Annotated in this window: 59 protein-coding genes and 2 pseudogenes (2 of these 61 cut by a window edge); 42 read left to right on the plus strand and 19 right to left on the minus strand. The window is 64.5% G+C overall.

The window, feature by feature from the left end; translation table 11 throughout:
* Both glgX and ASG84_RS06290 read right to left on the minus strand, forming a co-directional pair.
* Positions 1-2187 carry the 5' portion of a glycogen debranching protein GlgX gene (gene glgX / locus ASG84_RS06285; RefSeq protein WP_057476135.1) on the minus strand. It extends 105 nt beyond the left edge of the window, so the window shows 2187 of its 2292 coding nt (coding positions 1-2187); it begins with the start codon at positions 2185-2187; the stop codon falls past the left edge of the window.
* A gap of 56 nt (positions 2188-2243) precedes the next feature.
* Positions 2244-4376, minus strand: coding sequence for an acyltransferase family protein (locus tag ASG84_RS06290; RefSeq protein ID WP_057476136.1), 2133 nt, complete (start codon positions 4374-4376; stop codon positions 2244-2246).
* A 256-nt stretch (positions 4377-4632) separates the two neighbouring features.
* Here ASG84_RS06290 and ASG84_RS06295 point away from each other — a divergent pair, with 256 nt between their 5' ends.
* On the plus strand, positions 4633-5841 hold the full coding sequence (locus ASG84_RS06295; protein WP_057476137.1) for an MFS transporter: 1209 nt from the start codon (positions 4633-4635) through the stop codon (positions 5839-5841).
* A 529-nt stretch (positions 5842-6370) separates the two neighbouring features.
* Here the strand turns inward: ASG84_RS06295 and ASG84_RS06300 are convergent.
* Positions 6371-7174: a MerR family transcriptional regulator gene (locus ASG84_RS06300; protein WP_057476138.1), complete on the minus strand. Its 804-nt coding sequence runs from the start codon at positions 7172-7174 to the stop codon at positions 6371-6373.
* A 9-nt stretch (positions 7175-7183) separates the two neighbouring features.
* Between ASG84_RS06300 and ASG84_RS06305 the strand changes: the two genes are divergently transcribed.
* Positions 7184-8191, plus strand: coding sequence for a sensor domain-containing diguanylate cyclase (locus ASG84_RS06305; protein ID WP_057476139.1), 1008 nt, complete (start codon positions 7184-7186; stop codon positions 8189-8191).
* 3 nt (positions 8192-8194) lie between these two features.
* Here the strand turns inward: ASG84_RS06305 and ASG84_RS06310 are convergent, their stop codons facing one another.
* A complete protein-coding gene (locus ASG84_RS06310) occupies positions 8195-8791 on the minus strand; it encodes a CHAP domain-containing protein (RefSeq protein ID WP_057476140.1) in 597 nt (198 codons plus the stop codon).
* A gap of 47 nt (positions 8792-8838) precedes the next feature.
* Here ASG84_RS06310 and ASG84_RS06315 point away from each other — a divergent pair, with 47 nt between their 5' ends.
* Positions 8839-9618: an SIR2 family NAD-dependent protein deacylase gene (locus ASG84_RS06315; RefSeq protein ID WP_057476141.1), complete on the plus strand. Its 780-nt coding sequence runs from the start codon at positions 8839-8841 to the stop codon at positions 9616-9618.
* Between the two features lie 106 nt (positions 9619-9724).
* Here ASG84_RS06315 and ASG84_RS06320 read toward each other — a convergent pair whose 3' ends face one another.
* Positions 9725-10105, minus strand: coding sequence for a helix-turn-helix transcriptional regulator (locus ASG84_RS06320; protein WP_057476142.1), 381 nt, complete (start codon positions 10103-10105; stop codon positions 9725-9727).
* Between the two features lie 63 nt (positions 10106-10168).
* Here ASG84_RS06320 and ASG84_RS06325 point away from each other — a divergent pair, with 63 nt between their 5' ends.
* The gene (locus ASG84_RS06325) at positions 10169-10558 is read left to right on the plus strand and encodes a hypothetical protein (RefSeq protein WP_057476250.1); all 390 of its coding nucleotides are present in this window, start codon (positions 10169-10171) and stop codon (positions 10556-10558) included.
* A gap of 38 nt (positions 10559-10596) precedes the next feature.
* Here ASG84_RS06325 and ASG84_RS06330 read toward each other — a convergent pair whose 3' ends face one another.
* Positions 10597-11166, minus strand: a complete 570-nt coding sequence (locus tag ASG84_RS06330; protein ID WP_057476143.1) for a TetR/AcrR family transcriptional regulator — start codon at positions 11164-11166, stop codon at positions 10597-10599.
* Positions 11167-11242: 76 nt separating this feature from the next.
* Here ASG84_RS06330 and ASG84_RS06335 point away from each other — a divergent pair, with 76 nt between their 5' ends.
* From ASG84_RS06335 to ASG84_RS06345, 3 genes are all read left to right on the plus strand, one after another.
* The gene (locus ASG84_RS06335; protein ID WP_057476144.1) at positions 11243-11815 is read left to right on the plus strand and encodes a dihydrofolate reductase family protein; all 573 of its coding nucleotides are present in this window, start codon (positions 11243-11245) and stop codon (positions 11813-11815) included.
* A gap of 74 nt (positions 11816-11889) precedes the next feature.
* On the plus strand, positions 11890-14193 hold the full coding sequence (secA2, locus tag ASG84_RS06340; RefSeq protein WP_057476145.1) for an accessory Sec system translocase SecA2: 2304 nt from the start codon (positions 11890-11892) through the stop codon (positions 14191-14193).
* Positions 14186-14593, plus strand: coding sequence for an META domain-containing protein (locus ASG84_RS06345; protein WP_057476146.1), 408 nt, complete (start codon positions 14186-14188; stop codon positions 14591-14593). Before secA2 ends, ASG84_RS06345 begins: the two co-directional genes overlap by 8 nt.
* 12 nt (positions 14594-14605) lie before the next feature.
* Here ASG84_RS06345 and ASG84_RS06350 read toward each other — a convergent pair whose 3' ends face one another.
* Positions 14606-15193, minus strand: coding sequence for a TetR/AcrR family transcriptional regulator C-terminal domain-containing protein (locus ASG84_RS06350; protein ID WP_057476147.1), 588 nt, complete (start codon positions 15191-15193; stop codon positions 14606-14608).
* Positions 15194-15316: 123 nt separating this feature from the next.
* Between ASG84_RS06350 and bioB the strand changes: the two genes are divergently transcribed.
* From bioB to ASG84_RS06365, 3 genes are read left to right on the plus strand one after another with little or no spacing between them, the layout of a single operon-like run.
* Positions 15317-16309 carry a biotin synthase BioB gene (gene bioB, locus ASG84_RS06355; RefSeq protein ID WP_057476148.1) on the plus strand — a complete coding sequence of 331 codons (993 nt, stop codon included), beginning with the start codon at positions 15317-15319 and terminating at the stop codon, positions 16307-16309.
* Between the two features lie 22 nt (positions 16310-16331).
* Positions 16332-16556, plus strand: a complete 225-nt coding sequence (bsaP, locus tag ASG84_RS06360) for a biotin synthase auxiliary protein BsaP (RefSeq protein ID WP_057476149.1) — start codon at positions 16332-16334, stop codon at positions 16554-16556.
* Between the two features lie 6 nt (positions 16557-16562).
* Positions 16563-17150, plus strand: a complete 588-nt coding sequence (locus ASG84_RS06365) for a DUF2567 domain-containing protein (RefSeq protein ID WP_057476251.1) — start codon at positions 16563-16565, stop codon at positions 17148-17150.
* Positions 17151-17164: 14 nt separating this feature from the next.
* Here the strand turns inward: ASG84_RS06365 and ASG84_RS06370 are convergent, their stop codons facing one another.
* On the minus strand, positions 17165-17863 hold the full coding sequence (locus tag ASG84_RS06370) for an NUDIX hydrolase (protein ID WP_057476252.1): 699 nt from the start codon (positions 17861-17863) through the stop codon (positions 17165-17167).
* A gap of 79 nt (positions 17864-17942) precedes the next feature.
* On the opposite strand from ASG84_RS06370, the gene nadA reads away from it, so the two are divergent.
* The 5 genes from nadA to ASG84_RS06395 all read left to right on the plus strand — a co-directional run bounded on the left by nadA (position 17943) and on the right by ASG84_RS06395 (position 22114).
* Positions 17943-19001 carry a quinolinate synthase NadA gene (nadA, locus tag ASG84_RS06375; RefSeq protein ID WP_052065879.1) on the plus strand — a complete coding sequence of 353 codons (1059 nt, stop codon included), beginning with the start codon at positions 17943-17945 and terminating at the stop codon, positions 18999-19001.
* Positions 18998-20566 carry an L-aspartate oxidase gene (locus ASG84_RS06380; RefSeq protein ID WP_057476150.1) on the plus strand — a complete coding sequence of 523 codons (1569 nt, stop codon included), beginning with the start codon at positions 18998-19000 and terminating at the stop codon, positions 20564-20566. Before nadA ends, ASG84_RS06380 begins: the two co-directional genes overlap by 4 nt.
* A gap of 1 nt (position 20567) precedes the next feature.
* The gene (gene nadC / locus ASG84_RS06385; protein ID WP_057476151.1) at positions 20568-21443 is read left to right on the plus strand and encodes a carboxylating nicotinate-nucleotide diphosphorylase; all 876 of its coding nucleotides are present in this window, start codon (positions 20568-20570) and stop codon (positions 21441-21443) included.
* A gap of 47 nt (positions 21444-21490) precedes the next feature.
* The gene (locus ASG84_RS06390; RefSeq protein ID WP_057476152.1) at positions 21491-21865 is read left to right on the plus strand and encodes an RNA-binding S4 domain-containing protein; all 375 of its coding nucleotides are present in this window, start codon (positions 21491-21493) and stop codon (positions 21863-21865) included.
* Between the two features lie 66 nt (positions 21866-21931).
* Positions 21932-22114: a hypothetical protein gene (locus ASG84_RS06395; protein WP_057476153.1), complete on the plus strand. Its 183-nt coding sequence runs from the start codon at positions 21932-21934 to the stop codon at positions 22112-22114.
* A gap of 450 nt (positions 22115-22564) precedes the next feature.
* Here ASG84_RS06395 and ASG84_RS28720 read toward each other — a convergent pair.
* The 3 genes and pseudogenes from ASG84_RS28720 to ASG84_RS06415 all read right to left on the minus strand — a co-directional run.
* Positions 22565-23548, minus strand: a pseudogene (locus ASG84_RS28720) (DUF222 domain-containing protein); the annotation flags it as partial.
* Positions 23460-24029, minus strand: a complete 570-nt coding sequence (locus tag ASG84_RS06410; RefSeq protein WP_235581565.1) for a DUF222 domain-containing protein — start codon at positions 24027-24029, stop codon at positions 23460-23462. The gene ASG84_RS06410 and the pseudogene ASG84_RS28720, both read right to left, overlap by 89 nt.
* 359 nt (positions 24030-24388) lie before the next feature.
* Entirely contained in the window at positions 24389-25372 is a 984-nt protein-coding gene (locus tag ASG84_RS06415; RefSeq protein ID WP_057476157.1) for a LysR family transcriptional regulator, read from the minus strand.
* Between the two features lie 78 nt (positions 25373-25450).
* On the opposite strand from ASG84_RS06415, the gene ASG84_RS06420 reads away from it, so the two are divergent.
* Complete coding sequence (locus ASG84_RS06420) at positions 25451-25867, plus strand: DUF5997 family protein (protein WP_057476158.1); 417 nt, start codon at positions 25451-25453, stop codon at positions 25865-25867.
* Here ASG84_RS06420 and ASG84_RS06425 read toward each other — a convergent pair.
* From ASG84_RS06425 to rhtB, 3 genes are read right to left on the minus strand one after another with little or no spacing between them, the layout of a single operon-like run.
* Positions 25864-26247: a YchJ family protein gene (locus tag ASG84_RS06425; RefSeq protein ID WP_057476159.1), complete on the minus strand. Its 384-nt coding sequence runs from the start codon at positions 26245-26247 to the stop codon at positions 25864-25866. The two genes, ASG84_RS06420 and ASG84_RS06425, sit on opposite strands and share 4 nt — an antisense overlap.
* Positions 26247-26390 carry a hypothetical protein gene (locus ASG84_RS27360; RefSeq protein WP_156399405.1) on the minus strand — a complete coding sequence of 48 codons (144 nt, stop codon included), beginning with the start codon at positions 26388-26390 and terminating at the stop codon, positions 26247-26249. Before ASG84_RS27360 ends, ASG84_RS06425 begins: the two co-directional genes overlap by 1 nt.
* Before the next feature lie 11 nt (positions 26391-26401).
* Positions 26402-27028, minus strand: coding sequence for a homoserine/homoserine lactone efflux protein (gene rhtB / locus ASG84_RS06430; RefSeq protein WP_057476160.1), 627 nt, complete (start codon positions 27026-27028; stop codon positions 26402-26404).
* A gap of 81 nt (positions 27029-27109) precedes the next feature.
* Here rhtB and ASG84_RS06435 point away from each other — a divergent pair, with 81 nt between their 5' ends.
* The 12 genes from ASG84_RS06435 (at position 27110) to hisI (ending at position 36118) form a co-directional block, all read left to right on the plus strand.
* Positions 27110-27577: an SRPBCC family protein gene (locus ASG84_RS06435; protein WP_057476161.1), complete on the plus strand. Its 468-nt coding sequence runs from the start codon at positions 27110-27112 to the stop codon at positions 27575-27577.
* A 21-nt stretch (positions 27578-27598) separates the two neighbouring features.
* A complete protein-coding gene (locus ASG84_RS06440) occupies positions 27599-28117 on the plus strand; it encodes a DinB family protein (protein ID WP_057476162.1) in 519 nt (172 codons plus the stop codon).
* Between the two features lie 89 nt (positions 28118-28206).
* The gene (gene hisD, locus ASG84_RS06445; RefSeq protein WP_057476163.1) at positions 28207-29559 is read left to right on the plus strand and encodes a histidinol dehydrogenase; all 1353 of its coding nucleotides are present in this window, start codon (positions 28207-28209) and stop codon (positions 29557-29559) included.
* Positions 29556-30686 (plus strand): histidinol-phosphate transaminase, encoded by a 1131-nt coding sequence (locus tag ASG84_RS06450; protein ID WP_057476164.1) that lies wholly within the window; start codon positions 29556-29558, stop codon positions 30684-30686. The genes hisD and ASG84_RS06450 overlap by 4 nt, the downstream gene beginning before the upstream one ends.
* Positions 30683-31306 carry an imidazoleglycerol-phosphate dehydratase HisB gene (gene hisB / locus ASG84_RS06455; protein ID WP_027497292.1) on the plus strand — a complete coding sequence of 208 codons (624 nt, stop codon included), beginning with the start codon at positions 30683-30685 and terminating at the stop codon, positions 31304-31306. Before ASG84_RS06450 ends, hisB begins: the two co-directional genes overlap by 4 nt.
* 61 nt (positions 31307-31367) lie before the next feature.
* The gene (locus tag ASG84_RS06460; protein WP_057476165.1) at positions 31368-32486 is read left to right on the plus strand and encodes an MFS transporter; all 1119 of its coding nucleotides are present in this window, start codon (positions 31368-31370) and stop codon (positions 32484-32486) included.
* The gene (gene hisH / locus ASG84_RS06465) at positions 32483-33112 is read left to right on the plus strand and encodes an imidazole glycerol phosphate synthase subunit HisH (RefSeq protein WP_057476166.1); all 630 of its coding nucleotides are present in this window, start codon (positions 32483-32485) and stop codon (positions 33110-33112) included. Before ASG84_RS06460 ends, hisH begins: the two co-directional genes overlap by 4 nt.
* On the plus strand, positions 33109-33321 hold the full coding sequence (locus ASG84_RS06470) for a hypothetical protein (protein ID WP_057476167.1): 213 nt from the start codon (positions 33109-33111) through the stop codon (positions 33319-33321). The genes hisH and ASG84_RS06470 overlap by 4 nt, the downstream gene beginning before the upstream one ends.
* An 83-nt stretch (positions 33322-33404) precedes the next feature.
* Complete coding sequence (priA, locus tag ASG84_RS06475; RefSeq protein ID WP_057476168.1) at positions 33405-34139, plus strand: bifunctional 1-(5-phosphoribosyl)-5-((5-phosphoribosylamino)methylideneamino)imidazole-4-carboxamide isomerase/phosphoribosylanthranilate isomerase PriA; 735 nt, start codon at positions 33405-33407, stop codon at positions 34137-34139.
* Positions 34140-34145: 6 nt separating this feature from the next.
* On the plus strand, positions 34146-34976 hold the full coding sequence (locus ASG84_RS06480) for an inositol monophosphatase family protein (RefSeq protein ID WP_057476169.1): 831 nt from the start codon (positions 34146-34148) through the stop codon (positions 34974-34976).
* Positions 34973-35746: an imidazole glycerol phosphate synthase subunit HisF gene (hisF, locus tag ASG84_RS06485; protein WP_057476170.1), complete on the plus strand. Its 774-nt coding sequence runs from the start codon at positions 34973-34975 to the stop codon at positions 35744-35746. Before ASG84_RS06480 ends, hisF begins: the two co-directional genes overlap by 4 nt.
* 15 nt (positions 35747-35761) lie before the next feature.
* Positions 35762-36118, plus strand: a complete 357-nt coding sequence (gene hisI / locus ASG84_RS06490) for a phosphoribosyl-AMP cyclohydrolase (protein ID WP_057476171.1) — start codon at positions 35762-35764, stop codon at positions 36116-36118.
* Here hisI and ASG84_RS06495 read toward each other — a convergent pair.
* Both ASG84_RS06495 and ASG84_RS06500 read right to left on the minus strand, forming a co-directional pair.
* Positions 36109-36615, minus strand: a complete 507-nt coding sequence (locus tag ASG84_RS06495; RefSeq protein ID WP_057476253.1) for a MarR family winged helix-turn-helix transcriptional regulator — start codon at positions 36613-36615, stop codon at positions 36109-36111. The genes hisI and ASG84_RS06495 overlap by 10 nt on opposite strands.
* An 88-nt stretch (positions 36616-36703) precedes the next feature.
* Complete coding sequence (locus tag ASG84_RS06500; protein ID WP_057476172.1) at positions 36704-37165, minus strand: peroxiredoxin; 462 nt, start codon at positions 37163-37165, stop codon at positions 36704-36706.
* A gap of 56 nt (positions 37166-37221) precedes the next feature.
* On the opposite strand from ASG84_RS06500, the gene ASG84_RS06505 reads away from it, so the two are divergent.
* The 12 genes and pseudogenes from ASG84_RS06505 to ASG84_RS06560 all read left to right on the plus strand — a co-directional run bounded on the left by ASG84_RS06505 (position 37222) and on the right by ASG84_RS06560 (position 53857).
* The gene (locus ASG84_RS06505) at positions 37222-38790 is read left to right on the plus strand and encodes an anthranilate synthase component I (RefSeq protein ID WP_057476173.1); all 1569 of its coding nucleotides are present in this window, start codon (positions 37222-37224) and stop codon (positions 38788-38790) included.
* Positions 38787-39449, plus strand: a complete 663-nt coding sequence (locus ASG84_RS06510) for a TIGR02234 family membrane protein (RefSeq protein WP_057476174.1) — start codon at positions 38787-38789, stop codon at positions 39447-39449. Before ASG84_RS06505 ends, ASG84_RS06510 begins: the two co-directional genes overlap by 4 nt.
* A gap of 82 nt (positions 39450-39531) precedes the next feature.
* The gene (trpC, locus tag ASG84_RS06515) at positions 39532-40341 is read left to right on the plus strand and encodes an indole-3-glycerol phosphate synthase TrpC (RefSeq protein ID WP_057476175.1); all 810 of its coding nucleotides are present in this window, start codon (positions 39532-39534) and stop codon (positions 40339-40341) included.
* 163 nt (positions 40342-40504) lie between these two features.
* Positions 40505-41776 (plus strand): tryptophan synthase subunit beta, encoded by a 1272-nt coding sequence (gene trpB / locus ASG84_RS06520; protein ID WP_057476254.1) that lies wholly within the window; start codon positions 40505-40507, stop codon positions 41774-41776.
* Positions 41773-42576 (plus strand): tryptophan synthase subunit alpha, encoded by an 804-nt coding sequence (gene trpA / locus ASG84_RS06525; protein WP_057476176.1) that lies wholly within the window; start codon positions 41773-41775, stop codon positions 42574-42576. Before trpB ends, trpA begins: the two co-directional genes overlap by 4 nt.
* On the plus strand, positions 42573-43571 hold the full coding sequence (gene lgt, locus ASG84_RS06530; protein ID WP_057476177.1) for a prolipoprotein diacylglyceryl transferase: 999 nt from the start codon (positions 42573-42575) through the stop codon (positions 43569-43571). The genes trpA and lgt overlap by 4 nt, the downstream gene beginning before the upstream one ends.
* The gene (locus ASG84_RS06535; RefSeq protein WP_057476178.1) at positions 43564-44421 is read left to right on the plus strand and encodes an NINE protein; all 858 of its coding nucleotides are present in this window, start codon (positions 43564-43566) and stop codon (positions 44419-44421) included. Before lgt ends, ASG84_RS06535 begins: the two co-directional genes overlap by 8 nt.
* Positions 44422-44462: 41 nt before the next feature.
* Positions 44463-45041, plus strand: a pseudogene (locus ASG84_RS28725) (TM2 domain-containing protein); the annotation flags it as partial.
* 266 nt (positions 45042-45307) lie between these two features.
* Positions 45308-49891 carry a glutamate synthase large subunit gene (gene gltB / locus ASG84_RS06545; RefSeq protein ID WP_057476255.1) on the plus strand — a complete coding sequence of 1528 codons (4584 nt, stop codon included), beginning with the start codon at positions 45308-45310 and terminating at the stop codon, positions 49889-49891.
* Positions 49884-51389 (plus strand): glutamate synthase subunit beta, encoded by a 1506-nt coding sequence (locus ASG84_RS06550; RefSeq protein WP_032403999.1) that lies wholly within the window; start codon positions 49884-49886, stop codon positions 51387-51389. The genes gltB and ASG84_RS06550 overlap by 8 nt, the downstream gene beginning before the upstream one ends.
* Before the next feature lie 122 nt (positions 51390-51511).
* Entirely contained in the window at positions 51512-52930 is a 1419-nt protein-coding gene (gene pyk, locus ASG84_RS06555; RefSeq protein ID WP_080730620.1) for a pyruvate kinase, read from the plus strand.
* Entirely contained in the window at positions 52931-53857 is a 927-nt protein-coding gene (locus tag ASG84_RS06560) for an acyl-CoA thioesterase (RefSeq protein ID WP_057476180.1), read from the plus strand.
* Here the strand turns inward: ASG84_RS06560 and ASG84_RS06565 are convergent.
* Positions 53823-54347 (minus strand): DNA-deoxyinosine glycosylase, encoded by a 525-nt coding sequence (locus ASG84_RS06565; RefSeq protein ID WP_057476181.1) that lies wholly within the window; start codon positions 54345-54347, stop codon positions 53823-53825. The two genes, ASG84_RS06560 and ASG84_RS06565, sit on opposite strands and share 35 nt — an antisense overlap.
* 56 nt (positions 54348-54403) lie before the next feature.
* Here ASG84_RS06565 and ASG84_RS06570 point away from each other — a divergent pair, with 56 nt between their 5' ends.
* The gene (locus tag ASG84_RS06570; protein WP_057476182.1) at positions 54404-54607 is read left to right on the plus strand and encodes a hypothetical protein; all 204 of its coding nucleotides are present in this window, start codon (positions 54404-54406) and stop codon (positions 54605-54607) included.
* Here the strand turns inward: ASG84_RS06570 and ASG84_RS06575 are convergent.
* Together ASG84_RS06575 and ASG84_RS06580 are read right to left on the minus strand one after the other, a co-directional pair.
* A complete protein-coding gene (locus ASG84_RS06575; RefSeq protein ID WP_057476183.1) occupies positions 54583-55074 on the minus strand; it encodes an anthrone oxygenase family protein in 492 nt (163 codons plus the stop codon). The two genes, ASG84_RS06570 and ASG84_RS06575, sit on opposite strands and share 25 nt — an antisense overlap.
* Positions 55071-55952, minus strand: coding sequence for an NAD(P)H-binding protein (locus tag ASG84_RS06580; protein WP_057476184.1), 882 nt, complete (start codon positions 55950-55952; stop codon positions 55071-55073). The genes ASG84_RS06575 and ASG84_RS06580 overlap by 4 nt, the downstream gene beginning before the upstream one ends.
* Positions 55953-56077: 125 nt before the next feature.
* On the opposite strand from ASG84_RS06580, the gene ASG84_RS06585 reads away from it, so the two are divergent.
* On the plus strand, positions 56078-56208 hold the 5' portion of the coding sequence (locus ASG84_RS06585) for an AraC family transcriptional regulator (RefSeq protein ID WP_057476185.1). Its footprint extends 844 nt past the window's final position; 131 of the gene's 975 nt are visible here — the first part of the coding sequence; it begins with the start codon at positions 56078-56080; its stop codon lies off the right edge, out of view.

Here is a 56208-nt window from a genome sequence, read left to right on the forward strand (position 1 = left end):
GGCAACCGTCCACTCCTTGGCGTAGTTCCCGTCCGGCGTCACGAATTCCAGTGCCTCGTGATGTGCGTTGAAGCACAACAGGAACGAGTCGTCCACCACTCGCTCACCGCGCTGATTCGGTTCCGGAATTCCTTCGCCGTTGAGGAACACGGTCAGCGACTTGCCGAAGCCGCTGTCCCAGTCCTCGGGCGTCATCTCTTCGCCTGCGGGGGTCAGCCAGGCGATGTCACGTGCCTGCTCGCCGGTTCGGATGGGACGGCCCTCGAAGAACCGGCGACGACGGAAGACCGGGTGCTCGGCCCGCAGTGCGATGGCATTGCGAGTGAACTCGATCAGTTCTGCGTTGGTCTCGGCCAACGACCAATCCATCCATGCCAGTTCGGAGTCCTGGCAGTACACGTTGTTGTTGCCCTGCTGAGTTCGCGCCATCTCGTCGCCGTGCGCGATCATCGGCGTGCCCTGGCTGAGCAGCAAGGTCGCCATGATGTTGCGGATCTGGCGGGCTCGAAGATCCAGAATTTCCGGATCGTCCGTCGGTCCCTCCACACCGCAGTTCCACGAGCGGTTGTGACTCTCGCCGTCGTTGTTGCCCTCACCGTTGGCCTCGTTGTGCTTGTCGTTGTACGACACGAGATCGTTGAGGGTGAATCCGTCATGGGCAATGACGAAGTTGATGCTTGCACCGGGGCGACGACCGTTGGACTCGTACAGATCCGAGGATCCGGTCAACCTCGACGCGAACTCGCCCAGAGTCGCGGGCTCCCCCCGCCAGTAGTCACGCACGGTGTCGCGGTACTTGCCGTTCCACTCCGTCCACAGCCCGGGGAAGTTGCCGACCTGGTAACCGCCCTCACCGATGTCCCAGGGCTCGGCGATCAGCTTCACCTGGCTGACTACCGGATCCTGTTGAACCAGATCGAAGAATGCGCTGAGGCGATCGACATCGTGCAATTCGCGAGCCAACGTGGATGCGAGGTCGAATCGGAACCCGTCCACGTGCATCTCGGTCACCCAGTAGCGCAACGAGTCCATGATCAGCTGCAGCGTGTGCGGATGTCGCGCGTTGAGACTGTTGCCGGTACCGGTGTAATCCATGTAATGCTCGAGATCGCCGTCGACGAGCCGGTAGTACGCCGCATTGTCGATGCCGCGGAAGCTGATGGTCGGGCCCATGTGATTGCCCTCGGCGGTGTGGTTGTAGACCACGTCGAGTATCACCTCGATACCCGCAGCGTGGAACGAACGAACCATGGCCTTGAATTCCGTGACCGCCGCACCGGGGGACTGCAGTGAGGAATACTCCGCGTGCGGGGCCAGGAAGCCGAACGTGTTGTAGCCCCAGTAGTTTCGCAGTCCCTTGTCCAGCAGGACCTGATCCTGCATGAACTGGTGCACCGGCATCAGCTCGATCGCCGTGACCCCGAGGTGGTTGAGGTGGTCGATGATCACCGGATGCGCCAACCCGGCGTAGGTGCCGCGCTCGGCCTCGGGAATCTCGGGATGGTTGATCGTCATGCCCTTGACATGGGCCTCGTAGATCACGGTCTCGTGATACGGGCGCTTGGGGGCGCGATCGGCCTGCCAGTCGAAGAAGGGGTTGATCACGACGGTGGTCATCGTGTGACCGAGCGAATCATGCTGGGGGAAGTCGTTGTTCGGCACGTCGTCGTGCGCGATGGGAGCTTCCTCGATGATCTCGTCGTCGGGATCGGCGAGATCGGTGGCGTCCTCGAACGGGGCTTCGGAGTCGAGTGAATCTGCGGATGCCTCGTCCATCTGCACCTCGGCTTCGGGCTCGGGGGCCGGCGCGTCCATGTTGTACGAGAACAGCGATCGGTCGCCGTCGAACGATCCCTCGAACGCCTTGCCGTACGGATCCACGAGCAGCTTGCTCGGGTCGCAGCGATGCCCGGCTGCCGGATCCCAGGGGCCGTGAACGCGGTAGCCGTAGCGCTGCCCCGGCACCACCGTGGGCAGATATGCGTGCCAGACGTAGCCGTCGGACTCCTCGAAACGAATACGTGTCTCGGTGCCGTCCTCTCCGATCAGGCACAGATCCACTGCCTCCGCGACCTCGGAAAACAGTGCGAAATTGGTTCCTGCCCCGTCGTAGGTCGCGCCGAGCGGATAAGCGGATCCCGGCCATACTGCGATGGCAGGCGTGTCGTCGGAGGCTTCGTGCAGCATGGATCAACCCTACTGTGGCGGGTGGGCCCAGGCTTACCGAGCGCGAGCCGCTCGGCTCACGGTCCGGCCCACCAACCGGTGGCCGATCCGACCTGTCGGCCCAGCTCGGTGGTCAGAGTTCGCACGTAGGTGGCGGTGAGATGATGCTCGTCACGGTAGACGAGTACGTTGCCCTGCTCGACGCGGCAGACGGCGGTGTCGCAGACTGCATCGGACAGGTCGAGAGCGGAGAATCCGGGAAACCTGAACGAGGCCGCAAGCGCCGGATTGACCGGGTCGAGCGCTTCGTCCCTGGCAACGCCGCACGAGGTGGCGTCGCCACCGTCGGCCAGACAATCGATCGCCCGGTACGCAAGCCACGGGGTGTCCCGAACACCGAGTATTCCGACGCCGTCCGCAGCGAGTTGCTGCCACACCGCGGTGTACCAGGTGGGGGTGTAGTCGCCAGGGGAGTCCTCCCGCGGGCGGGTGGCGGTGGTGAACACGTAAGCAGGTTCCATGCCTGCGACCTCGGCTAGCACGGTTTCCGTCCAGTCGAGGCAATCCGGGTATTCGTTGGGGCCGAGCATCGGCATCGTGTCGATGCTCAACGGGCAGCCCATCTTGAGGAATGTGACGACCTTGAACCCGTGCTGGAGTCCGAGCGTATCGAGTGCCGTCACCCAGTGCTCTGCGTGTGAACTGCCCGCCAGCACGATGGTTCGGTTCGCTTCGAGGTCGCCGTAGCTACACGAGACCGCATCGCGTGTCTCGAAGTCGGCGATGCAGCCTTCGAGGGTGGTGGCGGGGAGATCCCCGGGAGCCGAGTACAACGGGGGACGGACGGCGGCCGGCTCGGCGCGAATCCCGTCGGTCAGTTCCAGTGCTCCCGGGTGAGTCGGTTCGTCGACCGATTCGTCGGCCTGCACCGCGGTGATCGACCGGTCGATGTGGACGTTCCATCCGATCGAACCGGCCGTGACGACGACCGCGGCGATCCCCGCGCAGGCAGTGACCGCGATGCGTCCCGGCGTGAACGTGCTCGACTGTGTAGGGCGCTCGACCAGACGCACAGTCAGCCACGCGAGTGCAACCGAGGCCCCGACGATACCGAGACCCCCGAGCGCGTCTGCATGGGATCGTCCGGTCGCCGAAAGATAGAAGATCAGCAATGGCCAGTGCCATAGATACAGCGGAAATGCGATCGATCCGACCCACGCAAAGAACCGGTTCGACAGTGTGGCCGCCACGGCGGTCTCGGACCCGGCGACGATCAACGCCAGGGTTGCGAGCACTGGAATCAGGGCCAGGGGACCGGGAAACGCCGTCACTCCGTCGACGACGAAACCGCACGCGACGATGACGGTCATGCCGACAACGGCCAGGACTCCGCGTGCCGCCGACGACAATCGGGTACGTCCGGACGAGGCCGCAGCCACGGTGCTGTCGCTTCGCGCTGCGAAGACCGCCGCGAGTGCGGCACCGAGCATGATCTCCCAGAGTCGCGCGCCTGTGTCGTAGTAGTTCCATGCCTGATGTCGCCGAATACCGTCCGCCGCGTACACGAACGACAGCACGGCGATGAGCGCGAAGATCACAGCGAAGGTGCGTGGTCGAAGACTTCGTGGTCCCTCGGGACGGGCGATGCGTCGGACCCATGCGAGACCGAAGACGACGGCGATGGCCACCAGATAGAACTGGAACTGCACGGCCACCGACCACAGGTGTTGAACGGGGCTTACCGAGGGGTCAGCCGCCAGATAGTCGTTCGCCGTCGTCGCCAGCTGCCAGTTCACGTAGTAGAAAACACCGGATACGAGTTGATCGCCCAGGTCTGCCCAGCGGGTGCGCGGGAGCAGGAACACCGATGCGACAGCCACTGTGAGCAGCGTGATCAGCAGCGGCGGACCGAGTCTGCGCAGCACGCGCCTGATACGGGTGATCGGATTCAGGCTTGCACCGGCTTGGGCCGATCGGAGTAGAGATGCGGTGAAGAAGAATCCGGACAGCGTCAGGAAGACGTCGACGCCTCCCGATACACGGCCCATCCAGATGTGGAACACGACGACGAGTGCGATCGCGACGCCGCGCAATCCGTTGAGATCTCGCCGCTGGGGTGCCCGACTCTGCTCTCGGGGAGTTGGATTCGACGCGTACCGGACCGGTGTCGAGAGATCGGCCGAGTCACTGTCGGTCGGGTGTAGATGCATGAAGGAGAAGTGGCTCCGGCTGTCGATCGACTACTCGGTCGGATGTGCGATACCGGGCAAACAATACGTGTACGGGCGGTGAAGCACTTCCCGGAGTCCGCTTCATGGCAATCGTCCCAGTTCGGGAGCGTCGACGTTGCTCGCGTGTATGGCCGTCTTGCGCACATAGAACGCGTGTGCAACTATTTGTACAGCGCGTGCAACTACACGCGATCGCTAGATAATTACCTTCGCCACTCGTCTCAGGAGATTCGACATGCCACTCGGCCTGCTCGCCCTCGCAATTGGGGGATTCGGCATCGGCTTGACCGAATTCGTCATCATGGGCTTACTACCGGAGGTCGCGGCGGACTTCTCGGTCACCGAAGCCACTGCCGGCTGGCTCATCACCGGCTATGCGCTGTCCGTGGTTGTCGGCGCGCTCGTCGTCACCGCTGCGGTGACGCGGTTTCCTCGAAAGACCGTCTTGCTCGCACTGATGTGTCTGTTCATCGCCGGAAACCTGATTTCTGCACTCTCGGGCAGCTACGACGCGATGCTGCTCGGTCGTGTCGTCGCAGCGCTGTGCCACGGAGCGTTCTTCGGAATCGGTGCCGTGGTCGCGGCAGGGCTTGTCGAGCCTGCAAAGAAGGCGGGAGCGATTGCCATGATGTTCGCCGGCCTCACCGCCGCCAACGTTCTCGGTGTTCCGTTCGGGACGTTCCTCGGTCAGAGCTACGGATGGCGATCGGCGTTCTGGGCCATCACGGTGATCGGCATCGTCGCACTGATCGGCATTGCGGCCCTCGTTCCTCGCGAAACCGGCATCGGTGAGGAGAGCGATCTGCGCCGCGAAATTCGTGCGTTCCGGTCTACCCAGGTGTGGCTCTCCATCGTGACGACGGTGCTCGGATTCGGTGGCATGTTCGGTGCGTTCACCTACATTGCGTTCACTCTCACCGACGTCAGCGGTTTCGCGTCGAGCTTGGTGCCCTGGCTGCTCGTGCTGTTCGGCGGAGGCCTCTTCGTCGGAAATTACCTCGGCGGCAGGGCCGCCGACCGCAACCTCACCGCCACGCTGCTGACTCTGCTCGGCGCATTGACTGTCGTTCTCGTCATCTTCGCGCGCACCGCAGAGAGTCGACCGGCCACCGTCGCCTCTCTCGTCCTGATGGGCGCTTTCGGTTTCGCGACGGTGCCGGGGCTGCAGATGCGGGTGATGTCGTTTGCTCCCGACGCCCCGACGATGGCGTCCGGTGCGAACATCGCCGCGTTCAACCTCGGAAATGCGCTGGGCGCGTGGCTCGGCGGCGTCACGATCTCGGCCGGCCTCGGCTACACCTCGCCCCTCTGGGCCGGATCCGGTATCACGGTGCTCGCGCTGGTGGTCCTGTTGTTCGCAACCCGTTTGCTGCGCCGGTCCACTGCCGTGGCCGAGGTGGAGGGAGTGAGCGCAGCAACCAGTGCGGCGGGATCGTCCACCTGAACACCGAACGAGTGCGCGAAACCGGATATCTTCCATCGCTTCGATAGTGCGGGAACCACAACCTCTGTGGCAGTGGACAGTTCGATATCCACCGTGGTGCCGTCCTGGGTCGGCAGGACGAGCCGGCCTCCGTCGAGAGCGGGCGACACGATGCCGTAGCGACGGTGGATTCGGACCGACGAGATACTCGCGCGATGCACTCTCGCTACGACAGTGCCGGACATGCGCAGAACGAGGGCTTCGGTTGAGAGAACGTGGGGGTGCGCCCGACTCAGGGCGACCGATGTCGCGAGCAGAATCAGGGACGCGACCGACACGGCTGCGATCAGCGCACCGAGCCATAGCCACGGAATCAGCAGGTGCAGAACGACCATCTCGATCACGGTCGCGGCTCCGAACATGACGGGTAATCCGAGCGTTCCATGGGTTGCGGTGAACACGGTCGAGTCCGGAGCGATCGGCGCATGCTGCCCGCGCGTCCACAGCGCCAATGCGCGCCACCTACCGACTTGGACAGGGAAGTCGACCGTCATCGCATACCTACGGACGGTCGGTGCAGGCCGGCCTGCAGACGTTCGGTGGCGCGGACGATTACGGTGCGCTGGGCCGGATCGGGCACGATGTCGTCGATACTCAGCGAACTGATCTCATCGGTGTTCGCAGAAATATCGGACGAATCGGCGGCGAAGGAATCGAACTCGAGCATCGACTCCAGTTCTGCGGCGAGCGAATCGATATCGCTCTCGGCCTCGGACGGATCTCGGCCCTCGAGCGCGCTGAATCTGCGTAGAAGTCCGAGATATCGCTGGCGAAGGTCGTGGTCGCCGAGTGTCAGTGTCACCGTCTCGAAGAACGATGCTGGAACGGCACCCGATATCGCCATCACCTCGAGTAGATCACGTTCACGGATCAACGCTTCTCGGTCCGTCTCCGCGGAAGCGTCGATCAGCGCACTCATGGCGTCGGCGACCTCGCTCGGAAGGGCCGTCAGCGGACGACGCTCGACGGCGTCGTTCAGCAGTGCCGACAGGCGTGCGTGTTTGCGCGCCAGCGTAGACTGCTGCTGTTCTATGCCGCCGAGCAGCGCCCTCAGATCAGCCACCACATCTGTCTCGGCCGCCGGAGACTCACCGAGGGCGGCGGCTATCTCGCCGAGAGGCATCCCGCAGTCGGCGAGCCACCGGATTCTCATCAGACGAACCACGTCGTCGATCGTGTATTCGCGATATCCGTTGGACAGACGGCGCGGCTCGTCGAGCAGGCCCAGCCGGTGATAATGGCGCACCGTTCGCGGTGTCGTTCCGACGGCCTTTGCCAGAGATCCGATTCTCATGGGTTCAGTGTGAACCTTGACGTCGCGTCAACGTCAAGACCGTTTGCCATCGCCTTCCCAGGACCGGGCGCGGCAGCGCGGCGTATCGTCGGGGCGTCGTGTGAATCGTCGTGGCTCGCACCGTTCGAGGAAGAGACCTGGCTGAAGATGGTCGACGCCGATCGTTGGTACCGGGAGATGTTCGAGGCCAGCACGGTCGGATTGGCGCTCGCCGACGAAGACGGACTGCTCGTTCTCGCCAACGACGCTTACGCTGCCATCGTCGGGTGTCCTCGTGAACGCCTGCCTGGTAGGTCTTCTCGTGAATTCACCCACCCCGACGACTTGGCCCAGCACGCCGCCATGGAGCAGATCATGGACGACGCGACAGCTCGAGGGGAATCGGTTCACGTCGAGAAGCGCTACCTGCATGCCGACGGCACAGTGCGGTGGGGTTGGATCTCGGCAAGCGAGGTTCCGGGACCGGAGGGCAAACGGTGGACGATGGCCGTCGTGCACGACACCACCGACCGGAGGCGCGTCGAGGACGACTTGCGCGTAGCCGCACAGACCGACGCCCTCACCGGATTGCTCAATCGGCGGGGGTGGCGAGATCGGTTGCGTCAGTTGACCACACCGTCGGGGTCCGAGGTCGCGGTTGCGCTGGCCATGATCGATTTCGACCGCTTCAAGTTGTACAACGACAAGTACGGCCACGGCCGTGGTGATCGACTGTTGGTTCGGTTTTCTGCTGCTGCGGCAGAGCTGCTCGGTGGCCGAGCCACGATCGCGAGATGGGGTGGAGAAGAGTTCGCGCTCGTGATGCCGGGAGTGGGATCGACGACGATGGACGCCGTGCTGACCGAGCTCGCCGCCGTCGTTCCCGACCGGCAGACATTCTCCGCGGGGCACACGACGTTGCGACGGGGCGAGTCCGTGGACGACTGCTTCGATCGCGCAGACATGTTGCTCTTTCAGGCCAAGCGAGATGGTGGCGCGCGATCGTACAGCGACGGATCTCGCCGGCCCGGCGAGTGAGCGTCAGCTCGCCAGTCGGCCGAATCCGACCACGCCGGAATCAGATCCGTAGTGCAGGGTGTGGACTCGGATCTTTCCGGCCTCGTTGCCTCCGACGGTGATGGCTTCGTCGCCGTCGACCGCCACGATCACGTTGGTGTGCTGGCCGATCCAGCTGCGGTTGTCGTAGAGCACCACGTCGCCCACCGACGGTACGTAGCTGCCGACAGCTTCGAATCGACCCTGCTCCTGGTAGTACTCCTGCAGCGTGTAGACGCCGGGTATGCGCCACGAACCGGAATTGGGGTTCGAGAGCGGCATATCCGCTTCCTTCATGATCCAGCTGACGAAGTCGGCACACCAGGCTTCGTCGACACCCTCGGCATAGAACGTTCCCGGGCGCTGCTGCTCGTGCTCGGTGCGCAGGAGTTCCACCACTCGGGTCTGTTCGGCCGTCAATTCACCGGAGTTCACGTCGGGAAACGCCTCGGTGTCCCACGGGAGGTATCGGCTCGGGGCCAGCCACAGGACTCCGACCACCGCGACCACGGCGACAGCCGTGCAGGCCGCCACCCACATCGGCCACCGTCGTCGAGTGCGCGCGCTGGTGTCGATGCTCATGCCCTCACGGTAGCGCGACCGGACACACAGCTTGGCACAATGAGGTCGTGACCTTCCCTCGTGACCTCCCGACCCATGCTGTTCCAGAGCCTGTGGTGAACGCTGCACGCGTTGCATCGCGCATCACCGTCCTCACGGGCGCAGGCATGTCCGCCGAGTCGGGGATCGCAACCTTCCGGGACGCCCAAACCGGGTTGTGGAAGGACTTCGATCCCAAGGACCTCGCCAGCCCCGAGGGTTGGATGGCCGACAGTGATCTGGTGTGGGGCTGGTATCGATGGCGGGCAGAATTGGTTCGACGCTCCGAACCCAATGCCGGTCACGTGGCACTCGCGCAGTGGCAGCAACGAGCGCATGTCGACATCGTCACCCAGAATGTCGACGACCTTCACGAGAGAGCCGGGGCCACGGTTCTCGCGCACGTGCACGGCAGCTTGTTCGAGCCGTACTGCAGCGACTGTGGAACACGAGCAGCATTCGACGCCGGTGCCGCCGATGCACCTGCCGAGGCGGACCAGCGGGTTCCACCGCCGGAATGTCCGTTGTGCGGCGGACTGATTCGGCCGGGTGCGGTGTGGTTCGGCGAGTCGCTGCCCGAGGCCGCGTGGGACGCAGCCGAGGACGCCGTCAGAACTGCCGACCTAGTTCTTGTGGTCGGCACATCGGGAGTGGTGTACCCGTTCGCGGGACTGCCTGCGATCGCGCGCAGCGCCGGAGCCACGGTCGTAGAGATCAACCCGGTCGAGACGGAGGTCTCGGACATGGCCGATCACCGGTGGCGCACTACTGCGGCGGTGGGGCTGCCGGCTCTCGTTGCGAGACTGTGAACGTCGAAAACTACCGTTGCAGAAGTTATTTCGTCCATTGAACTCTTTGGATCGTCGATCTGTGGAGGGCGGTGACCCGCCCTCGTCGCGTTGTTCGAGAATACGGTCAGTGGGTGGTCAGGGCATCGACGAGTGCCCTCATTGCCGATGCGGCACTGTCGGTTTCGGTAGGTCCGAGAGCGGCGAGACTGGCGATGAGGGCCGCAATCTCCGGGACGGTCAGGCGCACCGGACGTGGGTCGGCCACACTCGTCAGCCATGATCCACCGTGCGCCCCCGAGACTGCCTCGATGGGTATGCCGGATTCACGCAGTCGGGCGAGATCGCGTTCAACCGTGCGCACACTCACTCGCAATCGTTGGGCGAGATCGGGCGAGGTCAGCGGCCTGGGTGCTGCACACAGCCATTCGACGATCCGCTGTTGGCGCACGACGCGCCGTAGGGTGAGCGTGCTGTCGAGCGAGTGAGGCGAGTTCTCCTTCGGCACGACCGGAAATTCTTCCCGATTCCCGACGTGGGCGTGACGGGAATGAGTCGTAGCGTTCTCGGTATGACCTCCGACACCGAAACGATCGACCACTTCTTCGCCCGCTACACGGGGTATCTGACCTCGGGTGATCTCGACGGTCTGGCCGAGATCTACAACTATCCTGCTCTGGCTGTGACGGCGCGGGGTTGCGCTGCGATCGCCACGCCGCAGCAAACGCGTGAGTTCTTCGAGCAGGGCCAGGCCTACTACCGATCGCGCGGGATACAGGGCGTGCGAGCGCGCGACATCGTCACCGAGATCGAGGTGCCGGGGGTGTGGGTCGGTCATCTGCTGCTGGAGAACCTCGACTCCGACGGCTCGCCGGTGGGAACCGAGCGCAATGCCTATCAGGTCGTGACGGCCGAGGACGGCACCCGACGGATCGCGGTGACGACGCCCCTCGACGCGTAGTGGTGCAGGTGGAGGTCGCGTGCGTCGAAGTGGTGCGATCAGGGGTGCAAGAGACCCGCAACCAGGGCGTCGACAACCTCGTCCGTCGAGGTGGCCGGATCGATGGGATAGGTCAGTCGGTCGAGCAGTAGGCCATCGATCGCGTAATGGAAGAGTGCGACTTCCTTACGCCCCCCGGGTAATCCTGCAGCGAGATTGAACTCGACGTCGGCAGAGAAGTTCGAGCGCTGCCAATTGCCGAGGATGTCCCTGATCTCCGGTCGTCTCGATGCTTCGAGCCGCAACTCGAACAGCGCGAGCGTCACGTCGCGATTCGCAAGGAGCCGCGCAACGATGTCGCGGATGTACGCGCCGAACAACTCTGGGCTGGGAGGTTGCGCGGCAAGCGGTTCGTGGACCTCGGAGCTGGGGGCAAGTCTCTGACCGATGCGTTCGATCAGTCCGGCGATGACGTCGGCGCGGGTCTTGAAATAGTTCGATGCCGTTCCCCTCGGCACTCCTGCTTCCTCGTCGATCGCGCGGTGGGTTAGTCCGCGGGAGCCTTCCGCTGCGAGGAGGCGAAGCCCGGCATCGGCCAGTTCGGCGCGTCGGAGTGGGTTGCGAGCCATGAAAACAGGCTAGCGGAACCACTATGGATGTCGTAGTCTTCAGCAACCACTACACCCGTCGTGATCGGAGAACTTCATGCGTGAACTGGTCTATTACGTCGCCGTCAGTCTCGACGGCTATATCGCAGCCCCCGACGACTCCTTCGACGACTTCCCGATGCAGGGCGACCACATCGACATGATTCTGCGTGACTACACCGACACCATTCCGACACTCGGTCTGCGTGCGACTGGACTCACCCCTGACCTGAGTCGCTTCGACACCGTGCTCATGGGATGGAACACTTACAAGGCCGGGGGAATTCATCCTCCCGAGGGTCCCTATGGACACCTGAGGCAGTACGTCTTCTCGCGCAACCACGGCGGCGTGGAACCGGCTGTGACACTGACCGGTGACGATCCCGTGGAGGTCGTGCGAAAGCTGAAGAGCGAGAGGGGAAGTGGGATCTGGCTGGCCGGTGGAGGAATTCTTGCGTCGGCGGTGGCGGGCGAAATAGACAGGCTCATCCTGAAGGTGAACCCCATACTCCTCGGCTCGGGTAAGCGCCTCTTCGCCGAGCGTGCGTACTCGCCGATCGGAAGTCGCCTCGTGGCCAGTACCCCCTTCGAGTCAGGAGTCGTGGTCAACGAGTACGCAGTCGATAGATGATGCAGACCCGAGGACGATGCCACACTCGGTACTGTGGAAAGGAACGTTCTTTCTTTCTCAGGTAGGGATTGCACATGGCATTGGGCTCCGACCGGTTCTGGCGTGTTCTCGGACGCTCTGCGCAGAAGGCCCAGAGCACCTCCCGTCAGCGCGTGGAGCGGGCCCAGGAGCACGCCGAGTGGGCGGCTGCTCTGGACGACAGCAACTTCGCGACAGAGGCGACCGCACTGCGCGTCGACTCTGCGGCGCGACTCGATGTTCCGCGGTACCTCGCACTGGTGCGTGAGGCGAGCGAGCGAACCCTGTTCATGCGGCCCTTCGACGTACAGCTCCACGGTGCCGTGCGGCTTCTCGCCGGTGACGTAGTGGAGATGGCGACGGGTGAGGGCAAGACACTGGCCGGTGCCATTGCCGCCGTCGGATACGTGTTGTCCGGGCGTGCGGTGCATGTCGTCTCGGTCAACGACTTTCTCGCGCAACGCGACGCGCAGTGGATGAGGCCGTTGTTCGAGGTTCTGGGCATCACGGTCGGTTCCATCGGTGAGGCGTCGACCGCGCAGGAGCGTCGCACCGCCTATGCCTGCGACATCACGTACGCCTCGGTCAACGAGGTCGGCTTCGACGTCCTGCGTGATCATCTGGTGAACGATCGACAGGATTTGGTTTCGCCCGTTCCCGACGTCGCACTGATCGACGAGGCGGACTCCGTGTTGGTCGACGAGGCACTCGTCCCGCTGGTGTTGGCCGGTTCGGTGTCCGGTGACGTCTCGACGTCGACGGTGATGAACGCAGTCCGACTGTTGGACAAGGGTGTTCACTACGACACCGATGCCGAGGGAAGGAACGTGTTCCTCACCGACGAGGGCGCGTTGCGGATCGAGAAAGAGCTCGGCGGAATCGATCTGTACTCCGAGCAGCATGTCGGATCCACGCTGGTGGCGGTCAATGTGGCTCTGCACGCGCAGGTGCTGGTGCAGCGCGACGTCGATTACATCGTTCGTGACGGACGGGTTCAGTTGATCAACGCGTCGCGTGGCCGTGTCGCCGAACTTCAGCGCTGGCCGGACGGGTTGCAGGCAGCGGTCGAAATCAAGGAGGGACTTGCTCCCACCGAGACCGGTGAAATTCTCGACACGATCACTGTGCAGGCGTTGATCAATCGGTACGCCACGGTATGTGGCATGACCGGCACGGCGATGGCGGCGGGGGAGCAGCTTCGTACGTTCTACAGCCTCGGCGTCTCGGTCATCGAGCCCAACGTGCCGACGGCCCGCATCGACGAAGACGATCGTGTGTTCGACACACTCGAACACAAGAACGCCGCAATTGCTGTGCAGGTCAAGGAGATTCACGAGACCGGTCAGCCGATTCTGATCGGAACCCACGATGTCGCCGAGTCCGAGGCATTGGCCGAGACGCTTACCGCGGCGGGCGTGGACGTGGTGGTACTCAACGCGAAGAACGATGCCGAGGAAGCTGCGGTCATTGCCGCAGCCGGAGTGCACGGCGCGGTCACGGTGTCGACTCAGATCGCCGGTCGCGGAACCGATATCAAGCTCGGCGGTCCCGACGGTGCCGATCGTGACCGTATTGCCGAGCTCGGCGGTCTGTTCGTTCTCGGGACCGGTCGCCACACCACCGAGCGGCTCGACAACCAGCTCCGGGGGCGTGCCGGCCGGCAGGGAGACCCCGGTCGTTCGCTTTTCTTCGGCAGCTGGGAGGACGACGTCGTCAAGAACAACATAGGCGACAAGGATGCACCGAAGGGCATCGACGAGAGCGGGATGTTCACCTCGTCGGCTGCGGCCGATCGTGTGGATCATGCGCAACGCATCGCCGAGGGTCAGATGCTCGAAATTCATTCGCGTACTTGGCGTTACAATCAGCTGACCGCTCAACATCGTGAGATCCTGGATCGTCGCCGGGCCACGTTGCTGGACTCGGACGAGGCGTTGACTCTGCTCGAGCAGCAGTCGCCGACGCGCACGAAGGAGCTCCGCGAGACCGTGTCCGAGGAGATTCTGGTCGACGTCGCCCGCCAGATCGTCCTCTACCACCTCGATCGGTCATGGTCCGACTATCTCGCGCACCTGGCAGACGTGCGTGAGAGCATCCACCTTCGGGCGTTGGGGCGCGAGAATCCGCTGGACGAGTACCACCGCATCGCCGTCGAGGCGTTCAAGACGGTTGCATCGAAGGCGATGGATCTCTCACACGCCACCTTCGAGTCGGCCGACATCACCTCGGAAGGAATCGATCTCGACGACGCCGGTCTGCGTCGACCGACATCGACGTGGACGTACATGGTGCACGACAACCCGTTTGCGTCCCGCGGAAACGCCGGTGCGGCCGGGCTGGGGCCGATCTTCGGTGGCTGACGCGCGGCACGCGGTGGTCGTTCTCGCGTTGGGATTGAGCGGGGTGGCGTCCGCGTGTGCCGACACTTACGGCGAATTTCCGGCCGACAAGACTTACTCGTCCATCGATGCGCCCGGCTCTTACGTGCCGGTGGACGGAACCACGATCAGGCTCGAATTCTCGGACGACCGGATTTCGGCAGAGGCCGGGTGCAACAGATTGTTCGGCACGGTCGATACCTCGCAGGGCAGGATCACCACCGATTCCCTCGGTTCCACCCGAATGGGTTGTCCTGGAGCATTGATGGATCAGGACGCGTGGCTCTCGGACTTCCTGACGTCCACGCCGCGGTGGTCTCGGAACGACGGCACCATGACCCTGGACAACGGCAGCGAACGGATCGTCTTCGCGGAGTCCTGATCTGCCGGAGCTCTAGCGCCGGATGCGATCGGTCGTCGAGTGCCGGACTCCGTCGACGAAGAGCCGCAATCCGAAATCGAATCTGCTGGTCGGGTCCGGACTCTCGAACATGGGGGACGCCTCGGGGGTGAGGGCTCCCGCGGAGTCCATCTGTAGACGCGATTGTTCGTCGACTGTTTGGCCGAGAACGTAGTACAGCAAGGTGTCGGCGGTCAGTTCCGCGTCGCGTCGCGGAAGTCCCGCGCGAATGCAGACGGCGGCAATGCGTTCGCGGATGCGATTGGTGGTCATCCTCGACGCGTAGGTCGCGGCGACCAGTTCGGCCCCGTCTCGGCGGGAGAGAAGCGCGTCGCGCAGTCGATGAGCGATCTGCTCGATTTGCGTGTCCCATGCGCCCTCGGTGGGCGGTGCATCGGCGCTGGACAGCAGATGGTCGGCGATCGCGCCGAGCAGGGTCTGTTTGTTGGGGAAGTGCCAGTACAGCGCACCGGGCTGCACGTGCAGGGACGTCGCCAGCCGGCGCATGGTCAGGTCGGCCAGGCCGTACTCGTCGAGGATGGCGATCGCGCCGTCCAGGACGTCTTGCCTGTTGAGTTGCACTGCTTCCCCCAAGTCGATCGACGCCTCGTCGCTTTGACAGTAGCCGAGCGCGGTGCCTAACGTGAACGCCGTTCAACTTGAACGGTGTTCAATACGTCGCCGTTCGACTACGAGGGGACCGGAATGGACATTTTGCGCACGGCGCGTACACAGGTGCTCGACGACGGAATTGCACTCGAACGATCTCAGGTTCTCGAGGTCCTCGAACTCGGCGACGACCGTCTCGAGGAGGCGATGCTGCTGGCGCACGAGGTGCGGATGAAGTGGTGCGGCCCCGAGGTGGAGGTGGAAGGAATCGTCAGCCTCAAGACCGGCGGGTGTCCTGAGGACTGCCACTTCTGTTCGCAATCAGGGCTTTTCGCATCTCCGGTGCGCGCTGCCTGGCTCGACATCCCGTCTCTGGTCGAGGCGGCCAAGCAGACGGCGAAGACGGGGGCCACCGAATTCTGCATCGTTGCGGCGGTCCGCGGACCCGACGCCAGGCTGCTCGCGCAGGTCGCTGCCGGAATCGAAGCCATACGAGGCGAGGTGGACATCGACATCGCATGTTCGCTGGGCATGCTCGAGCAAGATCAGGTCGATCAGCTCGCAGCTATGGGTGTGCACCGCTACAACCACAACCTGGAGACCTCTCGCTCGTACTTCCCCAAGGTCGTGACCACGCATACCTGGGAGGAACGGTGGAACACGCTTCGGATGGTGCGGGAGGCCGGCATGGAGGTGTGCTGCGGCGGCATCCTCGGGATGGGGGAGACACTCGAACAGCGAGCCGAGTTCGCGGCCGATCTCACCGCACTCGAGCCCGACGAAGTGCCGTTGAACTTCCTCAATCCGAGACCGGGAACCCCGTTCGGAGACCTCGACGTGCTGCCGGCATCCGATGCTCTGCGCGCCGTCGCCGCGTTCCGTCTCGCGCTGCCGCGGACGATTCTCCGATTCGCCGGCGGCCGCGAGATCACTCTCGGAGATCTTGGTGCCAAGCAGGGAATTCTCGGCGGCATCAATGCCGTCATCGTCGGTAACTACCTGACAACTCTCGGTCGTCCGGCAGAACAAGATCTCGATCTTCTCGGCGAGCTGCAGATGCCGATCAAAGCGCTCAACTCGACTATCTGATGGGCGTATTAGGGTGGGTCGAATGACGATCGTGACCCACTACGACCCGTACACCGGTCGGCCTGTCGACGCCGGAGCCGAGGTGGGTGCGGATTCGCTGTCGGTCGCCGTCCGGCTCGGGTTGGAGCCGCCGCGGTTCTGCGCAGAATGCGGTCGCCGCATGGTGGTGCAGATAGTTCCCGACGGGTGGTCCTCGGTGTGCTCGCGGCACGGCCTCGTCGATTCGGCCGCGACAGGCAGGCGCTAGGTGTCCATGTCGGAACTGCTCGAAAGTCCGCGGCGACTCAGCACCCGCCGGGTGCTGACCGTGGTGATAGCGATATCGGTGGCGCTGTCGGCACTGGGCGGCATGCTGTGGGGCCTCCTGGCACCCGCGCAGCAGTTGCTCGTTGTCTCGCAAGACCGTGGTGCGGCTCTGACCGGTGAGAGTCTGCACCGATTCGACGCCCTCGCGATGTTCTCCCTCGTCTCGTTCGCCCTCGGCCTCGTACTCCCGGTCGGTTGGTGGCTGTGGAAGTCGGAGCGGGGTCCACGTCTTTTCGCGGCAATCTTCGTGGGTGCGCTAGCGGGCTCGATCGCTGCGATTGTGGTGGGTAATGCGATTGCCGCCCTGCGGTTTCCGAAGGCGGCCGATCCTGCAGTGGGCTCGATCGTCACCGTGGCACCGAGTATCGAGACTCCACTGGTGTTGATCGTCCAGGCACTGACGGCGTCGTTGGTCGTGCTGCTGTTGGCGGCAATGAACCCCAACGACAATCTGCGATATGCCGAACCTGAACCCGAGGACGTGGATGGCGAGCCGTTCCCGCCGCCGTCGTTCGACTCGAATCGGGCCGACTGACACGGCGTCCAGGTTCACGCCTGCGGAGGACGCAACGCGGCGAACTCGTCCGTAACTCGAATGCTGTTGTCGGCAAAGCGAAACAGAGCCGGTGGTCGGCCGCCGGCTTTGCCCGACGGTGCCCGACGGCCGGTGGGTTCGATGACGCCGCGCCGGCTCAGTACTCGCTGCAGATTGGTCGCATCCACCTGATACCCCAATGCCGCACCGTAGATTTCGCGCAGAGACGAGATCGCGAAGTCGGCCGGAGCCAGGGCGAAGCCGATGTTGGTGTAGGACAGCTTCGCTACCAGGCGGTGTCGGGCGTGAGCGACGACGGTTCCATGATCGAACGACATGTCGGGCAGCGCCGAAACCGGGTGCCATGCGGTGTCCGAGGGGAGTGTCGGCTCTGCCGATATCGGCACCAGGCCGAGAAAGGTCGACGCGACTCGCCGATCTCCCGGGACGCGGTCGGGTTCACTGAAGATGGACAGCTGTTCGAGGTGCGCAACCGAGCGCACGTCGACCTTCTCGGCGAGCTGACGGCGCGCGGACACGGCGAGATTCTCGTCGTCGCGCAGGGTGCCACCGGGTAGCGACCAGGTGCCGGCCTCGGGATCGAGAGCGCGCTGCCACAGCAGCACCCCCAGTTCCGGGGCGTCGGGGTCCGAAAAGGCTCGAACTTGGAACACCGCGATGAGGACTTCGTGGACGGTGCTACGATGAATCATGTTTTCGATCATAGGTCGAAAACTCCCTCGGAGGAAATTCGGTCACCGACGACCGGATGATCGGTGAAGGAGAACCGTCATGACCAGCAGCGCTACCCGGGTGAACATCCTGGACTCGGCATTCGCCGGAGTTCGGGACATCGTCGATGGAGCAGGTGGCTACGGGGGAGTGGAGGCAACTCCGGAGTGGGCCGCAGAAGTGCGACGGCTTGCCGATCTACGCGGCGCGACGCTGCTCGCGCACAACTACCAGCTGCCGGCGATTCAGGACGTTGCAGACCATGTCGGCGACTCCCTCGCGCTCTCGCGCATGGCCGCCGAGGTCTCCGAGGACACCATCGTGTTCTGCGGAGTTCACTTCATGGCCGAGACCGCCAAGATCCTGAGTCCGCAGAAGACGATCCTCATCCCGGACCAGCGCGCCGGCTGCTCGCTGGCCGATTCCATCACCGCAGACCAGCTCCGCGAATGGAAGGCCGATTTTCCCGACGCTGTGGTCGTCTCGTACGTCAACACCACCGCCGAGATCAAAGCACTGACCGATATCTGCTGCACGTCGTCCAACGCCGTGGAGGTCGTCCAGTCCATCGACCCCAGCCGCGACATCCTGTTCTTGCCGGATCAGTTCCTCGGCGCACACGTCAAGCGGGTGACCGGACGCGAGAATCTGCATATCTGGGCCGGAGAATGCCACGTGCACGCCGGTATCAACGGTGACGAGCTGGCCGAAAAGTCGCGCACCCACCCCGACGCAGAGCTGTACGTGCACCCCGAATGCGGTTGCGCCACATCGGCTCTCTACCTCGCCGGCGAAGGATTCGTTCCGGCCGAGAAGGTCAAGATCCTCTCCACCGGCGGCATGCTCGACGCTGCCCGCACGACCGCCTCGAAGCAGGTTCTGGTCGCGACCGAGATCGGCATGCTGCACCAACTGCGGATGGCGGCACCGGACGTCGATTTCCTCGCCGTCAACGACCGTGCATCGTGCGGCTACATGAAGATGATCACTCCTGCAGCGCTGCTTCGCTGCCTCGTCGAAGGACGAGACGAGGTACACGTCGACCTCGAAACCGCGAACATCGCCAGCAAGTCTGTGCAGCGAATGATCGAAATCGGTACGCCCGGCGGCGGCGAGTGAATCCGTCCGTCGCGTGGGAGACCGGAGCTGATCTGGTCGTCGTCGGCGGCGGGATCGCCGGACTCACTGCGGCTCGTACCGCTGCCGCCAGCGGCCTTCGGGTGCTGACCGTGAGCAAAGGGGGCTCCACCGACACCGCGACGCAATATGCCCAGGGCGGGATCGCTGTCGTCGGAGCAGAATTAGACGATTCGATCGAATCGCATGTAGCCGACACGTGTGCTGCCGGTGCGGGACTGTGCGACGAGGACGCTGTGCGCTCCATCGTTGCCGGTGGGCGTGCGGCGATCGCCTCGCTCGAAGCTGCGGGCGCAAAATTCGATCGCGCTGCCGACGGCTCCGTCGCGCGCACCAGGGAAGGCGGCCACAGTGTGCGCCGCATCATCCACGCCGGCGGCGACGCCACCGGTGCCGAGGTGCAGCGCACACTCGACGGCGTCGTTCCGACGGTCCAGTTCGACACGACCGCACTGCGGGTGCTGACCACCGACGGTGAGGTTGTCGGTCTTCTCGTCCGCGGGCCTCGCGGCATCGGCGTCGTCCATTGCCCGACGGTTCTCCTGGCGACCGGCGGACTGGGACAGCTGTACTCGTGCAGCACCAACCCGGCCGGCGCGACAGCCGATGGCATCGCGCTCGCCCTCGACGCAGGTGCCCGCGTGGCAGATCTCGAATTCGTGCAGTTCCACCCGACGGTGCTGTTCGCTGCCGGGACGACGGGACGCCGTCCGTTGATCAGCGAGGCGGTACGCGGGGAGGGTGCCCACCTCGTCGATGTCGCAGGCCGTGCGTTCATGGCCGGAGTGCACCCGCTCGGTGATCTTGCGCCCCGCGACGTGGTGTCCCGGGCCATTGCCGAACTGCTGCACGACAGCGGCGACGACCACGTGCTGCTGGACGCCCGCCTCGTGGAGCACTTCCACCAGCGATTCCCGACCGTGACCGCCTCGTGCCTCGAGGCCGGTATCGATCCGGCGACGGACCTGATTCCTGTAGCGCCTGCAGCACACTATTCGTGCGGAGGAGTAGTGACGGATACCGCCGGCCGCACCTCTGTTCCTGGCTTGCTCGCCGCGGGTGAAGTGGCACGCACGGGCTTGCACGGCGCGAACAGGTTGGCGTCGAACAGTCTGCTCGAAGGTCTCGTCGTAGGCGAGCGCGCTGCGATAGTCGCTGCTGAACGGGTCGGCAGGAAGGGCGAGGTCACCGACCTCGCTATGCCTACACATCGCCGCATCGAGCGCGGCGTACTGCAACGCACGATGACGGCCGAGGTCGGCGTCGTTCGTGATGCAGCGGGACTCGCTGCGGCACAACGCGTCCTGGCCCACGGTGTCGTGTCGGAACCGCCGGTCGATGCACGTGCCGTCGAGGATGCGGCGTTGACGGCTGCGGCGGAGGTCATCGTCCTTGCCGCGAACCATCGCCGCGAAAGCAGAGGGTGCCACACCCGACGCGATTTCCCCGAGAGTGCACCGGCGCAACGTCGAAGCCTGCACATCGAACGGAATCCTGACGGACTGTTGGCGATCGTGAACGACGATGTGATGACGGGAGCAAGCTGACATGTCCGAACTCTCGACCGAGGTGAACCCTGGCGTCGACCGAGCCGAGGTGCTCGCACTGATCCGGACGGCGCTGGACGAGGACTTGCGATACGGTCCCGACATCACCACCACGGCAACGGTTCCCGAGGACGCGGTGGCGACGGCCTCGGTGGTGTCGCGCCAGTTCGGCACGATCGCCGGCCTGGACGTCGGCCTTCTGGTCCTCGACGAGGTGATCGGTCCCGACGGGTACTCCATCGTGCATCGCATCGAGGACGGGTCGAGTGTCGAACCAGGACAGGCCGTTCTGACGGTCGAGGCCCCGACACGGGGTTTGCTGACCGCGGAGCGCACGATGCTCAACATCGTGTGTCACCTTTCCGGGATCGCCACCGCGACAGCCGCTTGGGTCGCAGAGGTCGCCGATACGGAGTGCAAGATTCGGGACAGCCGAAAGACTTTGCCGGGCATGCGTTCGCTGCAGAAGTACGCGGTGCGCGCCGGCGGTGGCGTCAATCATCGGATGGGGTTGGGCGACGCCGCGCTCATCAAGGACAATCACGTTGCAGCTGCTGGTTCGGTCGTCGCTGCGTTGAACGCGGTGCGGGCGGCTGCGCCGGACATCGCCTGTGAAGTGGAGGTCGACAGCCTCGAGCAACTCGACCAGGTACTTGCCGAGAACGTCGAACTCGTTCTGCTGGACAACTTTGCGCTGTGGCAGACGCAGATGGCGGTGCAGCGTCGTGACAAGTTCGCTCCCGAGACCAAGCTGGAGTCCTCGGGTGGGTTGACGGTCGACGTGGCACGGGACTACGCGCGGACGGGGGTCGACTTTCTTGCCGTGGGCGGTCTGACACACTCGGTGACAGTGCTCGATCTCGGCCTGGACATGTAACCCTGGACATGCAGCAGCGCCTCGCGATGTGAGGAATTCCTTCGAAGATGGAACTACAGAGTGCCCGCCTCGACAGCTGGATCTGGGCGGTGCGGTTGTTCAAGACACGGTCCGCGGCGGCCGCTGCGTGCCGTGGTGGGCATGTCCGGGTCAACGGAACCCCCGCCAAGCCTGGCCTGCGAATCGGTCCGAACGACGAGGTCCGGCTCCGCGTCGACGGCGTGGAGAAGATCGTCGTCGTCGTGCGGGCGATCACCAAACGTGTCGGTGCCGCTGTCGTCCCCGAGTGCCTGATCGACCGCAGTCCGCCGCCGCCTCCGAAGGAAGTTCTCGCCTCCGTACCGCGTCGTGACCGAGGAGCAGGGAGACCGACCAAGCGTGATCGTCGTGAGATCGATCGGCTGCGGGGCCTGGGTCTCTAGTGCGCCCGACTCTTTTCAGTTACCTTCGGTAACGACAGGTAGTTCGCACGCGCAAGGAGGTATGGCATGGACTCCGTCCTGTGGACCCCACGTTTCGCAGCTGTGTACTTCGTGGCAGCAGCGTTGCTGCTCATTCTGTTTCTGGCTATCGACGCGTCCCTCGCCATTGCCGCACCGCTTCTGTTGCTGTCGGTGGGACTCGGAATCGCAGTTCTGATTCGCAATCGAAAGCGTCACCCGGTTCGCTGAGGCGTTCTGGGGCCCTCTGAGCACAGCTGTGCCCTGATGCTGGTGTGGGTCGTCATGCGGGTTGTCGTGGTTCCTCGTCGCCGGCATCGCCGGTGTCGTTGTGGTGGTCGGGTGGGTAGAGGACTTCTTCGGGGTGGTGTGCGTGATTGATGAGGCCACGTCTGTGTGGGTCCATTCCCGATGGTGGGTGCCAGAGGGTGCGGCCCGGGTAGCGATGTGCTGCTCCGGTTTTGGTGGTTGCCCATTTTCCTGGTCCGGTGCCGACGAGGGCGTGGTGCATGTCGCAGCCGAAGGTGAGGGCGTCGATGTCGGTGTAGCCGCCGTCGGTCCAGTCGTCGACGTGGTGGGACTGGCACCAGGTCGCGGGGCGGGTGCAGGAGGGGAAGCTGCAGCCGCGGTCGCGGGCGATGAGGACGATGCGTTGGTCGGCGGAGGCGATGCGTTTGGATNGCACCAGGTCGCGGGGCGGGTGCAGGAGGGGAAGCTGCAGCCGCGGTCGCGGGCGATGAGGACGATGCGTTGGTCGGCGGAGGCGATGCGTTTGGATCGTCCGAGGTAGAGGGCTCTGCCGTGGTCGTCGAAGATGGTGAGGTAGTGGCGGGCGTGGGAGGTCATGCGGATGGCGTCGCGAATGGAGACGCGGGATCCGGTGCCGGTCATGGCGTATCCGCAGCCCGATTCGAGGTCTTTGAGGCTCATGGTGACGATGGCGGTGACGGGCAGTCCTCGGTGGGTGCCGAGGGTCCCGGAGGCGAGGGTGTGCCGCAGTGCCATTTTCAGGGCGTCGTGGCGGCGTTCGTTCTGGGTGCGTCGATCCCGCGCGGCGGCAGCGGCAGCGGCGCGTGCCCTAGTGTCGGTATCGGTATCGGTATCGGTATCGGATCCGTCGGTGTCGTCGTCGGTCTCGGCTGCGTCGGTTGTGTCGCCTGGTTCGGCACTGCCGTTGGCTGCAGCTGTGTCGTCGTGTGCTGTGCCGTCGGGTGCTGTGCCACAACTACAGTCGGCACCGTCGCATTCACCGCAGTCGGCGCCATCGTCGCAGTCCGTCTCATCCCACGGGCCTCCATCGGTGGACTCGGCATCGCTGGAGTCTGCTTCGTGGGTGGTCGGCTCTGGCTTCGGTGCTGTGGCACTGCCGTTCTCGTCGTCTTCGTCGTCGTCTTCGTCGTGGACGACCGATGTCGGGTCGGCCGGGTTGTTCACTCCCGGTTTCGCGGCTTTGGAGAACAGGGCTTCGAGGTAGGCGCGTAGTTCGGAATCGACACAGAACTTCCCGTCCGACATCCCGTCGGCACCCTGCTCACCGAGGTAGAAGAACGCATCCCGACGCTTCTTCGGCTTGGGCTTACGTGACCTGGAAGTCGATCGGCGGCGAAGCCAACTTCCCGTCCGACATCCCGTCGGCACCCTGCTCACCGAGGTAGAAGAACGCATCCCGACGCTTCTTCGGCTTGGGCTTACCGTCCTCGTCCTCGTCCTCGTCGTAGTCGCCGTCGGGGCTGAGGATCGAATCCAGGTGAGCCACCAGCGGCGCGAAATCGTCTGGACGTCGGGTGCAGGCGTAGCCCACCAATTGCTGTTCGGCGAGATCACGGGTCTGCGGATCGACACTGGCCGGCAAGTGCTTGAAGAATTCGCGGATCATCTGCACATGCTTGGCATCGAGCAATCCCGCCCGCAGCGCTGCCGCGGTATGCGGCAGCAGGGGCGGCAGGGATTCACCGGACAGTGCGGTGCGATCACCCAATTCGGCGGCCAGACGTACTCGTGCCCCGGCGGCGCGTGGGGTGATGCGCAGCATCCACGCCACCGAGCACGGCACCGAGCCGGGATACACATCGAGGCCGCGCTGATCGATCAGTTCGTTGAGCCAGGTGTACGAGTACGCCGGCAGCGACCGCGACACAGTTTCCATGCGTTGGATCACCGCACGCCGGTCGGCGTTCGTCCACGACACCGACCCCTGCCCGGCCAACTCCGCCACCGCGGACTCGACCCGATCCACCAACACCNATGCGTTGGATCACCGCACGCCGGTCGGCGTTCGTCCACGACACCGACCCCTGCCCGGCCAACTCCGCCACCGCGGACTCGACCCGATCCACCAACACCGACAGCGCGGGATCGGACACAACAGGGGGAGGCGGCACCGTTTCGATGCCGTCCACCCCTGATCCGCCGTCCCCCGAAAGCATGAACAGAATCTATCGCGACCCACCGACAGACTTTCGAACACATGTTCCCGCGGACTGGAAGCGACGTGGGGAGACCGACTCAGCGCCGTTTACCGCTCCGTCGCGCGTTCGTCTTCGTCTTGGCAACCGGGCGAGCAGGCTTGGAGGGGTGCGCCTTCTTCTTCTTGACCGGCGCGTCGTCTGCCGAACCTCGTGAACTCCGGGTCGACCGTCCTCGGACGATGCCGATGAACTCTTCGATGCGGTCGTCCTCGTGTTCGGCGACCCAGGCCAACGCAATCTGGGACTGCTCGATGTCGGTCACCGGGCGGTAGACGAGATCTTTGCGCGCGTTGAATCGGGCCACCGAATGCGGCACGATCGCCACTCCGAGGCCGGCAGCCACGTACTCGAACGTCTCCGCAGTGGAATTCATCGGAGGCAGGGCAGGGCGATTGCCGACTTCGAGTTCCGTTGCCACAGCAGCCCATTCGGGCACCGTCGCAGGATCGGCCAGCAGATGCTCGTCGGCGAGATCGCTCGCGGTGACGGAATCGAATGCTGCGACGGCGTGGTCTTTCGGCACCACCACAACCTGGACTTCCTGATACAGGCCGATTGCATTGAGACCCTCACGATCGATCGGCGGTCGGACGAAGCTCACATCGACCGTCCCGTCGCGTAGGGCGGACACCTGTGTCTCCGGCGTCGTCGCCGTCACGGACAGCGTGACGTCCGGGAAACGATCCGCCCAGATTCGCGTCCACTTCGTCAGCGTCACACCTTCCGCGTAGCCGATGGTGAACGACGTCGGCTCAGCAGCAGCCACCTGAGCGAGCCCCGACAGCCGATCGTCCTCGGCAATCTCCACCAGAGCCCGGTCGAGCAGAGCGCGGCCGTCCTCGGTGAGTTCGGTGGGGGAGACCCCCGGCACGAACAGATCGACGCCGAGCTGCTCCTCGAGTTCCACGATGGTCTTGCTCAGGCGGATTCGCGAGATTCCGAGCGACTGAGCGGCGCGGGCGAAATGCAGTTGTTGCGCCACCGCGGCGTACCAGCGCAGTGTCTGCACATCGATATTCACGGAGTCGAGCCTATGGGACGGCGCGCAACGTGCAGGACGGTGGCGTCCAGACCGCGGAATGCCGGATAAGCTGGTCGGGTGAGCCCGGAGAACAAACAGCAGACCATGAAGCCATTGACCGCGGCGAACAAGCTCGGCATCTATCTTCCCGCAGCGCCCGAAGAGTTTCAGAACTCGATGGTCAGCAGGTCCGACCTGGACGCGTTGCGGAACGATCCGCCGCAGTGGTTGACCGACTTGCAGACCAACGGGCCCTTCCCCCGCGACGTCATCGCGAAGAAGCTGGGTGTGTCCATCGCGGGCCTGGCTCGCGGCGGTGTCACCGAGGCCTTGACCAATGACGCCATCGAGGAGCTCATCGCCAGCCCGCCGCAGTGGCTCGTTCGTGAGCGCCGCACGCAAATCCAGGTGCGCAAGGATGCCGAACGCATCAAGGAAAAGCAGGAAGCGCGCCGTACGGCGGGGAACCGGCCGACCAAGCTGCGCAACCTCTAGGGCGAGACAACTCCGTCGAGATAGAGCCAGCGACCGTCGACCCGGACGAAGCGGCTCATCTCCGACATCGTGCCTGCACCGTCGGGGTGCTTGTACCGAGCCTCGAATCGCACGGTGCCGGTCTCGTCGAACAGGCCGCCCGCGTCGGAATCAAGAATGTCGAGTCGATACCACCGCTGATTGGGATCGATATCGAGCGCCGTCGGCACGGTCTTGGGATGCCAGGACTTACGCAAGTAGGCAACGTCACCGAAGGCAAATGCGGTGAAGCGCGAGCGCATCAACTTCTCGGCAGTCGGTGCATCCGCATCGCCGCGCAGATACGGCTCGCAACACGCGTCGAACGTGTCACCGCTCGAACACGGACACCGTCCGCTCACTAGTCGACAACTTCGACTGTGTAAGTGCCGAGTTCGTGTTCGTCCCGCTTGCCGACGTCCTGAATCCACGTGTTGGCTTCGAGGAGAGTATCGAACAATCCCAACGGAATCGGGTCTCCACCGAGCGCGTTCTTCATGATCACGCGGTACTTCCTCACGGTGTCACCCGCCGAACGGTCGCGAGGAACGTTGCGGCAGCGAAGAACATCCCTGCGAACGTGCGATTCATCGTCTTCTGTTGGCGCTGCGAGCGCATCAGCCGCAGTACTCGAGATGCCAGCGAGGTGTAACCGGTCATCACCAGCATGTCGACCGCAACCATCGTGGCTGCGATGACCAGGTACTGAGTGAGCAGGGGCCGTGCCGGATCGAGGAATTGGGGAAGTACGGCAACCATGAATACGACGGCCTTCGGATTACTGGCGTTGACCAAAAATCCTCGTGCCAGCATCGTCGTTCCGCGATCGGCCACCGCGGGGGCGTCGGCGACGTCGGTGGGAGCCGCGCGCCACTGGCGGACACCCAGGTAGACCAGGTAGGCAACACCGAACCACTTGATTGCCGTGAACGCGAGCGCCGAGCTCGCGAGAACTGCACCCAGTCCGACGGCGACGATGCCGATCTGCAGGAGCAACCCGATCTGCAGACCGAAGATGTTCCAGTACCCGCGGCGCAGGCCGTATCGAAGCCCGGTGGACATCGAGGCGATGGCACCGGCACCGGGGGAGAGACTGATGACGATGCTCGCACCCAGAAACGCGAGCCACACTGACCAGGACATGTGTTCATTGAACTATGCCCGTCAATTCGCTTCCGTCTCGACCGGTGTGTCGAACGAGGCGCTGCGGGGTAGGACGTGGGGATGGCAGACATCAGAACCATCGACACAGGTCCTCAGCAGGTCACCCGGCAGACCGAGGTTCACGCACCGGCAGCCGAATTGTTCGACATCGTTGCCGATCCCAACCGTCACGGCGAGCTGGACGGATCGGGCACGGTGAAGGACACCGTCCGCGGTCCCGATCGCCTCAGCACCGGCGCGAAGTTCTCCGTCGGTATGAAGCAGTACGGCGTGCCGTACAAGATCACCAGCACCGTCACCGAGTTCGTCGATGCCGATCGGCACAAGGTCGTCGAGTGGCAGCACCCGATGGGTCACACCTGGCGCTGGGAGTTCGAGGAGAAGCAGCCGGGGCTGACAACGGTGACCGAAACCTTCAAGTACGGCACGGCCAAGGTCCCGAAGATGCTCGAGCTGTTCAAGATGCCGCAGAAGAACGCGCAAGGAATCACAAGCACACTGCACAACCTGGCTGCCCGCTACGCCTGATCTGAATCTATCCTGACCGGCATGCCGATCGATCCCGACACCAAGAACTGGACCTGGGTACTCGAGCGAGCGTGCCCGGATTGCGGGTTCGACTCGAGTGCCGTCGATTACGACGACATCCCGGACCTGATCCGCGCCGACGTCGAGCGTTGGGATGCAGTTCTGCGGCGCGACGACGTAGCACTGCGCCCCGACGACTCGACGTGGTCTGCGCTCGAATACGCCGCTCATGTTCGTGACGCGCATCGGATCTTTCGTACCCGCCTCGAGCTGGTACTCACCGAGGACGATCCGGAGTTCGCGAACTGGGATCAGGACGCCACCGCCGTGTCCGAAAACTACAACGACCAGGACCCCGCGTCGGTGGCAGCCGAATTGAGCGAAGCCGCCCGCGTGCTCGCCGACGATTTCGCAGCAGTGCCGCCCGGGCAGCGGCACCGAACGGGTCGACGCAGCGACGGGTCGAACTTCTCCGTCGAAACCCTGGCCGCGTATTACATCCACGATCCGATTCACCATCTGTGGGACGTGCGGGGCTGAGCCGAATTCGGTGGAACTATCCTGGGGTTTCGGACAACACTGATTCGACCGAACCCCGGCACCGAACCGACTCCACGAAGGGGCCCACTATGCCTGCCCGCATCGAGCTCGCCCGCGTCGATCTACGCGGACGAACTCCATCCACTGCCGAACTACGCGGCGCACTTCCCCGAGGCGGAGTGGATGTCGATTCGGTGCTGCATCAGGTCCGCCCCGTCGTCGAGGCCGTCAAAGAACGCGGTGCCGATGCGGCGCTCGAGTTCAGCGAAAAGTTCGACGGGGTCCGACCGGACCGCATCCGAGTTCCACAGCACGAGTTGGATCGTGCACTCGAGGAGCTGGATCCGGCCGTCCGGGCCGCACTCGAGGTCGCGATCGAGCGAACCCGTCTGGTGCACTCGGATCAGCGCCGAACCGACCACACCACTCAGGTGGTGCCCGGCGGCACCGTGACCGAGCGTTGGATTCCGGTCGATCGGGTGGGGCTCTACGTGCCCGGTGGCAACGCCGTGTACCCGTCGTCGGTCGTGATGAACGTCGTGCCTGCGCAGATCGCCGGCGTCGGTTCGCTTGTGGTGGCCTCACCGCCGCAGAAGAATTTCGGTGGCCTGCCGCACCCGACCATCCTCGCGGCCGCGCAGCTCCTCGGCGTCGACGAGGTGTGGGCCGTCGGCGGCGGTCAGGGCGTTGCCCTGCTCACCTACGGCGGCGTGGACACCGACGGCGGTGAACTGGCACCGGTCGATCTGATCACCGGTCCCGGGAACATCTACGTCACCGCTGCCAAGCGACTGTGCCGCTCGCTCATCGGAATCGACTCCGAGGCAGGCCCCACCGAGATCGGGATTCTCGCGGACGCCACCGCGGATCCGATCCACGTGGCAGCAGACCTGATCAGTCAGGCCGAGCACGATGTCATGGCGGCCAGTGTGCTGGTGACCGACAGCCTCGAGCTGGCCGACGCGGTCGACAAGGCCGTGAACGCGCAGATGGCCTCCACCCGGCATGCGGAACGCGTGGCGACGGCACTGAACGGCAGCCAATCCGGCATCGTTCTCGTCGACGACATCACGCAGGGGTTGGCGGTGGTCAACGCCTATGCGGCCGAGCACCTCGAGATCCAGACGAAGGACGCGTCCGACGTCGCAGCTCGGGTGCGCAGCGCCGGTGCCGTGTTCGTGGGAGCGTGGTCGCCGGTGAGCCTCGGTGACTACTGCGCCGGGTCCAATCACGTACTCCCGACTGCCGGGTGTGCTCGGCACTCGTCCGGCCTGAGCGTGCAGACGTTCCTGCGCGGTATCCATGTGGTGGACTACAGCGAGGCTGCGCTCAAAGATGTTGCTGCGCATGTCATTGCGCTGGCCAATGCAGAGGATCTGCCGGCCCACGGTGAAGCGGTTCGGCTACGTTTCGAAGGGCTGCCTTCCGGTGATGCGTCATGAGTGATGCTCTGGGACAATCGGTCTCGTTGGGCGACCTACCCCTGCGCGAGGCGCTCGTCGGTAAGTCTCCGTACGGCGCGCCGCAGCTCACCGTGCCGGTCCAGTTGAATACCAACGAGAATCCGCACCCGCCGACACAGGCATTGATCGACGACGTCGCGGAATCGGTGCGGATCGCCGCTGCGCAAATGCACCGCTATCCGGATCGCGATGCGGACGAGCTACGGGCCGATCTCGCGCGCTACCTGAGCGAGCAGACCGGCTTCGCGGTCGATACCGCCAATGTGTGGGCAGCGAACGGCTCCAACGAGATTCTGCAGCAATTGCTGCAGGCGTTCGGCGGACCGGACCGCACTGCATTGGGCTTCGTGCCCTCGTACTCGATGCACCCGATCATCTCCTCCGGGACGCAGACCGAGTGGATTCCGGCGAAGCGTCGGGCGGACTTCTCGCTCGATGTCGACTACGCGGTGAAGGCGATCGAGGAGCGTAAGCCCGACGTCGTGTTCGTCACCAGCCCGAACAATCCGACGGGCCACAGCATCGGCGAGCAGGATCTGCGCCGAATCCTCGACGCCGCACCGGGAATTGTCGTGGTCGACGAGGCCTACGCCGAGTTCTCCTCCGCCCCGAGCGCGATCGGATTGATCGAGAGCTATCCGAGCAAGATCGTGGTCAGCCGAACCATGAGCAAGGCCTTTGCATTCGCCGGCGGGCGGCTGGGATACCTCGTGGCGGCCCCGGCTGTTGTCGACGCGATGTTGTTGGTGCGCTTGCCTTATCACCTCTCGGTTGTCACGCAAGCAGCTGCGCGGGCGGCACTGCGGCACGCCACGGACACTCTCGGTAGCGTCGCCGAGCTCTCCGCCGAACGAGATCGGGTGTCCGAAGCCCTCGGCAGCAAGGGTTACGACGTGGTGCCGTCCGACGCCAACTTCCTGCTCTTCGGCCGGTTCTCCGATGCGCACGCAACGTGGCAGCGGTACCTCGACGAGGGCATCCTCATCCGAGACGTCGGAATTCCCGAATATCTACGCGTCACCATCGGACTGGCACACGAGAACGACCGATTCCTCACCGTCAGCGCAGCACTCGCATCGACCGAAAGAGCAGAGGCACAGCAGTGACCACACCCGCTCCCCGTATCGCCAAGATCGAGCGCACCACCAAGGAATCCGACATCTCCGTCGAGCTGAACCTGGACGGCACCGGCATCGTCGACATCTCCACCGGCGTTCCGTTCTACGACCACATGCTGACCGCCCTCGGCACCCACGCCCGTTTCGATTTGACGGTCAGGGCTAAGGGCGACATCGAGATCGAGGCGCATCACACCGTCGAGGACACCGCGATCGTGCTCGGCCAAGCGCTCGGGCAGGCCCTCGGCGACAAGTCGGGGATCACCCGGTTCGGCGACTCGTTCATTCCGATGGACGAAACGCTCGTGCACGCGGCCGTCGATGTGTCCGGACGTCCGTACTGCGTGCACACCGGCGAGCCCGACTACATGGTGCATTCGGTGATCGGCGGCTACCCGGGAGTTCCGTACTCCACCGTGATCAACAAGCACGTGTTCGAGACGCTGGCCTCGAACGCTCGGATCGCGTTGCACGTCAGAGTGATCTACGGCCGCGACCAGCATCACATCACCGAAGCAGAGTTCAAGGCGGTCGCACGAGCGCTGCGTCAGGCCACCGAATACGACCCTCGCGTGACCGGAATTCTGTCCACCAAGGGAAGTCTGTGATCGACCGACCGGTGTTCGTGCTTTGAGTGGCCTGTTGTCGATTCGTGGGCTTCCGGCCGCGATGGCAATGGGGGCAGCGGCGTTCGGTGGTTGGGGATTGTTGCTGCCGGTGATTCCCCTGGCCGTGTCGCAATCCGGGGCATCCGACGCGGTGGCGGCGGCCAGCACCGCGATCTTCATGACCACGACGGTGATCACTCAGCTGTTCGTCCCGCGGATGCTGATGCGCGTCGGCCATCGCGCGGTACTTGCCGCAGGGTGCTTGCTGCTGGGTGTTCCATCGCTGTTGTTCATCGTGTCCGTCGATGCCGTACCGGCACTGGCCGTCTCGGCACTGAGAGGAACAGGCTTCGGCATGCTGACGGTGGCCGGTGCTGCCATCGTTGCCGAGTTGGCTCCCACTGCGTTGCTCGGCCGAGCGACGGGCGCGCAGGGGATTGCCGTCGCGTTGGCTCAGATGATCACGCTACCAATGGGTTTGGTGATCTTCGCAGCGAGTCCGACAGCCGTCTTCGTGCTCGGTGCTCTTGTGCCTGCGGCCGGTTTGATCGGCGTGGCATTGTTGCCGCCCACCAGGCCCGCGCCGCAGCCGCCGAGAATCGAGCGGGTTCGCCTCGACATCCGGCAATTCCTCGTGCCGTGTCTCGTCGTGGCCTCGGTGTCCGCGGCGTACGGCGGAATCACCAGCCTGTTGCCGATCGCGGAATCGAACCGAGCCGCCATGATCGGTCTCGCCCTGGCCGTCGTCAGCGCTGCGATGCTCGTCGGCCGGTACACCGCAGGATCGGTTGCGGATCGAATCGGCATCGGACGCTCCGTCGTTCCCGCTCTGGTCTCGGCGGCGATCGGTATAGCGCTGTTCGCGATCGCTGCGCTGGGGAACATGCCCGCTGCACTGTTCTTCGTCGCCGCCGTGCTGTTCGGAATCGGGTACGGCGCATGCCAGAACGACAGTCTGGTCATGGCCTTCGACGCGGCCGGGCCCGCTCGCTACAGCAGCGCCAGCGCCGTCTGGAACATCAGCTTCGACGCGGGCACCGGTGCGGGTGCGCTCGCGCTGGGTGTTCTCGCTACGAGCGTGGGGTACACCGCGGGATTCACCGCGGCTGCAATCACGGTGGTCGTCGTTGCGGCGGTGGCGCTGATCGCCCGACCACGCCCCGATAGACTTCCCACATGACTTCTGTGGTGTTGCTCGATTACGGCTCGGGCAATCTGCACTCGGCGAAGAGGGCGTTGGCCCGGGTCGGTGCCGACGTGACGGTGACCTCGGATTTCGACGAGGCCCTCGATGCAGAGGCTTTGGTGGTTCCCGGTGTCGGCGCGTTCGCCGCCTGCATGGAGGGTCTGCTGGAGGTGCGCGGTGACCGCATCATCGGGCGTCGCCTGGCCGGTGGACGACCGGTGCTGGGTATCTGCGTCGGAATGCAGATTCTGTTCGACCGTGGCGTCGAGTTCGGTGTCGAGGCCAACGGGTGTGGGGAATGGCCGGGAACGGTCGAGCGCCTGCAGGCCGACGTGTTGCCCCACATGGGCTGGAACACCGTCGAGGCACCGGAGAAGAGTGTGCTGTTCGACGGTATCGATCCCGAGACCCGGTTCTATTTCGTCCACTCCTACGCTGCTCAGCAATGGGAGCTCGAACCCAGCGACACCATCGCCGCGCCACTGCTGACGTGGGCCGATCACGGCGGCCGATTCCTCGCTGCCGTGGAGAACGGCGCGCTCTCGGCCACGCAGTTCCACCCGGAGAAATCCGGTGACGCCGGTGCCGCGCTACTCGAGAACTGGGTTCGATCGGTGTGAGTGACCGCGAGTTCTCGCTGGGCAGGTTGGCCTTCCGGGCACTCGGTGCGGCCGTCGCGGTGCTGGCTCTCGCCACTGCCCTGATCGCCGTCCTGCAACCGAGCGCAGGCATAGCTCTGTTCATCGCCCTGTCGGGTGTCGTCGGAGCGATCGCGGCAATGGGAGTTGTGTCCACTCGTATGACCAAGAATCTCGGCCGGGACAATTGACGGTCCTTCGCTGCGGCCCGCGGATCTACACAGAGGACACCCGTTTTGAATTCGATGCGAGTCAGCCCGTAGCATAACCGCACGTGAGCCTGGTCTTATTGCCTGCTGTCGATGTCGCAGGCGGCGAAGCTGTTCGTCTCGTTCAAGGAGAAGCCGGAAGCGAGACCAAGTACGGGTCGCCTCGTGATGCAGCCCTCGCGTGGCAGAACGACGGTGCCGAATGGGTCCATCTCGTGGATCTCGACGCCGCGTTCGGGCGGGGCTCCAACCGGGAGTTGCTCGCGTCGGTCGTCGGCGAACTCGACGTCGAAGTAGAGCTGTCCGGTGGCATTCGTGACGACGAGTCGCTGCGCGCGGCGCTGGCGACCGGTTGTGCGCGAGTCAATCTCGGCACCGCAGCCCTCGAGGATCCGCAGTGGTGCTCTCGCGCCATCGGCGAGTTCGGTGATCGCGTCGCGGTCGGGCTGGACGTGCTGATCGTCGACGGAGCTCCGCGACTACGCGGCCGTGGCTGGGTCAGCGACGGCGGCGATCTGTGGGAGGTGCTCGAGCGGCTCGAGCGCGACGGGTGTTCGCGCTACGTGGTCACCGATGTGACCAAGGACGGCACGTTGACGGGGCCCAACCTGGAACTGCTCGCCGACGTGTGTGCCAAGACCGACAAGCCCGTCATCGCGTCGGGCGGCGTGTCCACGATTGCAGATCTCGAAGCGATTGCCGGTCTGGTCCATCGCGGCGTGGAAGGCTCCATTGTCGGAAAAGCGCTGTACGCCGGACGTTTCACGCTGCCCGACGCCCTCGCCGCGGTGTCCCGGTAGCAACGAATGACCCTTCCCGAGGAACCGACTCGTCTGCTCGACATCGCCGGTGGATTGCTGGACGGCGTCCATGATCGGTTCGTTGCGGGCGTCGGCGCACCGAGTGCTGTGCAGAAGGGACCGGACGATTTCGCCACCGCAGTGGATCTGGAACTCGAGCGGCGACTCGCTGCGGAATTGTTCGACTCGACCGGAATCGCTGTTCACGGTGAAGAATTCGGTGGACCGGATCTGAACTCCGGGCTCGTCTGGGTACTCGACCCCATCGACGGCACGTTCAACTACTCGTCTGGGTTGCCCTCGGCGGGAACGTTGTTGGCCTTGCTCGACGACGGTGTGCCCGTCCTCGGTCTGACGTGGTTGCCGCTGGTGGACCAGCGGTTTGCTGCGGTGTCGGGCGGTCCGCTTCTACTGAACGGTGTGGCACTCCCGATGCTGCAGCCGAAGGTGTTGCGCGAGTCCATGATCGGCTTCGGTGCCTTCAACGTCGCCAGTCGGGGACCACTTCCCGGACGATTCAGGTTCCGGATTCTCGAAGAGCTGTCGATGCATTCCTCTCGCCTGCGGATGCACGGTGCGACCGGGGTGGATCTGGCCTACACGGCCAGCGGCGTACTCGGCGGTGCTGTGGTCTTCGGTCACCGGGCCTGGGACAACGCTGCCGGTGCGCTGCTGGTGCGCTCCGCCGGCGGAATCGTCACCGACCTCGCCGGCGAACCCTGGACGGTAGACTCGACGTCGGTGCTCGCGGCCGGGCCCGGGGTGCACGACCAGTTGCTGAAGGTGATCACCGAACTCGGTGACCCTGCCGACTACCTGGAAGGACCTGCGCGATGAGCGTCGCGGTCAGAGTGATTCCGTGCCTCGACGTCGATGCCGGACGTGTCGTCAAGGGCGTCAACTTCGAAAACCTCCGCGACGCAGGCGATCCCGTCGAACTAGCGGCTGCCTACGACGCTCAGGGCGCCGACGAGCTGACCTTTCTGGACGTCACCGCGTCGACGTCGGATCGAGGCACGATGCTCGACGTCGTCAGCCGTACGGCCGAGCAGGTGTTCATTCCGCTCACCGTCGGCGGGGGAGTTCGCACCGTCGCCGACGTCGACCGTTTGTTGCGAGCCGGAGCAGACAAGGTCAGTGTGAACACCGCCGCGATAGCCCGACCCGAGTTGCTGCGCGAACTCAGCGAGAGGTTCGGGTCTCAGTGCATCGTGCTCTCGGTCGACGCTCGTACCGTTCCGCAGGGGCAGCAGGACACCCCATCGGGCTGGGAGGTCACCACACACGGCGGCAAGCGTGGAACCGGTATCGACGCCGTCGACTGGGCGGTACGTGGTGCGGAGTTGGGCGTGGGAGAAATCCTGCTCAATTCGATGGATGCCGACGGCACCAAGGCCGGGTTCGATCTACCGATGATCGCAGCGGTCCGGGCTGCAGTGCACGTGCCGGTCATTGCCAGCGGGGGAGCGGGACGGGTGGAACACTTCTCACCCGCAGTGCATGCCGGTGCGGACGCCGTTCTCGCCGCCAGCGTCTTCCACTTCGGCGACCTCACCATCGGCCAGGTCAAAGATGCGATGCGCGCCGAGCGCATCGTCGTTCGATAACAAAGAGGTTTTCCGATGACACTCGATTCGAGTCTGTCCGCGAGACTCAAGCGCAACGAAGCAGGACTGTTCAGTGCGGTCGTGCAGGAACAATCGACCGGGCAGGTGCTGATGGTCGCTTGGATGGACGACGAGGCACTCTCTCGAACCCTCGAAACCCGCAAGGGCACTTACTATTCCAGGTCCCGGCAGCAGTACTGGGTGAAGGGTGAGACGTCGGGGCACACGCAGTACGTGCACGAGGTCAGGCTCGACTGCGACGGTGACACCGTGCTTCTGGTTGTCGATCAGGTCGGTGCGGCGTGCCACACCGGCGCACACACCTGCTTCGACGCCGACGTGCTGATGGGGCCCGAGAACTCTCAGGCGTGACCTGTGCCTGCAGCGATTCCCTTGTCCAGCTGAGCCAGCAGGGTTGCGCTCAAGGTCGAGAGCTGCTCGACCTCCGCGTCCGAGAGCCCCTCGAACACCAACGCCTGCACCGTGCCGACGTGCCCGGGTGCCGCTTCCACGACCTTCGCCATCCCCGAGTCGGTCAGCACCGCGTAGGAGCCGCGACTGCCCGGTATGGACTCCCGGCGAACCCACCCGGCCTTCTCGAGCTTGGTCACCACGTGTGAGAGCCGCGAGAGCGACGCGTTTGCGAACTCGGCCAGATCCCGAAGTTGGATTCGCCGCTGCGGGTTCTCGCTGACAGTGGCGAGGACGAAATAATCGAAGTGGGTCAGCTGAGAATCGCGCTGCAGCTGAGCATCCAGTGCGGCCGGAAGTCGAGTGACAAGGGCGACGAGCGAGCGCCAGGCGTCCTGTTGATTCTCGGTGAGCCACTGGGGATCCACCGTGTCCTGCGGTGTCGCAGACGTGTTCATCGCGGGGAACCTCTCCATCCAATAGTTGTGCTCTGCTCATGATGCCCCGAGGGTCCCCCCACCCGAGGCGTCACGTCCGACAGATGTTCTACGCGCGATGTGCGCGCAAGTACTCGAGCGCCTTGTCGGCGTGAGCCTCGAACCGTACTTCGCTCGAAAAGGTCTCGAGCACCTTCCGGTCGGTGCCGATGACGAACGTCGCCCGCTTGACCGGAGAGAGCTTGGCGAGCAGACCACGCTTGACGCCGAAGGCGGTGGCGACGGCACCGTCCTCGTCGGAGAGCAGGGGGTAGTCGAAAGACTTGGCCGCGGCGAACTCTGCCTGTTTGGCGACGGCATCGGCACTGATCCCGACTCGGGTGGCTCCGATCTCGGCGAACTCCGAGGCCAGGTCACGGAAATGGCATGCCTCGGCAGTGCACCCGGGGGTGAAGGCGGCGGGGTAGAAGAACAGCACTATCGGACCGTTCGCCAGCAGCTCGGTCAGGGTTCGGGTCTGTCCGGTCTGGTCCGGTAGAGAAAAGTCGGGAACGAGTTCGCCTGGTTTCATGTTCGGCAGGTTACCGCGCGCGCCGACTCTCGTGCCGAACCTGGGAGGATGGAGGTATGCGCGGCGAGACGACCACCGACCCCAGTCCCACCTCCGGTACCGAGAACTCGGACTCGACCACTTCCCGTGAGGTGTTCCGGCAGCTCGCAGCAGAGCACCGAGTGGTTCCGGTGACACGAAAGGTGCTGGCCGACTCCGAGACTCCGCTGTCGGCGTACCGCAAGCTCGGCGCGGACCGGCCCGGCACCTTTCTGCTCGAATCGGCAGAGAACGGCCGTTCGTGGTCGAGGTGGTCGTTCATCGGTGCAGGCGCTCCGGCGTCGCTGACGGTCATCGACGGCGAGGCGGCCTGGCGCGGCAACGTTCCGGCTGGGGTACCCAGCGGCGGCGATCCACTCGAGGTCCTGGCGAGAACTCTCGAGCTGTTGCACTCGGAGCGGGTACCCGGGCTGCCCCCGTTGACCGGTGGCATGGTCGGCTACCTGGGTTACGACTCGGTGCGGCGCATCGAGAAGCTGCCCGAACATGCCCAGGACGACCTCGGTGTGCCCGAGCTGGTCATGCTTCTCGCGACCGATCTCGCGGCCGTCGATCACCACGAGGGTGCGATCACTCTCATTGCGAACGCGGTCAACTGGGACGGAACCGACGACAACGTCGACGAGGCCTACGACGACGCCGTGCGCCGTCTGGACCGCATGTGCGCCGACCTGTCGAAGCCTGCCGACTCGACGGTCTCCACCGTCTCCAAGCCTGCACCGCAGTTTCGTCGGCAGCGAACCTCGGAGGGATTCGGTGCCGACGTGGCCCGTTTGGTGGAGGAGATCGAAGCCGGTGAGGCGTTCCAGGTTGTCCTCTCGCAGCGCTTCGAGATGGATACCGAGGCGTCGCCGCTCGACGTCTACCGAATGCTGCGGGCATCCAACCCCAGCCCGTACATGTACCTGATGCATGTTCCGGGCGACAACGACGAGACTGCTTTCTCGATCGTCGGATCGAGCCCCGAGGCCTTGGTGACAGTGGTCGACGGGCTTGCCACCACACATCCGATCGCGGGCACGCGCTGGCGCGGTACCTCCGAGGAGGAGGACGTGCTGCTGGAGAAGGATCTACTCGCCGACGAGAAGGAGAATGCGGAACACCTGATGCTCGTGGATCTCGGTCGTAACGATCTGGGACGCGTCTGTGCCCCGGGCACGGTCCGGGTGAGCGACTACCGCCACATCGAGCGGTACAGCCACGTCATGCATTTGGTCTCGACGGTGACCGGCCGGCTGGCCGAGGGCAAGCGCGCGCTCGACGCGGTCAAGGCCTGCTTCCCGGCCGGGACGTTGTCGGGAGCACCGAAAGTGCGTGCGATGGAACTGATCGACGAGCTGGAACCGACCCGACGCGGCATCTACGGCGGCATCGTGGGCTATCTCGATTTCGCGGGTGACGCCGACACCGCCATCTCGATTCGGACCGCTCTGATCAAGGACGGGACTGCCTATGTTCAGGCCGGGGCAGGGGTCGTGGCGGATTCGGTCGCGCAATACGAGGACGACGAGGCACGAAACAAGGCGATGGCCGTGCTGGGCGCAGTTGCGGCCGCTGAATCGTTGCGCGAGGTCGGTGGGCTATGACCGAGCGATCCGCTCGTCGTGCGTCGGCCGCTGTGCCGGTCGCTCTGCTGATCGTGGCCGCGGCGTGCCTGTGGGGCGCGTCGAGGATGACCTGGGTTCGGGTGACGTCTTCCGACGGTCTCGGGGAGAGTCGAACGGACGACCTTCTCGGTAGCACCTGGGCCGCTGCCACCACACCGCTCGCGCTGGTGCTGTTGGCGGCGGTGGCCGCGTCGTTCGCGGTGCGCGGGTGGGCCTCTCGGGTGTTGGCTCTGTTGATCGCGGTGGTGGCCGTGTCGGCCGCTGTTCCGGCCGTTCGACTGCTCACCGCCGGAGCATCCGACTCGGAGTCGGCGGCCCTTGCCGAACTCCCCGCCAGGGCTCAGGTCACGATGACGGAGGTGTCGATTCTCCCGGCGATCGTCACCTTGATCGGCGCGTTGTGCGCCCTTGCTGCGGCGGTGGTCTCGATTCGGAAAACGTCTGCCTCGCAGGTACTCTCGTCCAAGTACGCAGCCCCGGCGGTGCGTCGTGACGAGGTGGCTCGACGAGTTCGCAGTTCCTCGTCCGACAGCGGCGTGCAGGACGAGGGCGAGGACCTCACCGAACGCATGATGTGGGACGCGCTGGACGCGGGCGAAGATCCTACCGACGAGTCCGGTACCCCGCGTTCGTCGTGATGAATCCGCCCTCTACGCTAGGTCCGACCCCGATGAGATTCCTCACATCGGAAGTCGACGCTCAGAAAGGACTGGGGGCACCATGACTGTTCTCGACTCGATTCTCGACGGCGTTCGGGCCGATGTGGCCGCACGTGAATCGGTGGTCGACTTCGCCGCCGTGAAGGCAGCAGCGAAGGCAGCCCCGGCACCCCTCGACGCCGCAGCCGCCCTTCGCGAGGACGGCATCGGCGTCATCGCCGAGGTCAAGCGTGCCAGCCCGTCCAAGGGCGCACTCGCCGACATCGGTGATCCCGCTGTTCTGGCTCGCGCCTACGAGCAGGGTGGGGCCCGGATCATCAGTGTTCTCACCGAGGAGCGGCGCTTCCATGGGTCTCTTGCAGACCTCGACGCCGTGCGTGCAGCGGTCTCGATTCCGGTGCTGCGCAAGGACTTCATCGTCGGCCCTTACCAAATCCACGAGGCCCGGGCCCACGGTGCCGACGTCATCCTGCTGATCGTCGCGGCGCTCGAGCAGGACGCGCTGACGTCGTTACTCGATCGCACCGAGTCGCTGGGTATGACCGCGCTGGTCGAGGTCCACACCGAAGCCGAGGCGGACCGTGCCCTCGAGGCCGGTGCCCGCGTCATCGGCATCAACGCACGCAACCTCAAGACACTCGAGATCGACCGCGACAGCTTTGGCCGAATCGCGCCCGGCCTGCCCAGCGAGATCATTCGCATCGCAGAGTCCGGTGTACGAGGAACTGCCGACCTGCTTGCCTACGCCGGTGCCGGAGCCGACGCCGTGCTCGTCGGCGAGGGCTTGGTCACTGCAGGCGATCCTCGGACGGCCGTCTCGGACCTGGTGACGGCGGGAACGCACCCGTCGTGTCCCAAGCCCGCACGCTGACCCTGCACGACTGACCTTGCACCACTGACCTTGCACCACTGACTCCGGCACCAGACCCGAGCGCGGCGGCAGTCCGCCGTTGGGGCACACTGGACCGGTGAGCATCAGCAATTCTTCAGGCATCACGGACGCCCCCGAGGTAGTCCGTTTCAAGGGCGCTGATCTGCCGCAGAGCAGTATCGGCCTCACCGATCGCAGCGCGCACGAGCCTGATGTCGGTGGTCACTTCGGTGTGTACGGCGGAAGATTCGTCCCCGAGGCCCTGATGGGTGTGATCGAGGAAGTCACCGCCGAGTACGAGAAAGTGCGCAGCGACAACGAGTTCCTCGGTGAGCTCGATCGGCTGCAGCGCGACTACACCGGCCGACCCTCGCCGGTCTTCGAGGCGACCCGGTTGTCCGAGCACGCCGGCGGCGCTCGAATTCTGCTCAAGCGGGAAGACTTGAACCACACCGGTTCTCACAAGATCAACAACGTTCTCGGACAGGTTCTGCTCGCGAAGCGAATGGGCAAGACTCGCGTCATTGCAGAGACCGGTGCCGGTCAACACGGCGTCGCAACCGCCACCGCCTGTGCCCTCATGGGGCTCGAGTGCGTCGTGTACATGGGCGAGGTCGACACCGAGCGCCAAGCACTCAACGTCGCTCGGATGCGCCTGCTCGGATCGAGCGTCGTGGCCGTCAAGTCGGGATCGCGCACCCTCAAGGACGCCATCAACGAGGCGCTGCGCGATTGGGTCACCAACGCGGACAACACGTATTACTGCTTCGGTACCGTCGCCGGACCGCATCCGTTTCCGGTCATGGTTCGCGACTTCCAGCGCATCATCGGCCTCGAGGCGCGGCAGCAGGTGCTCGCCTCCACGGGCAGGCTGCCCGACGCCATCGCCGCGTGCGTCGGCGGTGGGTCCAACGCGATCGGGATCTTCCACGCCTTCATCGACGACGCCGACGTTCGGCTGATCGGTTTCGAGGCGGCGGGTGACGGCGTCGAGACCGGTCGCCACGCTGCGACCATCAGTGGCGGTACTCCGGGTGCGCTGCACGGTGCGTACTCCTACCTCCTGCAGGACGAAGACGGCCAGACCGTCGACTCGCACTCCATCTCAGCGGGACTGGATTACCCGGGTGTCGGTCCTGAGCATTCCTACCTGCACGACATCGGGCGGGCCGAATACCGGGGAATCACCGACACCGAAGCGATGAACGCTTTCAAGATGCTGTGTCGTACAGAGGGCATCATTCCCGCCATCGAGTCCTCGCATGCCATTGCCGGCGCATTGACGCTCGGCAAGGAACTCGGCGAGGGCGCGATCATTCTGGTCAATCTGTCCGGACGCGGAGACAAGGATGTCGACACCGCCGCCGAATGGTTCGGTCTGATCGACGGAGACGGCGAACCGAACGTGGACGACGAAGTGGGTATCAAGCCATGAGCAACAACGACTCTCGCCTTGCGGGTACCTTCGCGCAGTGCCGCGCCGAGGGGCGCGCAGCGCTCGTCGGGTATCTGCCCGCTGGCTTTCCGACCGTGCCGCGCTCGGTCGAGGTGTTCAAGACGATGGTCGACGCAGGATGCGACATCGTCGAGGTAGGCATCCCGTACTCCGATCCGGTGATGGACGGCCCCACGATTCAGGCCGCAGCGGATGTGGCCTTGAAAGCCGGTGCCCGAGTCAAGGACGTGTTCACTGTCACCGAGCAGGTTGCTGCCGCAGGCGGAAAAGCGGTGGTGATGACGTATTGGAACTTGGTACTCAAGTACGGCATCGAGAACTTTGCCCGCGATCTCGCCGGTGCGGGTGGGCTCGGAATCATCACCCCCGATCTCATTCCGGACGAGGCCAAGGAATGGATCGAGGTGTCCGACAGCTACGGACTGGACCGCATTTTCCTCGTTGCCCCGTCGTCCACCGAGGAACGGCTGGTCAGCACCGTCGAAGCCAGCAGTGGCTTCGTCTACGCCGCCTCGACGATGGGCGTGACCGGTGCCCGCGACGCGGTGTCCTCGATGGCCCCCGCGTTGTCTGCTCGTATCCGTGAGCACTCCGACATCCCCATCGGCGTCGGTCTCGGTGTTCGCTCGGGTGCCCAGGCCGCCGAGATCGCGCGCTACGCCGATGCCGTCATCGTCGGATCGGCGTTGGTCAGTGCCGTGGACAACGGACTCGAAGCGGTGCGTGACCTGACGACGGAACTCGCCGAGGGTGTCCGTTCCGCTTACGTAGCGTCGTGACTTCGACCGAGATCCTGGCCTACATTCCCAGCCCCGCGCAGGGGGTCTGGCACGTCGGACCGCTCGCTCTGCGGGCTTACGCCCTGTTCATCATCATCGGAATCGTCGTGTCGGTGGTGTGGGGCGATCGCCGGTGGGTCGCGCGGGGTGGAACGAAGGGCACCGTTCTCGACGTCGCTGTCTGGGCCGTCCCGTTCGGTCTGCTCGGCGGCCGTCTCTATCACGTGGCAACGGACTGGAAGACGTACTTCGGTCCCGGCGGAAATCCGATCGAGGCGCTGTACGTCTGGAACGGCGGTCTCGGAATTTGGGGAGCGGTGTTCCTCGGCGGAGTCGGTGCTTGGATCGCCTGCCGTCGACGAGGGATCCCCCTGCCTGCATTCGGTGATGCCGTGGGGCCACCGATTCTGCTGGCCCAGGCAATCGGCCGCATCGGCAACTACTTCAACCAGGAACTGTACGGTCGTGCAACCACGCAGCCGTGGGGCCTGGAAATCTACGAGCGAGTCGACTCGAACGGTCGACTGGACCCTTTGAACGGCGTGTCGACGGGGTTCGTGGAGAAGGTCGTCCATCCGACGTTCCTCTACGAGTTGCTGTGGAGCCTCGCAATCGTCGCCCTGCTGGTGCTCATCGATCGCAAGTACGTGATCGGGCACGGACGACTGTTCGCGTTGTACGTCGCCGGATACTGCGCCGGACGATTCTGGGTGGAACTCATGCGTGACGATTTCGCGACGAAGATCGCGGGAATTCGCATCAACACCTTCACGTCCGCCATCATCTTCGTGCTGGCGATCGCCTACTTCCTGATCGCCACCAAGGGTCGCGAAGACCCCGCGACCCTGAAATCGAACGATGACGTGGACGGCGGTGCGGACGCCGCAGCCGGCGATGCCTCAGGCGACCCGGACGAGGCCGAAGGAACCGCCGACACAAGGGGCGTGCAGACGTCCGAGAAGAAAGCCGAGGAAGAAGGCAGTACACGTGGTTGATTTCGACAAGGCCCACGGGCCCGAATCCGGTTCCGGCACCGGGGATTTCAGTGACGGTGACGTCAAGCCGACCGCGTCGTTCGGCACTCCGTTCGACTACGGTGCCACCGCAGAGGCCTCGCTCTCGGAGCCGCCCGCCACCTCGGAGTCCGCGCCGTCGCACGGTCCGACAGGACCCACAGGGCCGGGCTGGGATACGTACTCGGGGATCGGAAACGGCCCGGGTTGGTCCAGCACACCGAGCTACCCCGCCCCGAGCCCGGACGGCAGTGTCGACAATCCGGTCGGGGGATTTCCGCCGCCGCAGAACTACCCACCCCAAAACTATCCACCCCAGAACTACCCGCAGCAGGGGTTCGGCCCGCCCCAGAACTACCCACAGCAAGGGTTCGGTCAACCGCAGGGCTATCCGCAGCAGGGCTACCCGCAGCAGGCTTACCCACAGCACGGGTACGGCCAGCAACAGGCTTACCCGCAACAGGGGTACGGCCAGTCGCAGGCTTTCGGCTGGCCTTCGGGCTACCCGGGCGGACACCCGTTCGGTGCAGGACCCGACGCGCCGTACGGTCGTGATCCGGTCACCGGCGAGCCGTTGTCGGACAAGTCCAAGATCGTCGGCGGCCTGTTGCAGATATTTCTCGGTTGGTTGGGTGTCGGTCGGTTCTACCTGGGCAGTATCGGAATCGGTGTCGCACAATTACTCCTGTTCTTTTCCGGTGTTCTGCTCACCGCAGTGTTCGGCCTCGGGCTGATTCTGTTGTTCGGGCTTTTCGTCTGGCACATCGTCGACGGCGTCCTCATTTTGGTGGGCAATGTAACGGACACTCAGGGACGAAAACTGAGAGACTGAGCCCTCGTTCGCACCGCATCTGCGTAAGGGAGCCCGAAGTGAGTGACTCAGGTACATCGTCGTCCGACGGATCACCGGGCGACTCATCCGGTTCGACAGAACCGACAATTTCGTTCGAGAAGGGCACCCCCACCGGATCGGGCCCTGTCTACGGCGCACCCGACCCCAACTACACGACCCCGAACTACGGTGCCTCGAATCCCGGTGCCGCCGATCAGGGCCAGCAGTTCGGACCTCCGCCCGGTAGCGGTTATCCACCGCCTGTAGATGGTTCGGGTCAATACTTCGCGCCACCCCCGCCCTACGCGGGTGGTCAGTACGGAGGGCCGCAGTACGGGAGCGGGCCCGGCTTCATGGACCCGATGGCTCCGTACGGCCGTCACCCGGTCACCGGGGAACCCTTCTCCGACAAGCAGAAGTTGACCGCGGGCTTGCTCAACATCCTGCTGGGCGCATTCGGTGCCGGGCGTTTCTATCTCAATCAGCCGGGCATTGCAGTCGCCCAGATTGCCGTCACGTGGCTCACCTGCGGTATCGGTGGCATCTGGCCGCTGATCGACGGGATCATGATGCTTACCGGCAGCGTGCGCGACGAGCACGGTCGACCGCTGCGCGACTGATTACCTCGTCGGCGGCCACCGGCATTCGCGATTGCATCGTTGCGAATTCCAACTGCTACGATTTCGCCATCCGGGAGCGATCTCGGATTCTTTCGCGGGCCAGGGTTGTCCCGGTGAATTCCCGACAGGCATTTTGATTCCGGCTCGTCCGACCGATCCGGTCGAGACGAGCCGAACAGCCGGCGGGGTTGCCGAGACCCACGGCGCAGCGCTCGAGACACTGCACCGCCCTCACGCACCCACCGGCCTACGTGGAGGTGATCGTGGTGCTGTTCTCTCGGATGCCTGCGGAGCAGGGTCTGTACGACCCGAGCGCGGAGAAGGATTCCTGCGGCGTGGCGATGATCGCCGATATCGCGGGACGACGCTCCCATTCCATTGTGGCCGACGGCGTACTGGCACTGGAGAATCTGGAACATCGCGGCGCTGCCGGGGCCGAACCCAACAGCGGTGACGGTGCGGGCATTCTCATCCAGCTCCCGGTCGAACTCCTCGTCTCTTTGGCACCGTTCGATCTACCCACCGCACGAGGCGACGGTGACAATACTTTTGCGGCCGGCGTGTGTTTTCTGCCGCAGGGAATTCGGGAGCGTGCGCTCGCCGTCGAACGTGTCGAATCCATAGCGACCGAGGAGGGTCTGGACATCCTGGGCTGGGTTCCGGTCGAGGTCGATCCCGATCGAGCCGACGTGGGAGTCACTGCACTGGGCTGCATGCCGTACATGAGCTACCTCTTCGTCACCGCCCCCGAGGTCGACGGCGCGCGCCCGGCGGGTCTCGCACTCGATCGGCTGGTCTACGCACTACGCAAGCGTTCCGAACGGGTCACCCCCGAGATCGAGGCCGAGGGCTCGGGACTGTTCTTTCCGTCGCTGTCCTCGCGCACCATCGTCTACAAGGGCATGCTCACCACGATGCAGTTGCCGCTCTACTTTCCGGAGTTGCGGAACCCGTTGTGCACGAGTGCAATTGCCATCGTCCACAGTCGATTTTCGACCAACACGTTTCCGTCGTGGCCGCTGGCGCACCCGCATCGCTACGTTGCGCACAACGGTGAGATAAACACCGTCAAGGGCAACCGAAACCGGATGAGGGCTCGCGAAGCGCTTCTGTCGAGCGACCTGATCCCCGGGGACCTGGAACGATTGTTCCCGATCTGCAACCCCGATGCCTCGGACTCGGTGTCGCTGGACGAAGTACTCGAACTGCTGCATCTCGGTGGACGCAGTGTTCCGCACGTGGTGATGATGATGGTGCCCGAGCCGTGGGAGAACCACCGCACGATGGATCCCCGGGTGCGAGCGTTCTACCAGTTCCATTCGTCGATGATGGAGGCCTGGGACGGTCCAGCCTGCGTGACGTTCACCGATGGCAGCTACGTCGGAGCTGTGCTGGATCGCAACGGCCTTCGCCCCGGCCGCTGGTGGCAGACGGCCGACGGTCGCGTGATCCTCGCCAGCGAGGCCGGCGTGCTCGACGTGCCGCAATCCGAGGTCGTCGCCAAGGGTCGCCTCGAGCCGGGCAAGATGTTTCTGATCGACACCGTCGCCGGACGTCTCGTGCCGGACGAGGAGATCAAACTTCAACTGGCAACCGAACATCCGTACCAGGAGTGGCTGCACGCCGGCCTGCTCGAGATCAAGAGTCTGCCCGAGCGTGCACACATTCAGTACAACCACGACTCCGTTGTGCGCAGGCAGGTGGCGTTCGGTTACACCGAGGAAGACCTGCGCGTCGTATTGACGCCGATGGCCGCATCCGGGGGTGAGCCACTGGGGTCCATGGGCACCGACACCCCTGCGGCAGTCATGTCGCAGCGGTCGCGCCAGCTCTACGACTACTTCATCGAACTGTTCGCGCAGGTCACCAACCCGCCGTTGGATTCGATCCGCGAGGAGATCGTGACCTCACTCGCGCGGGTGATGGGTCCCGAGCAGAACCTGCTCGAGCCCACCGCCGCATCGTGCCGGCAGATCGTGTTGCCGTGGCCGGTGCTCGACAACGACGAGTTGAACAAGATCATCCACATCAACGACGACGGCGACCATCCCGGATTGTCGGCCACGGTGTTGCGTGGCCTGTACGAGGTCGAGCGCGGCGGCGAAGGTCTCGCCGAGGCCCTCGAGGAACTGCGTGCTCGGGCATCGGAGGCCATCGCTGCCGGTTACCGGACGCTGATCATCTCCGATCGCGACTCGGACCACACGCGGGCTCCGATTCCGTCGTTGCTGGCCACCTCGGCGGTGCACCATCATCTGGTGCGCACGAAGGAGCGCACCAAGATCGCGCTCGTCGTCGAATCGGGAGACGCACGCGAGGTGCATCACCTGGCGTTGCTGATCGGATTCGGAGCCGCCGCGGTCAACCCGTATCTGGCGATGGAGTCGATCGAGGATCTCGTCGGCGAGGGTGAGCTGACCGGCGTCGAACCGACGATCGCGGTACGGAACTATCTGTACGGTCTCGGCAAGGGTGTGCTCAAGGTGATGTCGAAGATGGGCATCTCGACCGTCGGATCTTACACCGGCGCACAGGTTTTCGAGGCGGTCGGTCTCGATCGCGAGGTGGTGCGCGAATACTTCAAGGGCACGGTCAGCAAACTCGGCGGCGTCGGCCTGGACGTGCTCGCCGAGGAGGTCAAGCTGCGCCACCGTCGGGCCTACCCCGAGAACCCCACCGACCGTGTTCATCGTCGGTTGGAGATCGGCGGCGAGTACCAGTTCCGGCGCGAAGGCGAGCTGCACCTGTTCACGCCCGAGACAGTGTTCCTGTTGCAGCACGCGACCCGCACCGGACGATACGACGTATTCCAGAAGTACACCGACGAGGTGGATCGGCTCGCCCGTGAAGGCGGTGCCTTGCGCGGTCTCTTCGAGTTCAAGGACGGTGTGCGGCCGCCGGTTCCGCTCGACGAAGTGGAGTCGGTCGAATCGATCGTGACGCGGTTCAACACCGGTGCGATGAGCTACGGATCCATCTCCGCCGAGGCGCACGAGACGATGGCCGTGGCGATGAACAACCTCGGCGGCCGGTCCAACTCGGGTGAGGGCGGTGAGGACGTCGACCGCCTCTACGACCCGAAGCGCCGCAGTGCCGTCAAGCAGGTGGCGAGTGGTCGCTTCGGGGTGACCAGCGACTACCTGGTCAATGCCACCGATATTCAGATCAAGATGGCGCAGGGTGCCAAGCCGGGCGAGGGTGGTCAGTTGCCCGGGTACAAGGTGTATCCGTGGGTGGCGAAGACGCGACATTCGACGCCGGGCGTCGGCTTGATCTCGCCGCCCCCGCACCACGACATCTATTCGATCGAGGATCTCGCGCAGCTGATCCACGACCTCAAGAACGCCAACGAGAATGCACGTGTGCACGTCAAGCTCGTCAGTTCCGTCGGCGTCGGCACGGTGGCGACCGGTGTCAGCAAGGCGCACGCCGACGTCGTCCTCATCTCGGGATACGACGGCGGAACCGGGGCGGCACCGTTGACCTCGCTCAAGCATGCCGGCGCTCCGTGGGAGATCGGCCTGGCCGACGCTCAGCAGACGCTGGTGCTCAACGGCCTGCGTGACCGCATCACCGTGCAATGCGACGGTGGAATGCGCACCGGTCGCGACGTCATCGTCGCGGCACTTCTCGGTGCGGAGGAATTCGGATTCTCGACGGCCCCGCTCATCGTGGCGGGATGCATCATGATGCGCGTCTGCCACCTCGATACGTGCCCGGTCGGAGTTGCGACGCAGAACCCGGAGCTGCGCAAGCGGTTCACCGGGAAGCCGGAGTTTCTCGAGGACTTCTTCAAGTTCATCGCCGAGGACGTGCGAAAGTACCTCGCGCAGCTCGGTTTCCGCAGTATCGACGAAGCAGTAGGCCACGCCGACGTACTCGAGACAGCGGCAGGCGTCGCGCACTGGAAGAGCAAGGGTCTGGATCTGGCTCCGATCTTCGCGATGCCCGTCGACCGACACGGTGCCCCGATGACGCAACGTCGACGTCTCCGCGGGCAAGACCACGGTCTCGATCTCGCGCTGGATCGGACGCTGATCCAGTTGGCCGAGGGAGCGCTGGAGGACGCGCATCCGGTCAAGCTCGAGCTGCCGGTACGTAACGTCAACCGCACTGTCGGAACGCTGCTGGGGTCCGAGGTCACGCGACGCTACGGCGCGGGTGGACTCCCCGACGACACCATTCGCATTGCGTTCACCGGATCGGCGGGGCAGTCGCTCGGTGCGTTCCTGCCGCCGGGTATCACGATCGATCTGGTCGGTGACGCGAACGACTATGTCGGCAAGGGACTCTCGGGTGGTCGCATCGTCGTGCGCCCCGCCGATGATGCGCCCTTCGTCGCCGAGGACAACGTGATCGCCGGCAACACCATTCTGTACGGCGCAACCTCGGGCGAGGTGTACCTGCGGGGCAAGGCAGGGGAGCGTTTCGCGGTTCGTAACTCCGGGGCGGTCGCGGTGAACGAGGGCGTGGGTGACCACGCGTTCGAGTACATGACCGGTGGCCGGGTCGTCGTGCTGGGCCCGACCGGTCGCAACATGGCCGCGGGAATGTCCGGCGGTATCGCGTTCGTCCTCGGTCTCGATCCGGCCGACGTGAACATGGCGATGGTCGAACTGCAGATCCCCAACCCGGACGATCTGGTGTGGCTGCGCGAGACCGTCGAGAATCACCAGCGCTGGACCGGGTCCACTGTCGCGACCTCGTTGCTGGCCGACTGGCCACGCCGGTCTGCGCTGTTCACCAAAGTCATGCCCGTCGACTACCAGCGGGTGCTGGAAGCGACTCGAATGGCGCGTGCCGAGGGGCGCGACGTCGATGCTGCGATCATGGAGGCTGCACGTGGCTGATCCACAGGGATTTCTGAAAGTCGTCAAGCGCGAGGCAGTCAAGCGTCCGATCGGCGAGCGCGTCAAGGACTGGAACGAAGTGTATTCGCACCAGCCGACGAGCGAACGGGCCGCGGAGGTCTCGGATCAAGCACGCCGCTGCATGGACTGCGGAATTCCGTTCTGCCACTCCGGAACTGCAGGCTGTCCGCTGGGTAATTTGATTCCCGAGTGGAACGATCTGGTTCGTCGTGACCGCTGGGACGCGGCGAGTGACCGACTGCACGCGACCAACAACTTCCCGGAATTCACCGGTCGGGTGTGCCCGGCACCGTGTGAATCAGCCTGTGTGCTTTCGATTTCGGAGGCGGCCACCGGCGGTAGCGTCACGATCAAGCGGGTCGAGCAGACCATCGCGGATCTGGCCTGGGAAGAGGGCAGCATCGTTCCGCAACCGCCGACGATCACCACCGGTAAGCGAGTCGCCGTCGTGGGGTCCGGTCCTGCGGGATTGGCTGCAGCACAACAGCTCACCCGAGCAGGTCACGACGTCACGGTGTACGAGCGGGACGACCGCCTCGGCGGTCTGCTCCGGTACGGCATTCCCGAGTTCAAGCTCGAGAAGTCGGTGCTGGATCAGCGCCTGATGCAGATGCGGGCCGAGGGAACGCATTTCGTGACCGACTGCGAGGTGGGTATCGACTTCACGGTCGAGCAGCTCCGCGAGTCCTTCGATGCCGTCGTCCTGGCGGTCGGCGCTCTGCGGGCCCGCGACAACACCGAGGTGATCGGTCGCGAACTCGACGGTATCCACCTCGCGATGGAACACCTGGTGCCGTCGAACAAGGAGTGTGAGGGCGACGGTCCCACGTCGATCTCGGCCGCGGATAAGCATGTGGTGATCATCGGCGGCGGCGACACCGGGGCCGACTGCCTGGGCACGGCGCACCGCCAAGGTGCCGCGTCCGTCACTCAGCTCGACTACAACCCCGCCCTGCCCGGGGCTCGCGACGACAGTCTGTCGCCGTGGCCGTCGTGGCCCTTAGTGCTGCGTACCTCGCCTGCGCATGCCGAGGGTGGCGTCGTGCGTCACCAGGTGGCCGTGCAGCGATTCCTCGGCGACGAACGCGGGCACGTGCGTGCGATGGTGCTGGCCGAGGTGGAGGTGCAGCGTGACGCGGACGGTCGACGCGTCGTCACGCCGATCGGTGAAGAGGTGGAACTGCCCTGTGATCTGGCGCTGTTCGCCATCGGTTTCGAGGGCGTCGAGCATGGTCCGTTGCTCGACGAGTACGGTCTCGCGCTCACCAAGCGTGGTGCGTTGTCGTGTGGTCCCGACTGGCAGACCACCGCGCCGGGGGTGTTCGTCTGCGGAGATGCGCATCGAGGTGCGTCGTTGGTCGTGTGGGCGATCGCAGAGGGACGGTCGGCGGCTCATGGAGTCGATGCTTTCCTTACCGGGCACTCGGAATTGCCGTCTCCGGTACACCCCACGGCACTACCTCTCGCAGTGGTGTGACGCTCGTCTCTGAACCGATGCAGACCCTCCCAGCAGCGGGGTAGTGAGGCTACCGATCGGTAGTATCCGACTGGGAACGTCTGCGATAGAGAACGGGGCGTCCAGCGGCTAGGCTCGCCTTCGTGAGCCGACGTACGAAGATTGTCTGCACCCTTGGACCCGCAACCGCAACCACAGAGCGAATCCGTGAACTCGTAGAGAGTGGAATGGATGTCGCACGACTGAACTTCAGCCACGGTGATCACCCCGATCACCAGGCCAACTACGAGAGGGTCCGCGCAGCGTCGGACGCCACCGGCAAAGCCGTGGGCATTCTGGCCGACCTGCAGGGACCGAAGATTCGTCTCGGCCGCTTCGCCGAGGGCTCGACCACCTGGGCCAGCGGTGAGCTGATCCGCATCACCGTCGAGGAGTGCGAAGGCACCCACGACCGGGTGTCGACCACCTACAAGGAACTGGCTCAGGACGCCAAGGAAGGCGACCGCCTCCTCGTCGACGACGGCAAGGTCGGCCTCGTGGTCACCGGCGTCGAAGGCAACGATGTGCTGTGCCGTGTCACCGAAGGTGGACCGGTCAGCAACAACAAGGGCGTCTCCCTGCCCGGCATGGACGTATCGGTTCCGGCCATGAGCGAGAAGGACATCGCGGACCTCGAATTCGCACTCGCTCTGGGATGCGACTTCATTGCGCTGTCGTTCGTTCGCTCGCCCGCGGACGTCGAGCTCGTGCACGCCGTGATGGATCGTGTCGGCCGCCGAGTTCCCGTCATCGCCAAGCTGGAGAAGCCCGAAGCTGTCGACAACCTCGAAGCCATCGTGCTCGCGTTCGACGCGATCATGGTCGCCCGCGGTGACCTCGGCGTCGAGTTGCCGCTCGAGCAGGTTCCGCTGGTTCAGAAGCGCGCCATTCAGATCGCTCGCGCCAACGCGAAGCCCGTCATCGTTGCGACCCAGATGCTCGAATCGATGATCGAGAATTCCCGTCCGACGCGCGCCGAGGCCTCCGACGTCGCCAATGCGGTACTCGACGGCACCGACGCGGTCATGCTGTCCGGGGAGACCTCGGTCGGCAAGTACGTCATGGAGACGGTGCGGACCATGGCCCGCATCGTCGAGACCGTCGAGACCGAGGGCGACAGCGTTCCGCCGCTGACACACGTCCCGCGCACCAAGCGTGGCGTGATCTCCTATGCCGCCCGCGATATCGGCGAGCGGTTGGACGCCAAGGCTCTCGTCGCCTTCACCCAGTCGGGTGACACCGTTCGACGGTTGGCCCGTCTGCACACCAAGCTTCCCCTGCTCGCGTTCACCTCCATCTCCGAGGTGCGCAGCCAGCTGTCGCTGAGCTGGGGCACCGAGACGTTCCTGGTCCCCGACGTGGGGTCCACGGACGCGATGGTCAAAGAGGTCGACAAGGCGCTGCTCGAACTCGGTCGGTACAACAAGGGCGATCAGGTCGTGATCGTGGCCGGTGCCCCTCCCGGCACAGTAGGCTCGACCAACTTGATCCATGTGCACCGAATCGGAGAAGAGGACCGGTAAGTGGTCGAAGCGGGGGGAACCGGCGTCAGCGAAAGCGCGCCGAGCAGTACAGCGGTGAAGACCGATCTCGAGACGCTCCTCGATCTCCTCGCACTGGAGGAGATCGAGGAGGACGTGTTCGTCGGCGTTCACCCGGAACAGGTGGGGAGCCGTACGTTCGGGGGACAACTGGTCGCTCAGGGCCTGATCGCGGCGGGCCGCACCGTGTCCGGAACGTCGCGGGACGTTCATGCGATCAACGCTCACTTCATCCGCGGGGGTGACGTCAAGAAGCCCATCGAATTCCGGGTCTCGCGTCAGCGCGACGGTCGCGCCTTCGCCAATCGGCAGGTGACCGCCGTTCAGGACGGCAACGAGCTGTTCGTCATGCTCGCGGCATTCCAGGATTTCGGTAAAGGCCTGGAACACAGCGTCGAGGTTCCGGAGGTTCCGTACCCCGACGCGCTGCCACCCCTCGGCGATCATTTCGTCGGGTACGAGGACCGACTGCAGATGTTCGTCGATGCTCTCAAGCCGATCGACATGCGCTATGCGAACGATCCGGCCTGGATCATGCACGGAACCGGTGAGAAGCTCAATCACAATCGAGTCTGGATGAAGGCCGACGGTGATCTGCCCGACGCCTCGATCTTTCACGCCGCGACCATGGGCTACGCGTCGGACACCACCGTGCTGGATTCGATCATCACCACACACGGTCTGTCATGGGGACTCGATCGGATCGTCGCCGCTACAGTGAACCACTCCATTTGGTTCCACCGCCCGTTCAGGTTCGACGAGTGGGCTCTCTACGCCACCGAATCACCCGTGGCCGCCGGCTCGCGTGGCCTGGCCACCGGTCGTTTCTTCTCGATGGACGGCCAATTGCTGGCAACCGTCGTGCAGGAAGGCCTCATTCGTCATTTTCCGAAGCGGGTCCGCGACTGAACGCGCGTGCCCAGGTTCGAGTCTTGGCTGCAAGATCCAGCGAGGCGTGCGCCGGACTGGTCGAGGGCAACCGGGTGAATTCGATGCGGGGGAGAAGCAGTCCCGTCGCCACGTGACGTCGGTAGCTCTCGGCCGCCTTGGCTCCGTTGAAGAACACCCTGTCGATATTCGGCTGTTGCGCGAACAGTGTCTCGAAATCATTTGCAACGATCGATGATTCGACAATTGCCGAGTCGAGACTGCCCGCGCGCGTGCACAGTTTCAGTACATCCCAGACGGCAATCCGGTGGTCTCGGAGACGCACTGTGCGTGCGTCGTACGGGACTTCGGGTCCGGCACCGAACAGCGTTCCCATGATCGGCCAGAACGCATTTCGCGGATGTGCGTAGTACTGCTGAGCCGCCAGCGACGCGACGCCGGGCATGGAGCCCAGAATCAAGGTGGTTGCGCCCGGTCCGACGATCGGCTCGAAACTGTGCACAACGTTCATGGCGCGATTGAAGCAAATCCCCGCGGGGGTGCCGGACGTGGGACCACAATGGAGAGATGTTGGATCCACGTGTACTCGACAACAACGAACTCGAAGCCGAACTCGCCGCACTGCGCCGGGGGCGTGACGCGGCGATGGACGAAGGTGCCAGGAACGTCTCGACCGCCGACACCGATCACCTGATCGCGCGGTTCGAGGAAGAAATTCGCAAGCGACACCAGGATTCGGTGTCGGATCAGCCCAGTACCGATCTGCCCTGACCCAGGATCAGCACGGCGCATGCGGCAGTCGCAGCAACCGTCCTGACGTTGTTCCACAGGACCCACTTCGTGCTGAAGTCCTCCCATGCCGCAGCCCCGGCCGCTGTTGTCGAATCGGCGGCGGCCAGCGCGTTGTTCAATGGCACGTTCAGCAAGACCGTCACCGCGAAGCAGCCCACCACGTACAAGACGGCACCGGTGATGATCAGTGCCGAACGGCCGCCGTCGGTGAACGGACTCAGCACAGCGGCCACCACGCAGGACAATGCGGTGCCCGTGAACAGGATCAGAAACAGCGGATTGAGAATTGCCGCATTGGCGCTCTGCATCGAGGAGATCGCGACCGGAACCGGAAGGCTATTCAGTCCGGGAAGCACGCTGATCGAGAAGGCAAGCAGCACACCTGCCATCAATGCGGATCCGATGGCACCGACAAGTGTTGTTGCGGAGGCTATTCGGTCGATCATGACACCGCTGCCGGTGCCGAGATCGAGTCCGCGAATTCCTCGAAGGAGGTCTCGGTGCTGTTCTCCGGTGACCGGCGAACGTCTCGGGTCAGTTCTTCAGCGTTGAATGCCCTGGTCATGTCGACGTACAACTGCGCATACGATCTCGAGAATCCGATAGAGACGAGCATGTCTGCCATGGCCTCGTACGACAGGCACTCGTAACGGGCCGCTGTGACTTCGAGTCGGTCGCCCAGAACTTTCGTGGCCTCGGTGTAGCTGATGTCTCGCTGGCCCAGCAGCACCTGAGTGCGGACACCGTCCCCGGGTGAATCGGTCAGTGCCCGCACGGCGGCGTCGGCAATGTCCGAGGTGGCGATCATCGGAATCGGTAGGTGCGGGTCCACAGAATCGACGTGCACGCCACCGGTCGTCAGCTGCTCGACCGCCGGAAGCAGGTTCTCGAAGAACGACACAGGACGCAGCAGGTGCAGGCTCCGATCGGTCAATGTCCGTAGGCGCTCCTCCTGTTCGGCGAGGCAGCCGATGACGCCGGGCGCGTCGTGTCGATCGGCACCGAGGCTGCTCAGTGCCACGATCTTCTCGACTTGGGACACGCGGAGGGCATCGACGATCGAAGTACCCCAAGATGCCTGCTCGGCTTCGAAGTCCTCGGCGTAGGGATTGCTCGGCAGCATCACGAATACGGCCTCGCTGCCCGCGAAGGATGTGACCAGCTCGGGCGTCAGGTTCGCTGCGATGGTGTCCGCGCCACCGGCCGCCAGTGCGCCCAGTCGTTCGGTGTTCCGGCCGATTGCGCGAACCTGCTCGCCTGCCTTCAGCAGTGTTCCGGCGACGCGATATCCAACCTGACCGGTCGCTCCCAGAATCGTGATCACGATGGTGTTCCTTCCGTTCGGCTCGTGTTGTTACTCCATCCACTCTGGACATTCAAAGATGGATGAACAATGCTCGATCAGCTCGAAAAGATGTCCAATCGTCTACTTTGTGGGACGATCGATCAATGCGAGGACTCGACCCGTGGAAGTCGCCCGATCCACTCGGAGAAGCGCTGCACTTTCTGCGCATGACCGGATCCTTCTACTGCAGGTCCGAGCTGTCCGGGTCCTGGGGCATGGAGCTACCGGCGATGGA

The organism is Rhodococcus sp. Leaf278 (assembly GCF_001426085.1).
In the GTDB taxonomy this organism is placed as follows: domain Bacteria; phylum Actinomycetota; class Actinomycetes; order Mycobacteriales; family Mycobacteriaceae; genus Rhodococcoides.

Coding starts and splice junctions, on each gene's coding strand:
- ASG84_RS06290 (WP_057476136.1), bottom strand. CDS start 4,376: ATGCATCTACACCCGACCGACAGTGACTCGGCCGATCTCTCGACACCG.
- ASG84_RS06295 (WP_057476137.1), top strand. CDS start 4,633: ATGCCACTCGGCCTGCTCGCCCTCGCAATTGGGGGATTCGGCATCGGC.
- ASG84_RS06300 (WP_057476138.1), bottom strand. CDS start 7,174: ATGAGAATCGGATCTCTGGCAAAGGCCGTCGGAACGACACCGCGAACG.
- ASG84_RS06310 (WP_057476140.1), bottom strand. CDS start 8,791: ATGAGCATCGACACCAGCGCGCGCACTCGACGACGGTGGCCGATGTGG.
- ASG84_RS06325 (WP_057476250.1), top strand. CDS start 10,169: ATGACCTCCGACACCGAAACGATCGACCACTTCTTCGCCCGCTACACG.
- ASG84_RS06330 (WP_057476143.1), bottom strand. CDS start 11,166: ATGGCTCGCAACCCACTCCGACGCGCCGAACTGGCCGATGCCGGGCTT.
- ASG84_RS06335 (WP_057476144.1), top strand. CDS start 11,243: ATGCGTGAACTGGTCTATTACGTCGCCGTCAGTCTCGACGGCTATATC.
- secA2 (WP_057476145.1), top strand. CDS start 11,890: ATGGCATTGGGCTCCGACCGGTTCTGGCGTGTTCTCGGACGCTCTGCG.
- bioB (WP_057476148.1), top strand. CDS start 15,317: ATGGACATTTTGCGCACGGCGCGTACACAGGTGCTCGACGACGGAATT.
- bsaP (WP_057476149.1), top strand. CDS start 16,332: ATGACGATCGTGACCCACTACGACCCGTACACCGGTCGGCCTGTCGAC.
- ASG84_RS06365 (WP_057476251.1), top strand. CDS start 16,563: ATGTCGGAACTGCTCGAAAGTCCGCGGCGACTCAGCACCCGCCGGGTG.
- ASG84_RS06370 (WP_057476252.1), bottom strand. CDS start 17,863: ATGATTCATCGTAGCACCGTCCACGAAGTCCTCATCGCGGTGTTCCAA.
- nadA (WP_052065879.1), top strand. CDS start 17,943: ATGACCAGCAGCGCTACCCGGGTGAACATCCTGGACTCGGCATTCGCC.
- nadC (WP_057476151.1), top strand. CDS start 20,568: ATGTCCGAACTCTCGACCGAGGTGAACCCTGGCGTCGACCGAGCCGAG.
- ASG84_RS06390 (WP_057476152.1), top strand. CDS start 21,491: ATGGAACTACAGAGTGCCCGCCTCGACAGCTGGATCTGGGCGGTGCGG.
- ASG84_RS06395 (WP_057476153.1), top strand. CDS start 21,932: ATGGACTCCGTCCTGTGGACCCCACGTTTCGCAGCTGTGTACTTCGTG.
- ASG84_RS06410 (WP_235581565.1), bottom strand. CDS start 24,029: ATGGAAACTGTGTCGCGGTCGCTGCCGGCGTACTCGTACACCTGGCTC.
- rhtB (WP_057476160.1), bottom strand. CDS start 27,028: ATGTCCTGGTCAGTGTGGCTCGCGTTTCTGGGTGCGAGCATCGTCATC.
- ASG84_RS06435 (WP_057476161.1), top strand. CDS start 27,110: ATGGCAGACATCAGAACCATCGACACAGGTCCTCAGCAGGTCACCCGG.
- ASG84_RS06440 (WP_057476162.1), top strand. CDS start 27,599: ATGCCGATCGATCCCGACACCAAGAACTGGACCTGGGTACTCGAGCGA.
- hisD (WP_057476163.1), top strand. CDS start 28,207: ATGCCTGCCCGCATCGAGCTCGCCCGCGTCGATCTACGCGGACGAACT.
- ASG84_RS06450 (WP_057476164.1), top strand. CDS start 29,556: ATGAGTGATGCTCTGGGACAATCGGTCTCGTTGGGCGACCTACCCCTG.
- ASG84_RS06460 (WP_057476165.1), top strand. CDS start 31,368: ATGGCAATGGGGGCAGCGGCGTTCGGTGGTTGGGGATTGTTGCTGCCG.
- hisH (WP_057476166.1), top strand. CDS start 32,483: ATGACTTCTGTGGTGTTGCTCGATTACGGCTCGGGCAATCTGCACTCG.
- ASG84_RS06480 (WP_057476169.1), top strand. CDS start 34,146: ATGACCCTTCCCGAGGAACCGACTCGTCTGCTCGACATCGCCGGTGGA.
- hisF (WP_057476170.1), top strand. CDS start 34,973: ATGAGCGTCGCGGTCAGAGTGATTCCGTGCCTCGACGTCGATGCCGGA.
- hisI (WP_057476171.1), top strand. CDS start 35,762: ATGACACTCGATTCGAGTCTGTCCGCGAGACTCAAGCGCAACGAAGCA.
- ASG84_RS06495 (WP_057476253.1), bottom strand. CDS start 36,615: ATGAACACGTCTGCGACACCGCAGGACACGGTGGATCCCCAGTGGCTC.
- ASG84_RS06500 (WP_057476172.1), bottom strand. CDS start 37,165: ATGAAACCAGGCGAACTCGTTCCCGACTTTTCTCTACCGGACCAGACC.
- ASG84_RS06505 (WP_057476173.1), top strand. CDS start 37,222: ATGCGCGGCGAGACGACCACCGACCCCAGTCCCACCTCCGGTACCGAG.
- ASG84_RS06510 (WP_057476174.1), top strand. CDS start 38,787: ATGACCGAGCGATCCGCTCGTCGTGCGTCGGCCGCTGTGCCGGTCGCT.
- trpC (WP_057476175.1), top strand. CDS start 39,532: ATGACTGTTCTCGACTCGATTCTCGACGGCGTTCGGGCCGATGTGGCC.
- trpA (WP_057476176.1), top strand. CDS start 41,773: ATGAGCAACAACGACTCTCGCCTTGCGGGTACCTTCGCGCAGTGCCGC.
- ASG84_RS06565 (WP_057476181.1), bottom strand. CDS start 54,347: ATGAACGTTGTGCACAGTTTCGAGCCGATCGTCGGACCGGGCGCAACC.
- ASG84_RS06570 (WP_057476182.1), top strand. CDS start 54,404: ATGTTGGATCCACGTGTACTCGACAACAACGAACTCGAAGCCGAACTC.
- ASG84_RS06575 (WP_057476183.1), bottom strand. CDS start 55,074: ATGATCGACCGAATAGCCTCCGCAACAACACTTGTCGGTGCCATCGGA.